Here is a 57,671-nt window from a genome sequence, read left to right as displayed (position 1 = left end):
GCCCCGCCCAGCAGATGCTCTGGCAGAGCCGTGCCTTTGCGCAGGATTTTGCCCGTGCCCGGCATTTTCTCACCCTGCCGCAATATTTCGCCTTCTGGCTTGGCGGGCGTCCCGCCACCGAAATCTCGTCGATCGCGGCGCAATGCCACCTGTGGAATCCGCTGCATTCGGATTTTGCCCGCATCATCGACCAGCAGGGCTGGCGGCATTTGTTTCCGGCTTTCGCGCGGGCGGGCGAGGTGATCGGGACGCTGCGCCCCGAGCTTGCCAGCCGCATGGGGCTGGATGCCGGTGTTGAAATTCTCGCCGGCGCGCATGATTCCAATGCCAATCTCTATCGCTACAAGGCTGCGGGAATGTCCGCGCACACCGTATTGTCCACCGGCACATGGATGATCGGCTTCAATCGCGGACGAAAACTGGCGGATTTCAGCGAGGCGAGGGCCATGGTGGCCAATGTCGACGTCGACGGCGAGCCTGTCGCCTCGACGCTGACCATGACCGGCCGAGAATATGCCATTCTGGCGGGCAGGCCGGTGATCAGCGACGAACGCGCGCTGGCGCTCGTGCCAGAGCTTCTGGCCGGCGGAATGCTGCCCGTGCCGTCCTTTGTCGAGGATGACGGCGCATTTCCGGCGAGCGGCGGCCGCGGGCGCATTCTCGGCGCTCCGCCGCCCACACCCGAGGCACATGGTGCGCTGGCCGCTGTTTACGCCGCGTTCACCGCAGACCTGTGCCTTGATGTGCTGGGCAGTTCCACGCCGATCGTGATCGACGGCGGCTTTGCCACCAATGTGGCGTTTGCCCGGCTGCTGGCTGGCCTGCGTCCGGCCCAGCCTCTGTCGGTCAGCCGCTCCAAGGACGGAACGGCGCTTGGCGCCGCTCTGCTCTGGCAGCGATTTGCCCGCACCGTGCCGGTCGGCGATCTGGCGCTGGATCAGGTTGCGCCGTTCGAGTTTGCTGGCCTGCGCGAGGCCGCTCAGCGCTGGCGCGAGCTTGGAGACAGGCTTTCGGCCTGAATTTGATCAGAAGGGAAATGCACGTGCACCATATCGAATTGCGTCAGGGGATTATCGCCACCTGTCTTGAAATGAACCGCTCCGGCCTCAATCAGGGTACGTCGGGCAATGTCTCGCATCGCATCGAAGGCGGAATGCTGATCACGCCGACCAGTCTTCCCTATGATCAGATGACGCCCGCCGATATTGTCGAGATGAATTTCGACGGGTCGTTCAGCGGCCAGCGCCGTCCGTCGTCCGAGTGGCGCTTCCACCGCGATATTCTGCAGAACCGGCCAGACGTGAATGTCGTGCTGCATACGCATTCGGTCTATACGACGACACTGGCGGTTCACGAGCGCGGAATTCCGGCGTTTCACTACATGGTCGCCGTGGCCGGCGGTTTCGACATCCGCTGTTCGCCCTATGCCTGCTTTGGCACGCAGGAACTCTCCGATCACGCATTGGCGGCGCTCAAAGACCGCTATGCCTGCATTCTCGGCCATCACGGCCTGATCGTGCTCGGCAATACATTTGAAAAGGCGCTGTGGCTGGCGGTGGAAGTGGAAACGCTGGCCAAGATGTATGTTCACGCGCTGGCTATCGGCGAGCCGCCGCGTCTCGGCGAAGCGGAGATGACGCAGGTGATGGAGCAGATCCGTCGCATGAGCTACGGACAGGCGCCCGATCTCGACAATGTCAGGGATACGCCCCGGCTCAAGGCCTGAGCCCGCGGCCTATTGCGCCAGAAAGCCGCCGTCGATCGCTAATGTGTGCCCCGTCACCATTCCGGCGGCGGGGCTGGCAAGATAGATGACGCCGCCCACCACATCCTCGACATCGGCGATGCGCCCCAGCGGCGTCATGGCTTTCATGCGCGCCAGCAGGGCAGGGTCGTCGGTGAGCGGTTTGATGAAATCTGTCTTCACCCATGTTGGCGCAATGGCATTGACGCGCACATTATGCGGCGCCCATTCCACGGCCAGAGCGCGGGTCAGGTTGATCAGCGCGCCCTTCGTGGTCTGATAGGAAATATTGGGATAAAGCCCGCCGCCCGACAGGCCCATGATCGAGGCGGTGTTGATGATCGAGCCGCTCTTTCGCGCGATCATGTGCCGCGCAGCGGCCCGCGCACAGAGAAAGACACCGGTCAGATTGACCTTGAGAACAGCGTCCCAGTCTGCAAGCGCCAGTTCGGTGGAGGGGCGCCGGATCGCAAGGCCCGCATTGTTGATCAGGCAATCGAGGCGCCCGTCGCTGGCGGCAATGGCGTTCATCGCCGCCTCTACCTCGGCCTCGAGCGTGACATCGACCGCCATCGCTGCGACCCGCAGCCCCTCGGCCTGCATGTCCGCCGCGGCCGCGTGGGCAGCGGCCTTGTCCCGGTCGAGAATATGCACCCGCGCCCCCGCGCGCGCCATGCCAAGCGCGATAGCGCGTCCGATGCCCTTGCCGCCGCCGGTGACGGCGACGCTCTGGCCTTCGAGCGAAAAAGCGCGGGCGGGATCGAAGCCGGGAGCCGGGCCGCTCATCGGGTTCAGCCGCCGGGTGTCGGCGCAGCCTGATCGAGCAGGCCGGCGGTCTTGAGGTCGGCCCACAATCCGGCGGGCACGCGCGCATCCGCATCGGCTGCATTGGCGGCGGCTTCATCCGGCGTCACGGCACCCAGCACCACCGAAACGACGGCGGGATGCGCGGCGGCAAACTGCAGCGCGGCGCGGCGGATGCTGGTGTTATGCGCGGCGCAGATGGCCTCGATCCTGCGCACGCGATCCATGATTTCCGGCGAGGCCGGTGCATAGTCGAAACGCGCGCCGGGCTTGGCGCCAATGGCCAGAATGCCCGAATTGAATACGCCCGCCAGCATGACGCCCATTTTCTTCTGCATGGCGAGCGGCAGGAATTCCTGCAGGCCGGTCTGCACCAGCAGCGAATAGCGGCCCGCCATCATGGCAACGTCGAAATCGCCCGCCTTGGCGAATTTGACACAGGTATCGGCTTCGTTGATGCCAAAGCCAATGGCACCGACAACCTTCTCGCTGCGCAATTTGTCGAGCGCGCGGTAAGCGCCGTCCATGGCTTCCCTGAATTTGGCCTCCGCCTCGGTGCCGTGAGTCCAGACATCGCAGTCATGGATCAGCAGAATGTCGAAACGGCTCTGGCCCGTGCGCAGCAGCGATTGCTCGACCGAGCGCATCGTGCCGTCATAGGTATAGTCGAATACCGGCGCATGCGGAAAGCCGCCGGCAAATCCGGGGGAATAGACATCCTTGTTTTTGGGCGGCGGGCTGCGGAACGGATCCATGACGCGGCCGATTTTTGTCGAGACGACGATTTCATTGCGCGGAATGTGCCGCAGGCCCGCGCCAAGGCGCGATTCCGAAAGGCCGTTGCCGTAATGCGGCGATGTGTCGAATGTGCGGATGCCGCTCTTATAGGCCTGCTCGACGGTGGAAATGCAGGTTTTCTCATCGAGAATTTCATAAAAATCGCCAATCGGCCCCATGCCCTGGCCAATGACGGAGAAATTGAGCTCCGTGCCATTGCGGGTCTTGAATTTGCGCATTTCCATCGGCGGTTCCCCTTGTATTCTTGTTGCTCACAGTGACGAAATCGTCAGTTGCCGAAATGTGCTGTTCCCCTTTTGCCTTGTCAATTGAAATATCTGACAGCGCTGTCATTTCGATGAGATTTAATTTTTTACCGGGTTTTGTGCAAATCCAGACCGGCCGCGGCGCTATTGTCGGCATTTCGGAGCTGTTTGAGGGAATATTTGCGCACCGGCCCCGGCCTTGGCTTGACTCCCCACGCAAGCTGGATCACCATCCGGAGGTCTGTTGGACAGACCAGCAGACCAGAATGAGATTGCGACTGATGTTGTCATCCGGTTCCGACTCCGTGCTCAAGCTTGTGCCCGAGTTGAATGACGCGATTGTGCGCAGGAGCGCACGGGACATTGTCGCCGATAAAATCGTTGCACTGATCGCGGTTGGCATCCTGCAAATGGGAGATGTGCTGCCCGGCGAACGGGATCTGGCCGCGGCATTGCACGTGAGCCGGGCCACCGTGCGCGGTGCGTTGCATACATTGGCGGCGCGGGGCATCATCGAGGTGTCGCATGGGGTGCGCACGCGGGTGCGCAAGACCGATGTCGAGCCGGACGAAGGCCGCCAGCGCGACCCCGCGCTGCTCAACCGCTATGATCTCGATGCCGTCCATGCGGCGCGTCTGCTGGTGGAGCGTACGGTGGTGGCCGAGGCGGCGCGGCGCATTGATGATGCGGCGATCCATATGCTGGACGACCTGCTGAACGCGCAGATGCAATCCATCCATGATCCGGTGGGCTTTCTCATCAGCGACCGCGAGTTCCATGTGACGATTTACAAAGCCTGCGGCAATGACGTGCTCGCCGATTTTGTAACCGAGCTTTACGCCTACATGCTGGAGCGCCGCCGCAAGGCCGTGGCGCGCCCCGGCGCCATAGAAAACAGTATCAGCGATCACCGCGCCATCGTCGCCGCCTTGCGCAGCCGCGACCCGCAGGCCGTGGTCGCCGCCTTCGAAGCGCATCTCGACCGCATTTATACCACCACGCAACTGGTGATGAACGCCGATCCGGCCCAGTCCGATCCTTCAACCGACGGGAGGAGCGGGAAAGAGCGGAGCTGAGCGGATCAACACAAGAGTCTGGCTGCATAACAAGGCCATTCAACAGGAGGAAACGATGAAAAGAAGAAGCTTTATCCATATGACTGCGGGCGTGGCGTTGGCAACCGCCTTGGGCACATTCAGCATGATCCCGGCCCATGCCGCCGGCAAGACCATCGTCTATCTGACGCCCGGTCTGGATCTGCCGTTCTGGCGCTATCTCTCCAAAGGCGTCGAGGCGGCGGTCAAGGCCAAGGGCTATGAGTATCAGGCGCTCGACTCGCATAACAACCCGCAGACGCAATTGCAGAACGCACAGGATTCGATCGCCAAGGGCGTTGCGGGCATCGTGATCTCGCCGACCGACTCCTCCACCGCGCCGAGCGTGCTGGAGCTGGCCAAGAAGGCCGGCATCCCGGCCGTGATCGCCGATATCGGCACCAACAGCGGCGATTATGCCTCTTTCATCATTTCCAACAATTATGAAGGCGCAAAGGGCGTCGGCGAGGCGCTTGCCGCCGCCATGAAGAAAAAGGGATGGGAGAAGGGCTCCGTCGGCCTCATCACCATCTCGCAGGCCCGCAAGAACGGTCAGGCCCGCACCAAGGGTTTCCGCGACGGCCTCATCGCGGGCGGCGTCAAGACCAAGGAAGCCGGACTGCAGCAGATGCAGACCTATACGGCGGATGAAACCTTCAAGTTCACGCAGGATATGCTGACAGCAAATCCCGATATGCGTGCGATCTTCATCCAGACCGACCAGCCGGCGCTTGGCGCGCTGCGCGCCATCAAGGCCGCCCGCCGCGACGGACAGGTGCTTGTTGCCGCCTTTGACGGCATTCCGGAATTTGTCGATCTGCTGAAATCCGGCCAGATCGTCGCCTCCGGCATGCAGCAGCCTTACCTGATGGGCGAAAAATCCGGCGAGGCCATGGTCGACACGCTGGCCGGCAAAAAAGTGGAGAAGGAAATTTCCGTGCCGATTCTGGCTGTGACCAGCGAGAATATCGACAAGGAACTTCCGGTCGTCCGCAAGACCGTCTTCGCCAACGAAGTCAAGTAATCCGGCTTATCTGCTGCCCTGCCCCCGGTTGATCCGGGGGCGGGGTTTTCTTCCCTGACTCTCTGAATTGCGAGCTGAATCGTGCTGAAGGCCACCGGAATTTTCAAAACCTTCGATCGTACGCAGGCTCTGGCTGGAGCCGACTTTGAATTGTCCGGCGGGGAAATCCATGGCCTGCTCGGCGCGAACGGCGCGGGCAAGTCCACCTTGTCGAAAATCATCAGCGGGCACATACGGCCCGATGCCGGCGAGATCGTCTTCAATGGCGCCGCGATCCAGCTTGGCTCGACGCGAGAGGCGCTGGAGCTTGGCATCGCCATCGTCATGCAGGAAACCAGTCTGGTGCCCGATCTTTCGGTGGTGGAAAACATTTTCCTGCCCGAATTGCGGCGGCCCGGACGCCTCTCCTATTCTGGCCTGCGCCAGCGCGGCCTTGAGATTCTCCGCACATTGGGGCAGGAGGACAGCCTTGCCCTTGATGTCGAGGTGCGGCGTCTGTCTTCGGCCCAGCGCCAGCTTGTTGAAATTGCCAAGGCGCTGAGCATCGGCGCGCGTCTCATCATCTTCGACGAACCCACCGCCTCGCTCAGCCCCGGCGAGGTGGAACGCCTCTTCGAGGTGATGACGCGCCTGCGCGAGGGCGGAACGGGGCTTGTCTTCGTGTCGCACCGGCTGGAAGAAGTCTTTGAGATCACCGACCGCGTGACGATCCTGCGCGAAGGCCGCACCGTGCTGGCCTCGCATCCCACCATGGCGCTCACGCAGGCCGAACTCATCCGCCACATGGTGGGGCAGGAGCTTGGCGCCATCTATTCGCGCAAGGATACGCAACCGCGCCCCACTGCCCGGGTTGCGCTGGAAGTGAGCGGCCTCAGGGCTCTGCCTGCGGTGCGCGATGTGTCCTTCAAGGTGCATGAGGGGGAAATCGTCGGGCTGGGCGGCCTTGTCGGCGCGGGCCGCTCCGAAACGGCGGAATCGATTTTCGGACTGCGCCCGCGCAATGCCGGCGAGATCCGCATCGATGGCCGGATCATCAATCCGAGAAAGCCGGTCGAGGCCATCCGCGCCGGAATCGGGTTTCTCGCCGAGGATCGCCGCGCGCAGAATATCGTGCCCGATCTTTCGGTGAAGGAAAATCTGCTGCTGGCGCATCTTGGCGCGCATCGCGGATTCGGGCTGGGCTATCGCAGCCGCGAGCGGCAGATCGCCGCCATTCTGCAAAGCCTCGGCCTGCCGGCGGATCGTCTTCTTGATGCCAATATGCTGAATTTCTCCGGCGGCATGCAGCAGAAGATCATCATCGGCCGTTGGCTGCTGCTGGAACCCAGGGTGCTCATCCTCGACGAACCGACCAAGGGCGTCGATATCGGTACCCGCTCGTCCATCTACGGCATTTTGCGCGATATTGCCGCCAAGGGTGTCGCCATTGTGCTGATTTCGTCCGATTTCGAGGAATTGCTTGGCCTCTCCGACCGCATTGTCGTCATCAGCGACGGCATGAGCATCGCGGATGTGTCCGCCGACGTGCTCGACGAGGAAAAACTGACCCTGCTGGCTGCGCCGCGCACCTCCATGACCCGCAATACGGCCATGCTCAAGGCTCTTACCGATGAATTTGGCGGAGCGGGCTTCTGGGCGCTCATCGACGACGAGCAACTCATCTGCCTCAATATGGTGACGGCCAGCGGCGAGGCCGACCCCGGTTTTGCCGCGGGCGAGGTCAGGGCGCCGGGCGAGACGCGCATTGCCGCCGCGCTCGGTCAGCGCCGCTCGGATTTTGTCAGCGATCCGCAATCGGCCTGTTCGACGATGCTGATTCCGCTCAGGAGCAGCCGCGGGCATGATTTCGGCTGGATCGGCCTGACATTGCCCGGCCCCGCCGAGGTCCATTCATCACAAGAGATCCGCAGCCGCATCGAAGCTCTCGCGGCCACGCTTTGACTGACAGGAACACGCCATGACCCATTTGCCCGTTTCAACGCCGAGCAATGCCTTCATCAGGGGGGTGACGCGCCGCCTCGAATTCCGCATGAGCCTGCTTGCGCTCGGGCTGGCGGTTATTCTGTCGTTTCTGTCGCCCTATTTTTTCACGCAGAACAATCTTTTCAATATTCTCGATCAATCGGTGGTGGTGGGCATTGTCGCTGTGGGCATGACTTTCGTCATTCTTACCGGCGGCATTGATCTTTCAGTCGGGTCTGTCGGCGGGCTTTCGGGCATCGTTCTGGGGCTCGCCGTGCAGCATTACAGCCTGCCGGTGGCCATCGTTCTGTCTCTGGTCTGCGGCGCAGGCATGGGGCTCGCCTCGGGCATTCTCATCACCTATTTCGGTCTTGCCGCCTTCGTGGTGACGCTGGGCATGATGGCTATCGGCCGCAGCCTTGCCTATATTTTTTCGGGCCAGACCGCCATTTCCAATATTCCGCAGGATATGTCGGCCATTGTCTATACCAATATCCTCGGCATTCCCTCCAATGTGGTCTTTCTTGGCCTGCTCTATATCGCAGCCTGGGCCTACCTCACCTATACCAAGGGCGGGCGCACCATCTATGCCATCGGCTCGAACAAGGAAGCTGCGCGCGCCGCCGGCCTCAATGTGTTTTTCTATTCGGTTCTGCCCTATGTCGTGTCCGGCGCGTTGTCCGCCGTCGCCATCACCTTTTCGATCGCGCAGATCCTGTCCGCCGATCCGCTGGCCGGCAATGCGATGGAACTCGACGCCATCGCCGCTGTGGTCATTGGCGGCACCAGCCTGTTCGGCGGCCGCGGCTCCATTATCGGCACTCTGATCGGCGTGCTCATCATGGTGATGATCCGCAACGGCCTCAATCTGCTTGGCGTCTCGCCGTTCTGGCAAGGCTCGGCCATCGGCTCGATCATCATCATCGCGCTGCTGATCGAGAGCATCATCAGCCGCCGCGTTTCCCGTTAATTGCGCACGAGAAAGGATGTTCCCATGCTTGCCTCACCCAGTCCAGGCGTCGCTCTGTTCGGCACCGAGGAGCCAGCGCCGCCAGCGCCCATTCTGCGGGCGGGCAAACTCACCGCCGAATTCGACGCCGGCAACCTGCGTCACATCAGATATGACGGAATCGAGGTGATCCGGGCGGTGTCCTTCATTGTCCGCGACAAGAACTGGGGCACCTATAACCCGGCCATTTCCAATCTCCGGGTGACGGAAAGCCCGGACGGCTTTGCTGTTTCCTATGATGCTGTGGCCAGCGACAGCACCCAGACCTTCCGCTACAGCGCCCGTATCGAGGGCGATGCCGCAGGCAGGCTGGTGTTTTCCGGCGAGGGCGAGGCGGTGGGCGATTTTCTAACCAACCGCACCGGCTTCGTCGTGCTGCATCCGATCATGGGCGTGGCCGGCCATCCGGTCGAAATTGAGCACACCGACGGGCGCATCGTCAAAGGCGCCTTTCCCGAACTCATCGACCCTGTCCAGCCGATGATGGATCTGCGCGCGCTGACTCACGAGGCCGCGCCCGGTCTTATGGTCAGTTGTCGCATGGAGGGCGATACATTTGAGATGGAAGACCAGCGCAACTGGACCGATGCTTCCTACAAGACCTATGTCCGCCCGCTGGCCCTGCCATGGCCTTATACGCTCCCTGCAGGCGCACGGCTGAGCCAGAAAGTCACGCTCACTGTCTCTGGCAATCTGCGCGCTGCCCCTGCGGGCGCGGGCGCAATCGGCGCCGCAATCGGCCAGCCTTCGGGCCACGTGCCGCATCTCGGCCTCGGCTTTGACCCGGCCGATGGCGTCGGCAGCCGCGGCGCACTCACTGCGCTCCGGCAGGTGAAGCCGCATCACCTCATCTGTCATCACGATCCGCGCAAGGGCCACAACAAGGAAACGCTGCGTCAGGCGCTCGATCTTGCTGCGGCGCTGGGCGCGAAGCCATGGCTGGAAGCCGTGATCACGCGAGTGGAGGGCTTCGGCGCGGAGGTGAAGGCGCTCGGCGAAATGGTGCACAATCTTGGCTCGCCGTTCGAGGTGGTCATGCTCTCGCCCGCGCCCGATCTGAAATGCACTCTGCCGGGCAGCGTCTGGCCGCCTGCGCCGCCTGCCAATGAAATGTTCCGCCTTGCGCGCGCAGCTTTCCCCAAGGCGCGTCTGGCCGGCGGCATGTTCAGCTTTTTCACTGAAATGAACCGCAAGCGCCCGCCGCTGGCCGAAATTGATCTCGTCAGTTTCACCACTTCTGCGATGGTGCATGCGGGCGACGATCTGTCCATCATGGAAGGACTGGAATCGCTCCCGTCCATCGCCTTGAGCGCCAGAGCCATAGCCGGGGGCAAGCCGCTGGCGGTGGGACCGAGTGCTATCGCCATGCGCATGAACCCGTACGGCGCCGCGCCGATGGATAATCCCGGCAATATCCGTCAGGCGATGAATTATAACGATCCGCGCCAGCGCGGCTTGCTCGGGGCGGCCTGGACGCTTGGCTATTTCGCGCATTTTGCACGCAGCGGCTTTGAGGATATCGCCTTCGGCAGCACCACCGGCCCATTCGGACTTGTGCATACGCCGCAGGACTGGCCGCAGCCCTGGTATGATCAGAACGGAGGTCTCTTTCCGCTTTATCATGTCATGCGCGGACTGGCGGCGCTGGACGGGGCGCAGATGCTCGATCTTGAATTGTCGCAGCCAAGTCTCGTGCAGGGTTTTGCTGCAACGCGCGGCGCTGGCGCCGAGATCTGGCTAGCCAATCTGACCGGCACAACGCAGAAGATCGCCTTGCCGCGCGCCGCCAGCCGGACCGCCCGGCTCGACGCCGAAAATTTCGTGAAAGCCAGCAGGACCTCTGATTTTCTCGATCACATGCAGGATCATGGTTCCGCTGAACTTGTCCTGACCGCTTATTCCGTTATCCGTGTTCATCTCGACTGAAAAGGTAAAATCAATGCATATTCTCATCATCGGCGCTGCGGGCATGATTGGCCGTAAACTCACCAACCGTCTTGTCGCGGATGGTCAACTGAACGGCGCGGCCATCGACGCTCTGACATTGGTTGACGTGGTGGAACCGGAGGCGCCCAAGGGCTTTTCGGGCAAGACGACCCTGCGCAACATTGATCTTTCCGCGCCCGGCGCGGCGCAAGGCCTCATCAGCCCGCGCCCCGACGTGATTTTCCACCTTGCCGCCATTGTTTCAGGCGAGGCGGAGGCTGATTTCGAGAAGGGCTATCGCATCAATCTGGATGGCACCCGCCAGTTGTTCGACGCGATCTACGCGGAAGGCAAGAACAGCCCCTATAAGCCGAGGGTTGTCTTTACCTCGTCCATTGCCGTCTATGGCGCACCCTTCCCTGAAAAGATCGGCGATGAATTCTTCCAGACGCCGCTCACATCCTATGGCACGCAGAAGACCATCGGCGAATTGCTGCTGGCCGATTACAGCCGAAAAGGCATATTCGACGGGATCGGCATCCGCCTGCCCACCATCTGCATTCGCCCTGGCAAGCCCAACAAGGCCGCATCCGGCTTTTTCTCCAATATTCTGCGCGAACCGCTTGTCGGTATCGAGGCGGTTCTGCCGGTTTCGGAGGATGTGCGTCACTGGTTCACCAGCCCGCGCACGGCAGTGGGCTTCCTCATTCATGCCGCCAGCCTCGATCTTTCACTGGTTGGCCCGCGCCGCAATCTCAACATGCCCGGCATTTCAGCCACAATCGCGGAAGAGATCGCGGCGCTGCGCAAGTTCGGCGGTGAAGCCGCAGTGAGGCTGATCCGGCGCGAGCGTGATCCGGTCATCGAGAAGATCGTTGCCGGCTGGCCGAGCAATTTTGAAACGACGCGCGCCCTCAAGCTCGGTTTCACCTCGGAAACCTCCTTCGACGATATCGTTCGTGTTCATCTTGAGGATGAGCTTGGCCGGGGCTGAGGCTCAAAGCCTGATCTCAGGTTAAGAAAAAGCGGCGGCCCCGGGGAGAGAAAGGGCCGCCGCATAACTGCGCTCTTGAGTGCTGGCGCAGGTTTCGCAGGTCCGTCCGGCGCAATGTGCCATTTGCACCGGACGGAAATTTATTCCTCGGTTTTCAGCGCGAGGCGTGCGGTCTCAGCCGCAGCGGCAAAATCGTTCAGGTTCCAGCTTGACGGGAATGTCACACCGAGAATCGAGTCCAGTTTCGTGACCGTCGCGGCGCTGATCGGCGATGATGCGGCCGCCGCAAGGGCATTGATGGCCGTGCTCATGTCTGCAGCGGCAATGGCCGTGGCATAACTGGAAATCTGCGCCAGCGGCGCCTCGGGGTCGTCGATTTTGGTTGGATCGAAATTGGGAGAGAGATAGGCGCGGGCCATGTTCAGGCGGCCAAGGTCGCTGCCCGTCATGCCGCCACCACTCTGTGTGGAGCCTCCCTGTCCCTGACCGCCGCCTCCCTGATCGCTTTGTCCTTGGCCCCCTTGTCCTTGGCCCCCCTGACCGCCGCTGCCCTGGCCCCCTGCGCCCTGTCCAGAGCCGCTGCCGGCAGCCTTGGCGATGCTGATACCCAACAGGCTTGCCGGATTTACGCTGGTGAGGGCCGGAACAGCTACAAAGGCCAGAGCTGCCATCGCGGTGATCAAAATCTCTAATTTAACGCGGTTTGTCTTTCGGGTGCTCATAATATCGAACTCCGTAGGATAGCCGGGATCCCAGTCAGGGATTAGCGGCCTCTGTTTGCGAATTTCATCAACACGGAGAATTTACGGGGTGAACACTCGACAGACGTTGATTTTCATCAAGCTTAATTCGCGTGTAAGATATTGTAATTGTGTATTATTTTTTGAATTTGACATTTGTCAGCCGCCGCGCGCCACGTGGCTGTTTCAAAGTTCAGACCTGAGCCTTGCGGATACGCAGCAGGGTGAAGAGCTTGAAAGGGGCTATCGCGCGCTGTTCGACAAGCACGGCGTCGCTGCGCCCTTCGAGCCAGTTTCCGACCGACGAGAAGGGGAAGTTCGGATGCCAGCCGAGCCAGCTTCCTGCCCCTTCGAGAGCCGCTTCGGCACGGGCGCGCAGCCCGCGGGCCGCAGCGAAATGATTGAGCAGGACAATCTCGCCGCCGGGTCGTATGACCCGCCACATCTCATCAAGCATCGCTGCCGGGTTAGGTACGACGCTGAGTACATAGGGCGCCAGCGCGAGGTCGAATTCAGCAGAGGCAAAATCAAGCTCGGCCGCATCCATCCGGCGCAGGGCCTTGACGTGCCGCAAGCCCTTGGCCGCAACGCGCTCACGCGCGATGGCGAGCATCGGCTCAGCAAGGTCGATGCCGGTGATCTGCGCCGTGGCGGGCAGAAGCTCAAGTTCGAGCCCGGTGCCGACGCCCACGACAAGCACATTGGCCTGCGCGTCAAAATCGGCCACAGCCTTTGCCGCGGCCATACGGCCCGGATGAAACGGCAGATCGAAGATCAGGTCATAGAGCGGTGCGAGCAGATAGTAGGTGCGCGCATGCGTTGCCCCTGTTGCAGGCTTCCCCGAAGCAGATGAATTCATTTTTAGATATGTCCATCTTATTTTTATGCATTCCTTCTACACGTCCGCGCGCCGCTGCGCAAGACGGTGCCAGAGCGCGCCGCAGATATGCAGCCCGACAACGGCCAGAAGAAGAAATGCGAACGCATGATGGATGTTGCGCCAAAGAATTTCCGCAGCGGCATTGGGCGCGATCAGCGCCGGAACGTCCAGCGAACCGAAGAGATGAATCGGGATCGGTAACGGCGAGGCGGAAACCATGAGCCAGCCGCTGAAGACCTGCGCGAAGGGCAGGATCAGCAGCGCGCCATGCGTGATTCCGGCAAGACGGGGAAAGGGCGTCCGGCCCCGGAGTTGCGGCGCCTTTGACGCCAGCCGCCAGCCAGCCCGCAGGATCAGCAGGACCAGAAACAGGAAGCCAAAAGTTTTATGCGCTTGATACAGATCGAATTTCTGACCGGCTTCGTGAATGGCATTGACCATGATCAGGCCCAGTGCGGCCAGACCCAGCCAGCCAAACGCCACGAGCCAATGCAGCAGACGGGCAAGCAGGCCCCAATTTTGCGGCGTATTTTTCCAGTTCATGTCATGATCCGAGTTCTTGATCCGCTGCCTCGCGCCCTTTCAATTCTTCCGGAACGCGCCGCGCCTTCCCCTGCCTGTTTGCGGAAGGCCCGCGTCCTTCAGGGAGCAGAACGGGAAAGAGAGCAAAATCAGCTTGCGAAGGGCAAGACTTCCGCCGTCTCACCCGCCTGCCTGCTCGCCTGCTTCCGTGGTGACAACGAGAGAAATAATGTCCTCGATCAGCGGCAGGCCGGCCGTCATGCCGAAATCCGAGCGGCGGATCGACCCCGTCACCTTGAAGCCGAGCCGCCCGTTCGTTGCCAGGGTGCGGTCAACGGCGACATCAAATGTTGCCGGTTTGGTGATTCCAAGAAGGGTCAGGTCGCCTTCGACGCGCACGTCGTGTTCGTCCAGCTTTTCAACATGGGTGGAAACGAAGGTGGCCTCCGGAAATTTGCCGGAATCGAGAAAGGCCGGTCCGCGCAGCAGTGAGGCAAGGGCATCCGAATTCACCATCACAGACCCGGTCTGCACCTTGAATTTGACGCTGGAGCGCGACGGATTGGCAAAGTCGACACTGATGCGTCCATCGAAGGCCTGAAATTCCCCTTTCGTGCGCGGCCAGGCCACGGCATCGACGGCGAAGGAAATATGGGTTCGCTTCGGATCGATCACCCATGATGAACGGGCAAGGGCGGGGCGCACATCATAAGCGAGGCCGAGAGCAGCGGCGCTGCCGAGACCCTGCAGCAGCCCGCGCCGCGTCAGAGATGAAAAAAGCTTTGAAGCGGGCATGTCGGCCTCCCGATTGCAGATCAGCCTGCGTAAAGCTTATACGCAGGCCGTAGTCGGCGGATCAGGCAATGTCAGGATTTTCCTTCTCTGCCTGTGGCTTAGCTCGGCTTGATCCCTTTGACGGCATGGGCCCGCGCCGTGATTGTCACCTGTCCGCCAGCGCCCGGCGTCAGGGTGGTTCTGACGCGCTCGCGCAGCAGATCCCGATTAGCCGGGCCCAGTTCGACCAATGTGCTGCGCATGGTGGGAACCGTCTGGGCGACAGCCCAGTACTCATCGAAATTTTCGTAAGTGCGGGTGACTTCGATGATGCGCGTGTCCACATCCTCAAGTCCGGCGCCGCGCCAGAGATTTTCCAGCGTGTCGATATTGGCCGCGCCGGGGCTTGGCGGCATTGCGGGCGCGACGCCAAGCAGGCTCAGCTGCGCGTGAACCGGCTCGAACGGAAAACCGCCGCCGTCAAGATCCCAGGCATAGGAAGCGATCATGCCGCCCGGCTTCACCACGCGCGCCATTTCGGCAACGCCCTTGTCCGGTTCCGGTACGAAGAATATCACCAGCGCCATTGTCGCGGCGTCGAAACTATTGTCTGCGAAGGGCAAGTCTTGCGCCGATCCGGTGGTGAACCCTGCCAATTCCGGAGAGAGACGCCCGCGCGCGAAGCTAAGCTGCGCCGCAGAAGGGTCAACACCCTCGATCCGCGCCGGAGCGCTGCGGCTGGACAGCAACTCCGTAAATGCGCCATTGCCGCAGCCGACATCCAGCCAGCGCAGGCCCTGCGCGGGTGAAAGCCAGTCGATGAATGTTTCTCCGGCCGCGCGGCTCCAGACGCCCATCATCCGCTCATAGGCGGCGCCGTCGTCGAAAACGATCTGATGTTCTGACATGCTTCTGCCTCCCTTCCGCAAAAAGCCGATTATAATCGAAGGCGGCGCCAAGAGCCAGCTTGCTGGTGCAGCTGTAAAAATATGAATGGCCGCTGGCGGTGTCGCTGTTGCAATCGGACTTTGGCTGCTAGTCTGTGAGTCGTGGCGATTGAACGATACCTTGCGGCAGTAAACTCTCAGGCCTGACCGATCATGACGCATTCAAAGCCGGAAACGCATATAGACGGGCTTTTGCTCCGGATGACGCTCGACGAGAAGGTCGGCCAGCTGGTGATGATCGGCGAGGAGGCGCGCGCGGCAGACGGTGCGCCGTTCGACCTTGCAGGGGCCGTCCGCTCGGGCGGGCTCGGCAGCGTGCTCAATGTCACCGATCCTGACCGCATTGCGTCTTTATGTTATGCCGCGCGCCATGAGAGCCGCCTTGGCATCCCGCTGCTTGTCAGTCTCGATATCGTGCACGGCCACCGCACCACATTCCCCGTGCCGCTGGCGGAGGCCTGCGCCTTCAACCCTGATCTGTGGCGGCGCACGGCCCGGTGCGCGGCAGAGGAGGCCCGGCACGACGGCATCGCCCTGACCTTCGCGCCTATGCTGGATGTGTGCCTCGATCCGCGCTGGGGCCGCATTGTCGAAGGGCCGGGCGAAGATCCGTGGATCGCGGCGGAGTTTGCCCGCGCCAAGGTCGCCGGCTTTCAGGGAGAGGCTGCGCATGGACGCATCGGCGCGCGGAGCATGTCGGCGACGGCCAAGCATTTCGCCGCCTATGGTGCGGTGACGGCAGGGCGTGAATATGCGGGGGCGGATGTCTCGGCGCGCATGTTGCGCGATGTCTATCTTCCGCCGTTCAGGGCCGCTGTGGACGCGGGCGTCGCCGCCATCATGCCGGGGTTCATCGCGCTTGGCGGCGTGCCGCTCACCGCCGATCACCAGCTTCTGACGGCGGTTCTGCGCGAGGAATGGGGCTTTGACGGCGTCATCATCAGTGATTATGCCGCCGTGGCCGAACTGATCGCACATGGCGTTGCCGCCGATCTTGTTGAAGCGGCGGCCCTGGCATTGCGCTCGGGTGTCGATATCGACATGATGGGCCATGCCTATGCCGAGGGTCTGCCGCAGGCTCTGGAGCGGGGGCTGATCAGCATGGCGCAGATTGATGCCGCGGTGCGCCGCGTCCTGCGCCTCAAGGAAAGGCTCGGGTTGTTTGACGAGGATCGTGACGAGGCGCCGCGCCACGAAAGTACCCACCGGGATCTTGACCGGACGCTGGCTCTCGAAGCGGCCGTCCAATCCGTCGTTCTGCTGAAAAATACGCAGGATGTTCTGCCCTTTGCGCCTTCCGGTGGCCCGATTGCCGTGATCGGCCCGCTGGTTCAGGCGCATGAGGACATGCTCGGTCCCTGGTCGGCGCTGGGCGAGGCGGCACAGGTTTCCGATTTCCTGACGGCGCTGCGCCGGAATTTTGCCGGGCGCAGCATCATTCACGCGCAGGGATGCGGCGTCGCCTCTGGCAATGCCCGCGAACTTGCCGAGGCGCTCAAGGCTGCAAAACGGGCCGAACGCATCGTTCTTTGCCTTGGCGAAAGCCGCGAGATGAGCGGCGAGGGCGGCAGCCGTGCCAGCCCGGTGCTTCCGCAGGCGCAGGCGCAGCTTGCCCGCGAAATATTGGCGCTCGGCATCCCTGCGGTGATCATCCTGTTTTCCGGACGCCCGCTGATCGCACCCCACGAATTTGCGCAGGCGCATGCGGTTCTTGCGGCGTGGTTTCCGGGCCATGAGGCCGGGCGCGCGCTTGCGGAGGTTCTTGCGGGCTCGCGCGCGCCGGGCGGACGCCTTGCCGTGTCCTGGCCCGCCGAGATTGGCCAGATTCCGCTCACATACCGCGAGATGCCGTCCGGACGGCCCGCCGACCCCGCCAACAGGCTGACAAGCCGTTATCTCGATGCCCCGAACCTGCCGCTTTATCCGTTCGGGCATGGTTTGACCTATGCCTCGTTCGTCATTGAGACTGCGCGTATTGAGAAGCCGGTGCTACGCGCCGGAGAAGATGCCCGCCTTTTTGTCGAGGTGCGCAACAACAGCGCGCATGCGGGCGATGCGGTTGTTTTCATATTTCTTCATGATCCCGTTGCATCCATCGCGCGCCCGCTGCTTGACTTGCGTGCAGTGCGCAAGGTGACCATTGAGGCGGGAGAAACAGTGAAACTGGATATCGGGATTCCGGCCGCGGATTTTGCGGTTCCGGGGCCGGAGGGGCCGCGCCATGAGCCGGGACGGTTCAGCGTCTGTGTCGGCTTTGATGCGGACAGGGACAAGCTCGTCCGGCTTGATCTCGATCTGCAGTGACGTACGTGTTTATCGGGCTGATCCGCGCCATTGAGATGGCCGGCCCGGCGTGAGAGGAGTGAGACAATGGGCATCGTCATCCGCGTGATATTGATTTTGGCGGGCGTGGTCACCGAGTGGTTTGTCGCGCGGGATGCTGTCAATTTCAGCTTCATTCAGATGGTGATCGGTGTGCTCATTTTCACAATCCTGATCGGGCTGTTCGCCTTCTGGCCTTCGCATTGGCGGTTCGGCAAAAAAAGCTGACCACCAGACGGACGCCTTTCCCGGATTGCGCCGGTGGTGCCCGGCGCGCTGGGCGCTCGCGCTCTGACGCCGGGCAAATCATTCACACATCAAAATAAGACGCGCAAATTTTTTAAGCCAGACTGCCGGAAGCATCCGGGCTGGCGCGGTTTGCCGCGTCTCGATCCTTATAGATATGGTGAGCATAAATTATCATCAAATAATGATTGACTCATCATACCAGTATGCTTAAGCCTATGCAAAAGAGGGCGCATATATGACGGCTATCGCATTGTTCGGGGCAGGCGGAAAAATGGGCTATCGCCTTGCCAGTAATCTGAAGGGCTCACGTTTCGACGTGCGCCATGTCGAGGTGAGCGAGGCCGGGCGGGCACGCCTCAAGGCCGGGCTCGGGTTTGATTGCATCGCGCCTGAACAGGCTCTGACCGGTGCGGATGTCGTGATTCTGGCTGTACCGGATACGATGATCGGCAAGGTTGCGGCCGGCATCGAGGCGCAGCTCAGGCCGGGTACGATGGTTGTGGCGCTTGATGCCGCCGCGCCATTTGCCGGCCATTTGCCGAACCGGCCCGATCTGACCTATTTCGTCACGCATCCCTGCCACCCGCCGATCTTCAATGACGAAACGGACATGGCGGCGAAAAAGGATCATTTCGGCGGCATCGCCGCCAAGCAGCACATTGTCAGCGCGCTGATGCAGGGACCCGAAAGCGCCTATGCGCTTGGCGAGGAAATTGCGAGAGTGATCTGGGCCCCCGTGATGCGCTCGCATCGTGTCACTGTCGAGCAGATGGCGCTTCTGGAGCCCGGCCTGTCCGAGACGGTTTGCGCAACCTTGCTGGCGGTGATGCGCGATGCCATGGATGAAGTGGTGGCGCGCGGCGTACCGCATGAGGCCGCGCGTGATTTTCTGCTCGGCCATATGAATGTGCTGGCCGCCGTCACTTTCAATGAAGTTGAGGGCGTCTTTTCGGATGCCTGCAACAAGGCCATTGCCTATGGCAAGCCTGCCCTGATGCGCGACGACTGGAAGCGCGTGTTCGAGCCGCAGGAAATTGCCGACAGCATCCGCCGCATAACCTGATCCGGCCTGCCGCCTGCGGCTTGCGGCATGGTTCCACGTTATAAGCAGCCGATTTCAAATAAAATCAGGGAGAATTGAAATGCTTTCAAGGAAATTTCTTGTCGGAACGGCGTTGGCCGGCATGTTGTCGGTGGGCGCGGCATTTGGTGCGCAGGCTGCCGATCTGATCGCCATCATCACGCCTTCGCACGATAATCCTTTCTTCAAGGCCGAAGCCCAGGGCGCTGAAGCCAAGGCCAAGGCGCTTGGCTACGAGGCGCTCGTGCTCGTCCATGACGACGATGCCAATAAGCAGTCCGAACTCATCGACACCGCCATTGCGCGCGGCGCGAAGGCCATCATTCTCGACAATGCGGGCGCGGACGCGACTGTCGCTGCAGTGAAGAAGGCCAAGGACGCACATGTCCCTTCATTCCTCATCGACCGTGAGATCAATGCGTCCGGCGTGGCCGTTGCCCAGATCGTCTCGAATAATTATCAGGGCGCCCAGCTTGGCGCTCAGGAATTCGTCAAGCTGATGGGAGAAAAGGGCAATTTTGTCGAACTGGTCGGCAAGGAGTCCGACACCAATGCCGGCATCCGCTCGAAGGGCTATCACGACGTTATCGACGACTATCCCGCCATGAAGATGGTGGCCCGTCAGTCAGCCAACTGGAGCCAGACCGAAGCCTATTCGAAGATGGAGACCATTCTTCAGGCCAATCCGGATATCAAGGGCGTTATCGCTGGCAACGATACCATGGCCATGGGTGCCTCAGCGGCGCTGGCCGCCGCCAATCGCAAGGATGTCATCGTCGTCGGTTTTGACGGCTCCAACGACGTACGCGACTCCATTCTGGCCGGCGGCATCAAGGCGACGGTGCTCCAGCCTGCTTATCAGCAAGCCCAGACCGCCGTTGAGCAGGCCGATGCCTTCATCAAGACGAAAAAGGCTCCTGCGAAGGAAAAGCAGCTGATGGATTGTGTGCTGATCAATGCCGCCAATGCCGCCAAGCTTGAGACGTTCGCGCTCAAGAACTGATCCGCCTGTCGTCTGGGCGCAGATCTTTCTGGTCTGCGCCCGTTTCCTTTCTGGGGCGGAGAGTGTCGTGAATCTCGTGCGCATGTTATTCGCTGTGAGTGTCGTCGTCCTGTCGCTGGTCGCAGGCGGCTGCAAGATTGTTCCCACGCCGGATAAGGCGGCAGTTGCGGCTGCCGCGCAAGCGCAGTTTGATCCCGCCGGCAAAGTTGCCGAAATCTGGGAAAGCAAGGCGATCCCCTTTTTCGAAGCCCGGGCGGGCAATTTTGACGAGGTCACCGCATTGGCGCGCGCCGATGCCGACGCCGCCGGCGCCAGATACGGGCACAGGGACAAAGAGGGCAATGAGCCCTGGACCTTTGTGGTCAAGTTTGAAGGCCGGATTGTTTCGGCACAAACCGCGTCTCGTGCCGCGACCATCGGCATAGACACTGCCGGAGATGGCAAGGCACATCTTTTTGTGCAGATCGGCCCTGCCTTCCGCGGCACGGCTCTGCGCGACGCGCTTGACTTCGTCTCCTTCAACGATTTCAGAAACCAGATCGACTATGCCCAGTTTGGCAAGGCGTTCAATCAGCAGGTCGAGCGTGAATTCCTGGCCAGCTTGCCGCGTGAAGGGTTAATCGGGCGCAAGGTGAGCGGCCTGGGCGCCTATAGTTTCGATGCTGCCCAGCCGGTGCCTCTGGTAACACCTGCCCGCCTCGCTCTCGGACCCGCATCATGAGCGCAGACGAAAAGAATGTCATCCTGCGCCTCGAGAATGTCTCCAAGGTCTATTCGGGCACCATCGCGGTCAAGCAGGCGGATTTTGTGGTTCGGCGCGGTGCGGTGAACGTGCTGGTGGGCGAGAATGGCGCCGGCAAATCCACGCTGATGAAAATAATCGCGGGCGTCGAAAGCCCGACGACGGGGCGAATTCTGCTCGACGGCGCACCGGTACGCTTCGCCGATACTGCCGAGGCGGCTCGCCACGGCGTTGGCATGGTGTTTCAGGAACTCAATCTTTTCGGCAATCTTTCGGTCGCCGAAAACATCTTCGCGGCGCGCGAACTGACGCGCGGCGTTTTCGGCATTGATCACCGGCTGCAGGAAGCGCGCGCCGCAGAATTTCTGGAGCGGCTGGAGACGGGCATCGATCCGCGCACTCCTGTGGAGGATCTGCGGATCGGCCAGCAGCAGCTTGTTGAAATCGCCAAGGCAGTGGCGCAGAACGCACGAATTCTCATCATGGATGAACCGACCTCGGCCCTGAGCGCGGCCGAAGTGGACATTCTCTTCCGCGTCATTGCTGATCTTAAGGCGCGCGGCGTTGCCATCGTATATATTTCTCATCGCCTCGAAGAACTGGTGCGTATCGGCGATTACATCACCGTTCTGCGCGACGGGCGCATCACCGGTCATGAGAGAATGGCCGATGTCGACGTATCCTGGATCGTGCGGCAAATGATCGGCGCGGCATCCAAGGATTTTTCGAAAACGATCGACCATCCGATAGGGGATGTCTTGTTTGAGGCGCGCGACATCTGCCTGCCGCGCATGGGCGGCGGCTATGAGGTCGATCACGTTTCACTGGCGCTGCGCAGGGGCGAAATTCTCGGCATCTATGGCCTTATGGGCGCCGGGCGAAGCGAGTTCCTTGATTGCGTCATGGGGCGGCGGCCGGAGGCCTCCGGCGAGATTTTCATCGAGGGCCAGCCCATCGCCGAAAGCGACGTCACCGGCCGCATTGCCCGCGGGCTGGCGCTCATACCGGAGGACCGCCAGCGCGAGGGGCTCGTGTCCATTCTTTCGATCGGCGCGAATCTCACTCTGGCGAGCTTGAGCAAATTCCTCAGGCTGTTCCACATCGCAGGCGCTGCGGAGCGGGCGGCGATCCGCCATGCCATCAAGAGCCTGGCGATCAAGGTCGCAGATCCCGGTCTTGAAGTTTCGGCGCTGTCGGGCGGCAATCAACAGAAGGTGGTTATCGGAAAGGCTCTGATGACCGGGCCGAAAGTGCTGCTGATGGACGAACCAAGCCGCGGCATCGACATTGGCGCCAAGGCTGATGTGTTCCGCACGATGCGACGTCTGGCCGCCGATGGCCTCGGCATCATATTCGTCACCTCGGACCTGAGCGAAGTGCTCGCGCTGTCCGACAGGATAGCGGTGATGAGTAACGGCAAAGTCACGGCGCTGCTGGCCGCCTCCGAAGCCACGCAGGATCAGCTTGTCAGCGCTTCCGCGCTGGGCCACGGCCTGCGCGCGGAATCCTCCAGGGAGTCCCATTCATGACTGCAATGCCCGTTTCTCCGGCGCAATCCGGGCCGAAAGCCGGATCTCTTACTCTGAGCCTGATGAAATTGCGCACATTCATTGCGCTGTTCGCCGTCCTCGCCTTTTTTTCCTTCGCGGCTCCCAACTTCCTGTCGGCTGCCAATCTGGTCCTGATGTCCAAACATGTCGCACTCAATGCCTTTCTGGCGATGGGCATGACCTTCGTCATCATTACCGGCGGCATTGATCTGTCTGTCGGCTCCATTGTCGGACTTTGCGGTATGGTCGCGGGCGGACTTATCCTCAACGGTCTTAACCTGATGATCGGTTATACGGTCTATTTCAACGTGGCTGAAGTGATTGTCATCACATTGGGCGTCGGCATTCTGGTGGGAACCATAAACGGGCTGCTGGTGACGCGGCTCAATGTTGCGCCCTTCATTGCCACGCTTGGCACACTCTATGTCGCGCGCGGGCTGGCGCTGCTGTCCTCGGATGGCGCGACCTTCCCCAATCTGGTCGGCAAGAGCGAACTGGGCACGACCGGCTTTGAAATTCTGGGTGCAGGCCGCCTCTTCGGCGTGCCGCTTGCCATCTGGATTCTGGCTGTCGTCGCGCTGGCAGCGGCCTATATGTCGCGCTTCACGCCACTGGGGCGCCATATCTTCGCTGTCGGCGGCAACGAGCGGGCCGCAGGCCTCTCTGGAATCCGTGTCGTCCGGGTGAAGATGTTCGTCTATATTTTCTCGGGCTTCTGCGCCGCGATAGTGGGGCTGATCGTCTCGTCCGAACTGATGGCGGCGCATCCGGCCACCGGCGAGAGCTTTGAACTGAACGCCATCGCCGCTGCGGTGTTGGGCGGCACGTCGATGTCGGGCGGGCGCGGCACCATCGGCGGGACTATTGTTGGCGCCTTCGTCATCGGCGTTCTCTCGGACGGGCTGGTCATGATGGGCGTTAGCTCCTTCTGGCAGATGGTGATCAAGGGTCTCGTGATCATCGTTGCCGTTATCGTAGATCAGGCACAGCGGCGTCTCCAGCAGCGCGTGGCCCTGCGCCAGATGGCAAGGATGGGATGACATGGCTCAATTGCGTGGCGCATTGATCGGATGCGGATTTTTTGCCGTTAATCAGATGCACGGATGGCGGGATGCCAGAGGGGCTTCCATCGTTGCCATCTGCGATCGTGATCCGGCCCGTCTTCAGGCCCTGGGCGACCAGTTTGGCATATCTGCCCGTTATCTCGACGCGGCACAGATGCTGGAGCGTGAAAGGCCCGATTTCGTCGATATAGCCACCACCGTGGCGAGCCACAGGCCGCTCGTCGAATTGGCGGCGCGGCTGGCGATTCCAGTTATCTGCCAGAAGCCATTCGCGCTGTCGCTGGCCGATGCGCGGGAGATGGTTGCCGCCTGCGATGCCGCACAGGTGCCGCTGATGGTGCATGAGAATTTCCGCTGGCAGAGCGCCATTCAGGCCGTCAGGGTGCAACTCGACAATGGCGCGATCGGCGCGCCATTCTGGGGGCGGGTCTCGTTTCGCTCGGCCTACGACGTTTTCGGCGGCCAGCCCTATCTGGCTGAGGGCGAGCGTTTCATTATCGAGGATCTTGGCATTCACATTCTTGATATTGCACGGTTTCTCTTTGGCGACGTGGCGCGGTTGACCGCGCGCACGAAGAGGGTCAATCCCGCGATCCGGGGCGAGGATGTGGCAACGATCCTGCTTGATCACGAGAACGGCGTCACTTCCGTCGTCGATTGCAGTTATGCCACCCGCCTCGAACAGGAACTCTTTCCGCAGACGCTGGTCGAAATTGACGGTTCGGAAGGCTCGTTGCGCCTTGGCGGCGATTATGTACTGACCGTCACCCATCGCGGCGGCACGTCGAAGATGAACGTCGCGCCGGTTCTGCTGCCCTGGGCCGAGCGCCCATGGCATAATATCCAGCAAAGCGTCGCGGTCATTCAGCAACATTGGATCGATTGTCTGTCAGCCGGCACCGAGCCGCAAACCTCGGGCCGTGACAATCTCAAGACCTTTGCGCTTGTCGAAGCAGCCTATGCCAGCGCCAGAAATGGCGCAGCGATTGACATGGCCGTGTTCTGAAATGGCGGACCGCGACGACCTCCTGCTCTGGTACGGAACAGCGCAAACGCCTCAGGAGGCCATATTGCTGCAGGCCGGTCCGCTGACGGCGGAACTGGTCGCGGGCAACCTGCGCGCAATCAGCTTCGACGGCATCGAGGTCATCCGATTTATCGGCTATATCGTGCGCGACCGAGACTGGGGTACATGCGCGGCGCTGATTTCCGGTCTGCGGATCGAAAAGGATGCAGATGGATTCCGTATTGCTTATCAGGCAGTTTGTCATTCTCCGCAGGGGACAGGTCTTGTCTGCAAAGCCAGCATAAGCGCCGTAGCCGCGGACGGCAGCCTGCAATTTGACGTGACGGCTATGCCGGACGGTGATTTCGAGACCAATCGCTGCGGCTTCTGCGTGCTGCACCCCATCAGCGGTCTGGCCGGAGCGCCCGTTTCGGTCGAGCATGTTGACGGGTCGGTCGAAGACTCCTGCCTGCCCGATCTCATAGAGCCATGGCAGCCTTTCAAATCGATCCGGGCCATCAGCCATCAGGTGAGTCCGGGCCTGCGCGTAACCTGCCGCATGACAGGGGATACGTTCGAGATGGAAGATCAGCGCAACTGGTCGGACGCCTCCTACAAAACGTATGTGCGACCGCTTGAACTTCCCTGGCCATACCAACTGGCCGCGGGGGCGGCGCAGAAGCAAGCCGTATCCCTCCGCTTTTCGGCGACAGGCGCTTCGAAACGCGCGCTTGCCCCGGCAATGGAAACGCGGATCACGATTGGCGATCCGGCGGGCGCGATGCCGCGGATCGGATTACTGCTCGACCCCGGCGAAACCGATGCAGCTTTGCGGCAGCTTGAACGGCTTGAAGAGATCAACCCGCAGGTACTGCTCTGTCATTTCGACCGGACAGCGGGACACGGATCGGCAGCGCTTGCCGCCTATGCCGCAATCGCCCGACGCGCAAAGGCCGAAGTGACGCTGGAATGCGTGGTGCCGGGCGAACGTGACGTCTTTGCCGAACTCGCCGAAATTGCGGCGCTGGTTGCGGCCAGTGGATTGCCGCTCGATGCCATTGCCGTCTGCCCCGCAGTTGACAGGCAATCGACACCGCCGGGCAGCACTTGGCCGGCCTGTCCGCCGCTCGCCGAGATCTACGCCGCCGCGCGGCGCACGTTCCCGGGCTTAAAGCTTGGGGGCGGCATGTTCAGCTATTTCACTGAACTCAACCGCAAGCGTCCTCCGGTTGATATGCTTGATTTTGTCGTGCATGGCACCAATCCGATCGTCCATGCGGCAGATGATCTGAGTGTCATGCAGACGCTTGAAGCCCTTCCGTTTATCACGCGCTCGGCGCGGGCTATCGTCGGCGACAGGCCCTATCGTCTCGGGCCATCCTCAATTGCCATGCGGCAGAACCCGTACGGCTCACGTACTTTTGATAATTTCTCCGGTAAACGCATCACTATGGCCAATGCCGATCCGCGTCAGGACGGGCTCTTCGCTGCCGCGTGGACTATGGGCTATGCCGCCCGCGTCGCCGATGCGCGCCTCGATGTGCTCACGCTCGCGGCTCTGACCGGCCCCATGGGCCTCATCAGCGCCTATGGCCGCAAGCGTCCGGTTTTTGATGTGCTCCGGACATTGGCGTCGCTGGCAGCCCTGCCTTCGCTTGCCGCTATGTCGAGCCAGCCTGAAAAGGTGCAGGGGCTGGCCGTGCGCAGCTTATCCGGCGAAGTTGAGGTCTGGCTTGCCAATCTTACAGCCAGCCCGCAGACCGTTTGCGTTGCCCGGGCAGGGCGCGAACGCCGCACCGGGCTCGGGCCCTTTGCCGTGAGTTCCTTGCGGTTCGACTGAGCATCTGCGAAATTTGTGAACTTGCGTGCACACGGAAATTCATGAAGCGCCGGACTGGCGTGCATAAAGGGCCGCCGAGCGGTCCAGATGCTGGATCATAGCCTTTTCGGCACCATCGGGATCATGATCGGCAATGCAGTCGATGATGCGTGTATGTTCGGCAAGGGTGTATTTTTCCTTGCCCGTCCATATCAGCATTTCCGTGTGATATTGTTTGAGCCAGCCGAGCATGGCCTGCGAAATGGCCTCGAACAGCGGATTGCCGGTGATGGCGGCGATCTGAACATGCAGGCGCATGTCCGCATCGATGAAGGCATTGGCGTTGTCGAGATTTTGGCGCTGTTGCGCAAGTGTCTCGCGCAGGCGCGCGACATCCGCCTCGGTTGCTTTCATGGCCGCCTCGCGCACCATGCCGAGTTCGAAGAAGCGCCGCACTTCCTTCAGGTTCTGCAATGAGCCGGGTGATGTGGAGAGCATGAAATGCGCCGCGGCATCCACCTGCTGGAAGATGGATTGTGCCGTGGGCTGGCGTACGCGCGCGCGCTCGCCATGGGAAATGGTCAGAAGGCCCATGTTGCTCAGTTGCTGCATGCCTTCGCGAATTGCCGGACGCCCCACGCCGAAACGCTCCATCAGTTCGCGTTCGGAGGGCATGGCATCGCCGGGACGCAGTTCCCCGGACGTGATCAGGGCTTTGAGACGGTCGAACACCTCGTCGGAGAGCTTTCGGCGGATGATCGGCGCTTCATTGAGGGACATGGCTGCACTACCCGGAGAAAATATGGAGCATCAAGTGGTTATGCCATTAACATATGGAACTGCAACCCTGTTTTCATAGGGAGGCCACGGTTCCTTGCGCCTGCGGCCTTGGCCATTGATCTTGGGGTATTAATGATATACTCATTATACCTCATGCTGACAGAAAACGTTAAAGCGCAATTTCCCGCGCCGCACAAGGATTGAATTTCGGAGGACCATGGCCCGCGCTCAGATCATCCTCACTTACCGGCTGGAGACAGCTGGCGATGTCGCGGCTCTGGCCGCCAAGATTGCCAGCGATCAATCGACGGGCACCTTCGTGGCGCTGCCCGGAGAGACGGAGGAGCTCAAGGCCCGCGTTGCCGCCCGTGTGCTTGATATCCGCCCGCTGGCGCCGGTCCGGACGCCCTCATTTCCGCGCGCAGATGATGAGACGAAGCACTACAACCGCGCCGATGTCGACATTGCCTTCCCGTTCGAGGCTATCGGCACCGATCTCGTGGCGCTGATGACCATCGCCATCGGCGGAACCTATTCCATCAGGGGCCTGAGCGGCATCCGCGTTGTCGACATGAAGCTGCCGGATGAATTCGGCGTGGCGCATCCCGGCCCGCAATTTGGCATTGCCGGCAGCCGCGCGCTGTGCGGCGTGGCCGGACGGCCCATCATCGGTTCTATCGTCAAGCCCGCGCTGGGGCTCCGTCCGCCCGAAACGGCGGCGCTGGTGCAGGAATTGCTCGATGCCGATGTCGATTTCATCAAGGACGACGAAAAGCTGATGAGTCCGGCCTATTCGCCGCTTAAGGCGCGTATCGCCGCCATCATGCCGCGCATTCTGGAGCGCGAGCAGAAAACCGGCCGCAAGGTCATGTATGCCTTTGGCATTTCCCATGCCGATCCTGACGAGATGATGCGCAATCACGACATGGTTGCCGCCGCGGGCGGCAATGCCGCCGTGATCAATATCAATTCGGTCGGCTTCGGAGGTTTTGCCTTTCTGCGCAAGCGCTCGCAACTGGTGCTGCACGCGCACCGCAACGGCTGGGATATTCTCACCCGCCATCCCGGCCTTGGCATGGAGTTCAGGGTCTACCAGCAGTTCTGGCGGCTGCTGGGCGTCGATCAGTTCCAGATCAATGGTATTGGCGTGAAATATTGGGAGCCGGACGAATCCTTCCTGCGCTCCTTCGCTGCGCTGAAAGAACCGCTTTTTTCGCCGCAGGATTGCCCGCTGCCGGTCGTTGGTTCCGGGCAATGGGGCGGACAGGCGCCTGAGACCTATCTGCGCACCGGCCGCACGCTCGATCTGATGTATCTGTGCGGCGGCGGCATTGTCAGCCATCCGGGCGGGGCGGCGGCAGGGGTGCGGGCCGTGCGTCAGGCATGGGAGGCTGCGGTTGCCGGCGTATCTCTCGAACAATATGCGCGTGATCACATCGAATTGGCGCAGTCACTCGCTAAATTCGGGGCCTCGTCCGGGGATGCGTGACCTCCTTCTTTCCTATTACGGCGATGACCTCACCGGTTCGACCGATGTGATGGAGGCGCTGTCGCTCAACGGCGTGCCGAATGTGCTGTTCATACAGGCGCCGACACCGGCCCGGATCGCGCGGTTTTCCCATTGCCGCGCCGTCGGCCTTGCCGGAACCAGCCGCAGTGAAAGCCCGGACTGGATGGACACCAACCTCGCTCTGGCATTTGCCGCGCTGAAAAACCTCGGAGCGGCCATCTGTCACTACAAGGTCTGCTCGACATTCGATTCGAGCCCTGAAGTGGGAAGCATCGGCCGCGCCATCGACATCGGCCAGCGCCTGTTCGCCCAGCCGCTTATCCCGCTTGTTGTCGGTGCGCCGCAGCTGAGGCGCTATACCGCTTTCGGCCATCTGTTTGCGGCCTATCAGGGGCAGGTTTACCGCATCGACCGCCATCCCGTGATGAGCCGCCATCCGGTCACGCCGATGCATGAGGCCGATCTGCGCCTGCATCTGGCCCGGCAGACGAGCAAGCGTGTGGGGCTGGTCGATCTTGCCGCCCTCAGGTCTCCCAGTCTGGACGCGTATCTGGCCGGCATTTTGGACGAAGGGCATGAAATTCTGCTCATCGATGTCGCCGATACTGACACACAGGCCATCGCGGGGCGTCTTGTCTGGGACATGCGCCGGCCCCTTGGTGCCTTTGTGGCCGGCTCTTCCGGCGTTGAATATGCGCTGCTGGCCCATTGGCGCAATCTGGGTATGATCGAGCCCCCGCAGCATTTCGCCCCGCCCGGCCCGGTCGACCGGCTCGCGGTTGTCTCGGGCAGTTGTTCGCCCACCACGGAGCGGCAGATTCGTCATGCCGAGGCGCATGGCTTTGATGGCATCGCGCTCGATCCGCGCCAGCTTGCCGGGGGGGAGAGCGCCGCTGTCGAGGCCGCAGTTTCCAGCGGCCTGGCAAGTCTGGCGCGCGGGCGCAGTGTCATCCTTTATACGGCGCTTGGCCCTGCGACCGATATCGGTCCGGAAATCGCGCAGGCCGGCGGCGCGCGTCATGCTATCGGCCGTGCGCTTGGGCGCATCGAAAAATCGTTGATCGAGCGCTGCGGATTGCGGCGCGGCGTGATCGCAGGTGGGGATACGTCGAGCCATGCCCTGCAGGAACTGGGCATTCATGCGCTCACCACCTGTCTGCCCTTGCCGGCCACTCCGGGCTCGCCGCTCTGCACGGCCCACAGCGATTATCCGGCCTTCGACGGCCTGCAGATTGCTCTTAAAGGCGGGCAGGTTGGCGCCGATGATTATTTCAGCGCCATCAGGGAGGGGCGGGCCTGAAGCGCAGCTTCAGGGCGCAGTACTCAACTGAAAATCCTCCGGGTGCAGCATGAGATCGGCGAGCGAGTATTGTTCCAGCCGTTCGATGAAAGCGTCCAGAGCTTCGCGCAGGATGCAGCGCAATTTGCACCGCCCGGAAATGACGCATTTATTGCCCGCGCCAAAACATTCGACAAGGGCAAAGTCCGGTTCTGTTGCGCGCACGATCTCGCTCAGGCGGATATCGGCGGACGGGCGCCCCATGACCAATCCGCCGGAACGCCCGCGAACGGCTTTCAGGAAACCGGCCCGTGTCATCAGATTGGCAACCTTCATGAGATGGGCCCGCGATATGCCGTAAAATTTTGAAACTTCTTCAATTGTTACCAGCTTTCCGTCATGCGCGCAGGTAAACATCATGAGGCGCAACGAATAGTCTGAGAATTGAGTCAGATGCATGTTTAAAAACCTTATCTATATCAGATATATTTATATACCATTATTGATATAAATAAAATAAATTTTAAATATGCCTTTTAATTGATCAATATTTCCTAAGTTAATCTATACAGCTTATTTTTCGGCTGTGAGATCCGCGCCCATGCGATGCGACAGGCGCTGTGCAATGCGCTGCACGTTGGAAATGATTCGGTTCTTTTCATCTTCTGAGAGTTTTTCGGCCAACACGCTCACCGCAACGCCGGCGATGGGGCGGTTGCGGGAATTCAGCACCGAGGCTCCGTAGCAGACAATGCCCTCGGCGACCTGCTGATTGTCGCACGAATAGCCGTTGATGCGCGTGGACTCCAGTTCCTCGATGAGGGTCTCAAGCGAACGCACGCTATGCGGGGTGCGCGGCGCTGGCAGCCCGGCGGCGAAGAGCCGGCGAACCTCGATTTCGTTCATGTGGCTCAGGAACGCCTTGCCGGTCGCGGTAAAGGCGGCGGGCAGACGCATTCCCGCGCGAAAATCGATCAGTGAATGGCTGACTTTCGAATTGCGGGCCGCAATATAGACCACTTCCGCGCCATCAAGCACCGACAGAGTGATGGTTGCTCCGGGCAGTTCTGTCTCCTGATCCCAGATTGTCGCAAATTCGGTGGCGACATCCGATTGCTGGGTAAAGGCGTTGGACCAGCGCATGACATGCGGGCCGAGCTGAAAGGTCTGGTCGGGACGGCGAATGAGCAATTCCAGCTGAACCAATGTGTTACACAAAGTATGTGCGCTGCTCTTGGCTATGTTCAGTTCGCGCGCGAGTTCGGACAGGCTCAGGTAGCGGCTGCGCGATGCCAGATCGAGGATGCGCGCGGCCCGCTCTACGGCGGGCACCAGCTTGGATTTGTTGTCTTCCTGATCCATGACGTTCTCCCCGCCGTCGGTCTGGCCGCATATTCTTTTGCGTTGCGGCATTATTATGTGCGACGCAAAATCGCAATTTCTTCTTGACATGGGTTTAGCGCAGTGACTAATGTTCTGTCAAAGGAATAATGTTCAGTATATTGAACAAAAAACAAAATTTAGAACAGCAGTCGCTGAATTAGTCTGTGTTTATTTGCAAGACTGGGTTTTCAGGCGACATGTCTGTCGGCAGGGAGGATGTGCGCATGGCAATCAGCCTTAGGGACTGGGCCCAGAGGTTCAGCGACGCGTCGGATCGCGATCAGACGATCGGCGCGATGGCGCGTTATTACACATGCACCTATTTGTGGGACATGGGCAGCGCCAAGGTCATCGTGCAGATGATCGACGGCAAGGTTTATCGCATCAACATCGATCCGGCTCCCATGGACGCCTTTGATTTTGCGTTGCGCGCCAGCCCGCAGACCTGGCGCGAGTTTGCGCGCCCCGTTCCGGCGCCGATGTATCATGGCATCTGGTCGGCGAGCTTCCGGCGCGATCTCAAGATCGAGGGGAACATCCTCGTGCTGATGCAAAATCTTCGCAACTTCACCGTTCAGTTCGAGCTTCTTCGCAAGGTGGGCGTTCCCGTCTGACGGAGCGCCTGCGCCCGCGTTCCGGGCACAAGACAATTTACAGCCTCATGGAGTCCGGTATGGCAAAGCATTCGCCGGTAATTGGCCGATATGTGACAATTGAAGTCGACGGTTACGAATACAAGGTGTTCTACCTGCGCAATGGCTCCGGCCAGCCGCTCATCTGCCAGCATACGGCTGGCTGCCATAATCACCAGTGGCGCGGCCTGCTCGAAGATGCGAGCATCACCGCCAATTATGATGTGATCGCCTATGATCTGGCACGGCACGGCAAGTCCGATCCGCCGCACAACAAGGAATGGTGGAAGGAGGAATATCTCCTCACTGCCGATCACTACATGAAGTTCATCGTCACTTTGTGCGATGCGCTTGAGCTTGAGCAGCCGATCTTCATGGGCTCGTCCTTCGGCGGCAATGTGGCGCTGCAGCTGGCGCTGCATTATCCTGACCGCTTCCGGGCCGTGATTCCGGTCGAGGCCGCGGAACATGCGCCGGGCTTCTTCCTCGACTGGTGGCGTCATCCCCACGCCAATGCTGCGCAGGTCTGCGCCAGCGGTGTCTGGGATCTCATGGCTCCGCAAAGCCCGGAGATGGATCGCTGGCTCACCTGGCACTATTACACGCAGGGCGCAGAAGTCTTCAAAGGCGACCTTTATTTTTATTCGATCGATCACGACCTGCGCAACAAGCTGGGCGAGATCGATACGCGCCGCTGCCCTGTCATCATGATGACCGGCACCTATGATTACCTCACGCCGCCGGAGGCAACGGAAAATACCGCCCGCCAGATTCCCGGCGGCATCTATATCGAGATGGAAGACATCGGGCATTTCCCCATGTCGGAAAATTATCCGCTCTTTGCCGTCTATCTCAAGGAAGCTCTTCGCATCATCGATGAGCGGACCTGACCTGTCCGCCGCCCTGAAGACCTCGAAACATCGGGAATAAGTCCATGAAGATCGTAGAATTCGACGACAAGGGCCAGCAGGTCGAGGTGGACGGCGGGTCTGTCGCGTCGAAAGGCAAGACATCGCATCTGGCGCCGCCCCCGGCGCTGGCCCGGCCGGTACAGGATCAGCAGCGCCGCCGGCGCAATTCGTCGGGCATCGAACTGCATATGTTCCAGACAGGCACGCTGCGCACCAAGCTCAAATATATCAAGATGAATCAGGGCGAGGGCGACTTTGAAATTCCCGTGCCCTGGTTCCTGATCAAGCATCCGCAGGGCAATGTCGTGATTGACGGCGGCAATGCCATCGAGGCCGCCATCGACAAGCGCGGCCATTGGGGCGCTGTCGTCGATGCCTATGATCCGATCATGAACATCGCCGACAATTGCGTCGATCAGTGCCGGTCCGTCGGCGTCGAGCCGCATAATGTGCGCTACGTGCTGCAGTCGCATCTGCACCTTGACCATACCGGCGCCATCGGCCGGTTTCCCAAGGCGCAATACATTGTCCAGCGCTCCGAATGGGAATATGCCTTCAAGCCGCACTGGTTTGCCTCTGCCGCCTATATCCGGGCGGATTTTGACCGGCCCGGCCTCAACTGGAAGTTCCTTGGCGGCGAATATACCGACAATTACGACCTGTTCGGCGACGGCACAATACGGATGATCTTCACGCCCGGCCATTCCACCGGGCATCAGTCGTTTCTCATCACCCTGCCCAAGACCGGCCCCGTCCTGCTCACCATCGACGCCGCCTACACGCTCGATCACTGGGAGAACAAGGCCCTGCCCGGACTGGTGGTGTCATCGGCCGATGCAGCAGATTCCGTGGCCAAGCTGCGCCGCATCGCCGCCGATACCAAGGCCATGGTGGTGACCGGCCATGATCCCAAAAACTGGGAAACGTTCCAGAAAGCACCCTACGATTTTTACGACTGAAGAGACCAGTGTTCGCTGGAAACCGGGCTCGGACAGGCCCGGAAGATGAAAAATGGAGGAAACGCACATGAAAATGATAAAAAGTCTGGTTGTTGCCGCAGGTCTGGCGGCATTTGGGTCCACCGCCGTCATGGCCGAGGGGCTGGATACGATCAACCCGGATGTCGTCAAGCGTCTGTACAACAAGGATATGCTTGACCCGGCGCAGCCCATCGGTTCCAGCGCCTGGCAGGATTTCGTCGCCAAGAAGGCACCGCCGTGGAAGATCGGCTATGCCAGCTCCTATGCCGGCAATACCTGGCGCGCCGCCGTCATGAACGAGCTGCAGAACAAGATCATCCCGGAATGGAAGAAGCTCGGTCTGCTCAGCGACGTGGTGATCACACAGTCGAATCTCAATGACTCGACCCAGATCCAGCAGATGCGCCAGCTCGTCGATCAGGGCGTGGACGCCATCATCGTGTGCTGCTCCAACCCGACCGCGCTGAACCAGACCGTGCAATATGCCCATGAAAAGGGCGTACCGGTGTTTTCGCTGACGGGCTATCTGACCTCGCCTTATTCGATCAATTCCTCGGTCAACTATCAGGTGGCCGGTTATGAGATCGGCAAGGACCTCGCCGACCAGCTTGGCGGCAAAGGCAACGTGCTCGTTGTGGAAGGCATTCCCGGAACGTCCGGTTCGGACAGCCAGGATCGCGGCGTCAAGGCCGGTCTGAAGACCGCGCCGGGCATCAAGATTGTGGGTGACGTCGCCGGCATGTGGACCGATCAGGTCGCGCAGGGCGAAGTTCAGAAATGGCTTGCAACCCACCCCGGCAAGCTCGACGGCATCGTCGTGCAGTCCGCTGCCGAAATGGGCGTGCTGCGCGCCGTGCAGCAGTCCGGCCGCGGCAAGATTCCGGTCACCATCGGCGGGGAACTGGGTGCCCTGTGCTACTGGCGCAAGAACCCGGACTACATCAAGTCCTCGTTTCAGGTCTGGCCCCCGGCTGACGAGATTGAGCTGATCTGGAACATCATGATGCGCACGCTCGAGGGGCAGGGTCCGAAGATTCAGTCCGTCATGGTCGATCCTGTGAAGATGACCTTTGACGACCTGAAGAAGGTGATGAACGAGGATTGCTCGCTCACCACCGCCGACTGGCTCGCTGTTGGCGCCGATCGCTGGGGACAGTCTCCGTCCTATCTCGATCAGTTCTTCCTGCATCCGGCTGATCCGCGCGCCTTCAAGGCCAAATAAGCCGAAGCGTCGTTCAGACGCCCTCAAGATAACCGGGGGCCCGATCGCCGGGCCCCTTCCTGATCAAGGCCAGAACCTGTTCCGGGATCAACATGCCAGCCCATGCCACCACAACGGAAAAGCCGACGCTGGGTCGTGACACGATCGTGGTCCGCAATGTGAAAAAGCATTTCGGCCCGACGCGTGCGCTCGACGGCGCAAGCTTTTCTGCGCGTGCGGGTGAGATCCACGCCATTGTGGGCGGCAATGGCTGCGGCAAGAGCACGATGGCCAAGGTTGTTTCCGGCATTCTGCCGATTGACAGCGGTTCGGTCTCCATTCTGGGCGAGGTTCCGTCAACACCCGCAGAAAGCCGCGCGCTTGGCATTTCCACTGTCTATCAGGAAGTGCTTGTCGCCGACGAAAGCACGGTGGTCGACAATATATTCATGGGTGCCGACGCGCTTTTCTCCAAAACCCTGTCGCAGGATCACAAGGTTTTTCGCGCGGCGGAGCTGATGCGCGAGCTTGCGGGCGAGCCGGTCGACCCCTTCGCGCTGGTGGGAAACCTGCCGCTCGGCCTCAAGCAATGGATCACCATCGCACGCGCGCTGGTCAGCAATCCAAAAATCCTCATTCTCGACGAAAGTTCGGCGGCACTCGACTTTGACAGTACCGAGCGGCTGTTCAGCAAGATGCGCGAACTGCGCGACCGCGGCACGACGATTCTGATCGTCACGCACCGTATCGCCGAACTGATCCGCATCTCCGACCGCGCGACCGTGCTGCGCGACGGGCGCGACGTCGGCGTGCTGGAAAAGGGCGAGATCACCGAAAAGAACCTCCTGGCGCTGATGACGGGCGAGGATCAGTCGCACCGCCATGCGGGCCATGCGGCGCCCCAGCCTGTCGACAATGCGCCGGTGATGCATGCCCATGCCATCGCCATCAGGAGCGGCGGAAGAACCTTTGATTTTGAATTGCGCCGCGGCGAGATTGTTGGCGTGGCCGGCCTCGATGGTCAGGGACAGGACATGTTTGTCCGTGTGCTGGCGGGCGTCGCGGAGCCAGCAGCAGGCACGATCGAGATGATCGACCGGCAGGGCGATGTCAGATCCGTCCGCGGGCTGAAGGATGCCGTCGAGGCGCATATTGCTTATGTCTCCGGCGACCGCAAACGTGAAGGCATCTTCGCCACCCTCTCGATCTTCGAGAATATGGTCATGCCGCTTTACCGCGAGAAGCGCCACGGCGGCATTCTCGGTCTCATCGACTGGGCGAGCCTTGGCGCGATCTTCAAGCGCGAGGCCGATAATCTGATGATCAAGTTCGGCCAGCGTGGCGACAGGATCACCTCGCTCTCCGGTGGCAACCAGCAGAAAGTGCTGATCGGGCGCGGCTTTGCCATGCGCCCGGATGTGATCGTGCTCAACGATCCCGCACGCGGCATCGACGTCGGTGCCAAAACCGAACTTTATCGCCACCTGCGCAATTTCGCCAGCGAAGGCAAGTCCGTCGTTTACATGTCCTCGGAACTGGAGGAGTTCATCGGCTTCGCGACGCGCGTGCTGGTGTTTCGGGATGGTGCTCCGTTCGATGCTTTTGACGGTCGTCAGCTTGAGCCCAAGCGCGTGTTGGAAGCCATGTTCGGCCAGACGGATGGCAGCGGGCTTGGCGCCGCATTTGGCCTGACGCCCAGCCGCGCCGCAGCCGCGCCGTCCGGCAGGAGTGCAGCAGTTTCCGACGGCGTGCGCGTGCGTGTCGAAGTGCCTGCGCACCTCAGGCCGGCAGCCATGATCGAGCCCGTCGTTTCCCGGACCGAGACTCACCCCGTGCCGGTTGCGGCCAAAGCGCAGGTTGGCGCGCGCCCGATCAGGATCGTCGAATTCGACGCGAACGGACATGAGCGCCGGGAGGGTGCGAGATGAGTCGGATCCAGCCTGTCGTTCAGGGAGTACCGGTTGCGTCGCCGGCACAGCCGGCGGCGGGCGCAGCGGCCATCTTCGGGCGGCGTTCAAGCCCGTTCCTGCTGATGCCGATCACCTTGTTCTTTCTGCTGCTGGGCTTTGCCGTGCTGCGCTCGCCCAGCCTGGTCACCAGCGCCGGCATCGGCAGCGCCATAATCGTTGCGACGCCGCTCATCCTTGCCACCTATGCATTGATGGCCGTGGTCATATCCGGACGCGGCACAGTCGATCTTTCCGTCGGGCCGCTGATCGGCTTCATCAATGTCACGCTGATTCAGTTACATGGTCTCGGCGTCCTCAATAATCCCTTCGCCGTCATCGGCTATGCTCTGGCCATTGGCGCGCTGTACCAGTTCATCTTTGCGCTTATCGTCATTTATGTGCGCGTGCAGCCGATCATCGTTTCGCTGTCGGGATATCTGGCCCTCTCCGGCATCAATCTCGTCATTCTGCCGCGCCCTGGCGGCGTTGCGCCGGACTGGATGGCAAGCTGGGGTCTGGGAACGACCATCTTCTCTCCGGTTCTGCTGATCCTGGTGCTGGCCAGCATCGCCTGGATGCTGTTCACGCGCACGGCCTTCTACACGCACCTGCGGCTGATGGGCTCCGACGAGCGCGCGGCCTATACCAGCGGCGTGCCGATCTTTGTGGTGCGCATCGGCGCGCATCTTATCTCGGGCTGTTATGCGGGGCTGGCCTCGATAACCTTCACCGCCCTGATCTCATCCGGCGATCCTTCTCAGGGCACCACCTATACGCTTATCGCGGTCACGGCGCTGGTCTTGGGCGGGGCTTCGCTCGCGGGCGGGCGGGGCGGGGTTTTCGGCTCGTTTCTGGGGGCGATCAACCTCTATCTCATCACCTTCGGTCTTGCGACATTCAGTTTCGGTGCGGTGCAGAGCTTTGTCACCAATCTGGCCTATGGCACAATTCTGGTTATATCGCTGCTGCTGACGCTGGTTATTCCCTTTATCCAGCGTCATATCCGCAATTTTTCGCCATTGCTTTATTTTGTCGCCCTGTCGGTCATCGCGCTGGGCGTTATCCTTCACGCCACTTATGATTATGGCACGGCGGTTTCCGCCGGTGCTGCCATCCATGCGGCGGCAACTCATCTGATGCCCATCGATCCAGCGCTGCTTTATGTCGCGCCGCTCGAAGTGGCCGCGCCCGATGCCTCCGATCTCGCGATGCGCGCCGCCGCCGCGCCGATGGTCGTCATGGTTCTCCTGCTCATCGTCGTCGCCGTGTTCCTGCGTCTTGCCGTGGGCCAGTCGAGCCGGCGCAATCTGGCGCCCGCAATTATCGTGATCGTCGCGGCGCTGGTCATTCTCGGCGCGCTCCTCCTGCGCCAGCCGGATCTGATCGGCTTCGCCAGAACCTTGCCGCAGGGAGTGAACTGATGCAGACCGCAGGACAGCAGATCAGCCTTTCTGCCCGGATCATCGGCCTCGCCGCCGGGCTGCTGCTGACGTTGATCGGCGTCATATTCGGCTTCATTCAGGGCCTTTCTGTTCAGATCATCATTCTGGCCGGTCTTGCGACGCTGGTTGCCTTTGTCTGGGGCTGGGAACTGGTCGTCGGGCAGTTTTCACGTCAGAGCACCGGTTCGGAGAGCGCGCCGGGCGATATGCGGCGCGTGTGGGGTCAGTTCCGCGCGCCCCTGCTGGCGCTGGCGCTGATCTTGCTGGTATTTCTGATCCTGTCGCTGACGATCGACAGTTTCTTCAACATCTGGAACGTCATTTCGCTGCTCATCCTGCTGACGATCCTTGTTCTGACGCGCACGCTGGGGCGTCATTTCGAGGAAAACCGTTCGGCTTTCATCGGCGTGATGGTGCTCTCCGGCCTGTTTTCCATCGGCGCGATGAATATTGACGGCTTTTCCTCGCCGATGAACATCAAATCCATGCTGCTGTTTGCCTCCTTCCTCGGCATCGCCTCGGTCGGACAGACGCTGGTTGCTCTGCTCGGCGGGCTTGATCTGTCCATTCCATTCATCATCGGCGCCGCCAATGTCGGGCTGCTTTATCTTATCGGGCTGGGTGTGCCGCCCTGGCTGGCCACGCTTATCGTGCTGGCGGCGGGAAGCTTGCTTGGTGTGATCAATGGGTTTCTGAGTTTTCGCCTGCAAGGGCAGGCCCTGATCGTGACTCTGGGCACCGGTTTCGCCATTTCGGGCGGCGTGCAGATCCTGACGTCCATCGGCACGGCCTATGGCGGCAATGTCTTTGGCACGGTTCCGGCCTGGCTGACCAATCTTTCGGCGATGGATGGCTCCACCCTTGGCCTGCCGTTTCCGCCCACAATAGCCATATGGGCGCTCATTGCCCTCGTGCTGGTCATCGGCATGCGGGTGACGGTCTATGGGCGCTTTCTCTTTGCCGTGGGCGTCAACCGCACCTCGGCCAACCGCGTCATGATTTCAGAATTGCGCTACTGGGTGATGATGTATGCCATTTCCGGCTTCTTCGCCGCGCTGACCGGCGGATTGCTGCTCGGCTGGAGCGGCGGCGGCTTTATCGGCGTGGGCGATCAATATCTCTTCCTCACGCTCGCGGCGGTGGTCGTGGGCGGCACATCGCTGCTCGGCGGACAGGGCGGCTATGGCTTTACGGTGATCGGCGTTCTGGTGCTGCAGGTTTTGTCGTCCTTTCTCGTTGGCATCGGATTCAGTTTTCAGGTTCAGCAATTCATTTTTGGCCTGCTGATCCTGCCCATGGTCGCGCTTTATGCGCGCTCGCCGCATATCCGCACACAGATCTGAGGCCAGAGCACAATGAATCAGAAGAATTTCCTCGAAGGGAGAAGGTGAGATGGCGGTATTCCAGACGGCGGATCTGACCGCGGCCAGCTATTCGGTGACGCTGTTCGGTCTTGCGGCAACTTCGGTTCTGCTGCTTATCGGCACGACATGGGTTGAGCGGGGATGGAAAATTCCCGTAACGCTTTCGGCCCTCGCGGCGCTTGTGGGGCTGGGCGCCATATATGACGCCCGCAATGCCTGGGCCGCGGCGCAGCAGGTGCCTGTGGTCTATCAATATGTGGGCTGGACCGTCTCGATGCCGCTCCAGATCATCGCGCTCTATTTCTTCGCGCGGCAGGCCGGGCGCATCGGCATCGGCCTGTTCTGGCGTCTGGTCATCGTTTCGGTGCTCATGGTCTTTGTCCGTTATCTGGGCGAGGCGGGCTTCATGCATCCCACCCTCGCCTTCCTCATCGGCCTTATTTTCTGGCTCTATATTCTTGGGGAACTGTTTTTCGGCACCATGGACGAGGCCGTGCGCGCGGGCGGAGCGCCGGTGGTGCAGCGGGGCTATTTCTGGCTCCGGCTTATCGTGACCGTGGGCTGGGCCATCTATCCGCTGGGCAATTTCATTACGTCCTTTGGCGGTTATGTCGACGATGGCGCTTTGAGCGTTGCATACAATCTCGCCGATTTCCTCAATCGCATGGCTTTTGGCTTTGCCGTTCTCGCCTCGGCCATGCAGGCGCATACGGAGGCCGACCATGCCTGATCCAGCGCACCGGTTCATTTCATTCATTCAATCAATAAAGAGTCAGGGAGCACGCCAATGAAGGGTGCAGACGTCATCGCCATTATCATCCTTGCCGCGATCATCATCGCTGTAGCGGCCTATCTGCTGCATTGGCTCTATCGCCGTTCGACCAAGGACATATCCTTCGTGCGTACGGGCTTCGGCGGAGAAAAGGTCGTCATGGGCGGCGGCGCCTTCGTGCTGCCGATCCTGCATGACCTCACCGAGGTCAACATGAACACCCTGCGCCTTGAAGTGACGCGCGCCCGCGAAAAGTCGCTCATCACCAAGGACCGCATGCGCGTCGAGCTGACGGTGGAGTTTTATGTCCGCGTTGCGCCCGACATCAATGCCGTGGCCACGGCGGCGCGCTCGCTCGGCAACCGCACGATGAAGGCGGATCAGCTGAAGGACCTGATTCAGGGCCGCTTTGTCGATGCCATGGGCGGCGCGGCCGCAAAGATGTCGCTGGAACAGATCCACGAAAACCGTCAGGATTTCGTCCGCGAGGTCAAGAAGGAAGTGGCCGAGAGCCTGGCGCTTGACGGGTTGGAACTGGAAAGCGTTTCGCTGACCTCGCTGGACCAGACCGATATCAAGCTCTTCGATCCGTCGAATACATTCGATGCCGAAGGTCTGACCCGCCTCACCGAACAGATTGAAAGCCGCAAGAAGAAGCGCAACGACATCGAAAAGGACACGATGATCGCCATGCGCACCAAGAACCTTGAAGCTGAGAAGCGCTCGTTGGAAATCCAGCGCGACACCGAATATGCCCGCCTTGACCACGAAGCTGAGGTTTCCATCCAGCGCGCCCAGCGTAAATCCGAAATCGCCGCCGAAAATGCGGCGCGCGAACGTGAGATCGAGGAGGTCAAGCTGAAGGAGCGCGAATCCGTCGAGCGTACACGCATCGACATGGAACGCGAGATCGAACGTCTCGAAATCAAGCGCAAGGAAGCGCTGCAGCTTGAGGATCAGGCAAGGGAGATCGCCGTTTCGCATAAATCTAAGGAGCGTTCCGAGGCTCTTGCCAAAGCCGAGGATGCCCGTGCCATGGCCGTCGAGGCAGCCGAGCGTGTCCAGACGATCCGCGATACCGAAATCGCCAACCGTCAGAAGCGGATCGAGCTGATCGAAGCGGAGAAACGAGCCGAATCCGAAGGCACGCGCGTCAAGATTCTCGCCGAGGCCGAAAAGATCGCTGCCAAGGACAGAGCCGATGCCGACCGCATTGCGGTCTCGGCGCTGGAAGAGCGTTACCGTGTGGAGGCAGACGGCAAGGAGAAGCTCAATGCAGCAGAGAACCTGCGCTCCGATGCCAGCCGCAGGAGCGCGCTGCATCGCGCACTGGTCGAGAATCTCCCGGCCATCATCCGCGAAAGCGTCAAGCCGATGGAGAAGATCGAGGGCATCAAGATCCTGCATGTCGAGGGTCTGCCGGGCCTTTCGAGCCAGGTCGGTGGCGGCGGCGGCAATGCCGGCACCGGCGAGGGCGCTGGCCCGCGCGACGGCAATCTTGCCGAACAGGTGGTGAGTTCCGCATTGCGCTACCGCAGTCAGGCGCCGTTCGTCGACCAGCTTCTGGGCGAGATCGGCATGGGTTCGGGCGACGTGCATCGCACCCAGACGCTTCAGGATCTTTCGAAGATCGTCTACACCGATCCCGGTTCAGGAAGTACCCCGCCCAAGGCCAAGACGCCAAAAGCACCCGGCACCAACTAAGGCTGGCCCAAGGCCCGCCTCATCCGCCCCTGAACCTTCGGAGATCCGCTCATGCACCCATTGACGAATATCGATCGTGGCCTTCTGGTCTTTTCGATATGGGCCGTGCTCGGATTTCTCGGGCTGGGGTTTTTGCTGGAGGGGTTTGCCCGCAGCCATTATTTCGTTTCCTTGATTGGAATCATGCTGATCGTGGCCAGTTTCGTGGCGCATATCATTGTCAATCAACTGTCTGGGAATGGGTTCACCAGCGGCGAGACGGCGCTGGGCATAGGTGGCTTCGGCATTCTGGCGTTCGTATTCATCGCCGGCTGGATCGCGGGTGATTTATCGGCGGCGGATTTTTATGCCGGATTGACGCTGTTCGGTGTCATCATTGTCGGCTTCATCACCTATCTGGCGATCCGCTACGGCCTTCGGGGTGCGTTCTCGCGCTTCCACATCAAGACCGCCCCGGCTTCGGAGGCAAAAAGATGATCAGTTCGAGCAACCTGATCTGGCTTCCGCTCTATGGTCTGTTTTATGCGGCAGTTGCCTTGTACTGGGCGCGCGTATCCGCCGTCGAGAACCGCAACACTGAGACCTATTTTTCGGCCGGACATCAGCTTTCGCCTTGGATCGCGGCCCTGACGCTGGCCGGGGCGAGCACATCCGGATGGTTTCTTCTGGGCGGCGCGGCTGAAATCGCCAGCCATGGCTTTGGTCTTCCGGCAGTGCTGGAGGCCGGCATCACGCTGGCCTTGCCGGGTGTATTCTTTTTCAAGCGCATGTGGTTCATCGGCCAGCGGATGCAGGTATCCTCGCAGGCGGAACTGTTCCGGGTCTATTATAAGAGCGATTTTCTGGTTGTTGTCTCGACGGCGGTTTCGGTGCTTTTTGCTGTCGGTTTTGCCGGCATGCAGATGCGGGTGCTCTCTCATCTCGTTTCGGTGCTCACCGCAGGCATGGTCTCTCCTGTGGAGGCAGGGCTGTTTCTGTCGCTGGTGCTGTTTGGCTATGTGGTCATCGGCGGCATGCGCGCTGTCGGTTATCTTGGCGCGATTCAAAGCGTGCTTCTGGCCGCTGTCATGGCAGGTTTCACCGGATATGCCCTCATCCTTACCGGCGGGTTCGGCGCGCTTAACAACGGTTTGCATGGCCTTGCCGCCGGGGATGGCGCCGCCGCCCGCTTCATCGTTTCTGGCGTGATCCGTTTTTCAGCCGGGTTAGGGCGCGATCTTTCCGGCCTGCCGACGACGACCAGCGTTGCGAGCCTCGGACTTGCGCTGGCGTTCATGGGGTTTCAGGCAAGTCCGCTTGCAGCCAAGATCGTACTCTCGACCCGCAGCGCCAATGGCTTCGGGGCAGGGCAGACATGGGTGATGGCGGGTGCCTTTGGCGGTATGATCGCCTTTGGCGTGGCCATTATCGGCGCTGCAGGAATGCTCGACCCGCATTTTGCCTTGCCGGACATGCTGTCGGCGCTGGCGCAGACCTCGCCCTGGTTCATGGCCTGGCTGGTGATCGGCGTTGTTGCGGGCGTGCAGATGCTCGCCGGGCTGGCGCTGCTTTCAGCTGGCGAGGCGCTGGTGCGCAATATCTACAAGCCCTATTTTCATTCCTCGTTGTCGCGTGCAGATACGGTCAACATCACGCGTATCGTCATCGGACTGCTGACGCTGGCGTCGTTGCTGATGCAGTTTTTGACGCCCGTGACATTGTCGGCGCTGGGTGCAGTGGCTCTGCCTCTGTCGTTCCAGCTCTGGACACCGTTGCTCGGCATCACCTGGCTGGGCTGGATCACCCGGCCCGCAGCGGTAACGGGCGTTGGCTTCGGCATAGCCGGCGTGCTGCTGACCGAGCCGCTCGGCTATCAGATCTTGTCGTTCATGGGGCTGGAACTGCCCTGGGGCCGCTGGCCCTGGACGATCCATTCCGCCGCCTGGGGCATGGCCGCCAATCTGGCCGCCATGCTGCTGATTTCCGCCATCACCAACCGCAGGGGTTTTGGCGAGGAAGCGCTGGATGTTCAGGCCTTTCTTGGCCAGACGCTCAGAACCGGCCCGCGCGCGAAGGCGCTGCATTCGACGGCATGGTCGGTTGTGCTGGCATGGCTGTTTCTCGCGGTCGGGCCGGGGCTTATCTTCGGCAACGCGGCTTTTGGCGCTGCGGGTGGCGCATGGCGTATCGGCATGCCGTCCATCTGGGCCTGGGCTGGCCTGTTCTGGGCGCTGGGTGTCGCGCTGGTCTGGTTTCTGGCCTATGCCATGGAGATGGCCAGCCCTCATACGGCCAGAATCCCGGCCTATGTGCCTAGGCCCCGTCTTCGGCCCGATCAATCGGCACAGGAGCGCAAGCGATTGCGGATACTGGCTGTTTTTGCCGCCGCGGCTTTTGCGCTCATCGTGCTTGTTGTGCTGAGCTTCGGGCACTAGTTTTCGGTTTCGGAAGGAGATTGTCGTGACGCCTTTCACATTTAATACGTCGAAGAGCATCCAGTTCGGGCCGGGAAGCCTCAATCGCCTCGGCGAACTGGTGCGCAAGGAGATCGGCGCGCGCGTGATGATGGTGACCGACCCGGGTATGATGCGCACCGGCATTGTCGAGCGGGCGCTCGGCATTCTCTCGGCGGCGGGCGTCAGCGTGGACCTGTTCAAGGATGTGGAAGCCGATCCGCCCGAGTCTGTCGTGCTGGGCGCGGCCGAGCAGGCCAAGGCTGCGGGCATTCAGGGCGTCATCGGTCTTGGCGGCGGGTCCTCTCTCGATGTCGCTAAGCTGGTTTCAATTCTCGCATATGGGCGCGAGGAGCTTAAGGCCATTTATGGCGTCGGGAATGCCAAAGGCCCGCGTCTGCCGCTTATCCTTGTCCCGACGACAGCCGGAACCGGTTCGGAAGTTACGCCGATTTCCATCGTCACCACCGGCACCAACGAGAAAATGGGCGTGGTTTCTCCCGTCATTCTGCCAGATGTGGCCCTGCTTGATCCTGAACTGACGCTGGGCCTGCCGCCGCATATCACCGCCGCCACCGGCATCGACGCGATGGTGCACGCCATCGAGGCTTATGCCTCTGCCAGCGCGAACAATAATCCGGTTTCGCGCATTCTGGCGACGCAGGCGCTCACGCTCATGGGCCGCTCGATATTGAAGGCCGTGCATGAGGGGCAGGATATGACCGCGCGCGCCGATATGCTGCTGGGCTCGATGCTGGCCGGGCAGGCCTTCGCCAATTCGCCGGTCGCGGCCGTGCATGCGCTGGCCTATCCGCTGGGCGGGCATTTCCATATTCCGCACGGCCTGTCCAATGCGCTGGTGCTGCCGCATGTGCTGCGCTTTAACGCCGTCACAGCGCCGCAACCCTATGCCGAACTGGCGCCTTTTGCCTTTCCGCATCTGGCGAAGCTTGAGGGGCAGGAACGCGCCGCCGCTTTCTGCGATCAGCTTGCTGAATTGTCCCGCGCCTGCGGATTGCAGCCGAATCTGCGCGCCATGAACATTCCCGAGGATTTTCTGCCGCGCCTGGCCGCCGATGCCATGAACCAGACCCGCCTGCTGGTGAACAACCCGCGCCCGCTGACGCAAGCTGATGCCCTGGCCATCTATCAGGCCGCCTATTGAAAGGAATGAAGATGCCGTTGCAACTGCGTGATCCGACTCTTTTGGAAAGCCGGGGATTTGTCGCGGGCCGCTGGAGCGCCGGGGCAAAGCGGTTTCCGGTGCACAATCCGTCCACCGGCGAATTGATTATAGAGGTTGCCGATCTTGGGCCGGCGGAGATACGGGCCTCGGTCGAGGCCGCGTATGAGGCGCAAAAAAGCTGGGCGGCGCTCACCGCCAAGGACCGCTGCACCATCCTGCTGCGCTGGCAGGCGCTGATGCTTGAAAATGCCGACGATCTGGCCCGGATCCTCACTGCGGAGATGGGCAAGCCCTTTGCCGAGGCACGCGGCGAAATTGCCTACGGCGCGAGCTTTATCCAGTGGTTTGCCGAAGAGGCACGGCGCGTCTATGGCGATGTTATTCCCGGCCACCAGCCGGACAAGCGGATTGTCGTGCTCAAGCAGCCAGTCGGCGTTGTCGGCTCCATCACGCCATGGAATTTCCCCAATGCGATGATTGCCCGCAAGGTCGCCCCCGCGCTGGCCGCTGGCTGCGCCTTTGTCGGGCGTCCGGCGGAAAAGACGCCGCTCTCGGCGCTGGCCATGGCGGTTCTGGGCGAGCGAGCCGGCATTCCCGCAGGCGTGCTGAGCATGGTTCCCGGCACGGATGCGCCGGGCATGGGCCTCGAATTCTGCACCAATCCCAAGGTGCGCAAGCTGACATTCACCGGCTCGACCGAGGTGGGGCGCATTCTGATGCGCCAGTGCGCGCATGACATTAAAAAGCTTTCGCTTGAACTGGGCGGCAATGCGCCATTCATCGTCTTTGACGACGCCGATCTCGACCGCGCGGTCGAGGGGGCGCTCATCGCCAAATACCGCAATTCCGGGCAGACCTGTGTCTGCGCCAACCGCATCTATGTGCAGCGCCCCGTGCTTGAGGCCTTTGCCGAAAAGCTGGCGGCGGCCACGGCCCGCCTCCGCGTGGGTGATGGCATGGAGGACGGCGTGAGCATCGGCCCGCTGATCGACGCGGAGGGCCTTGCAAAGGTCGAGGACCATGTGGCCGACGCCGTCGCCAAGGGCGCGCGCATTGTGATCGGCGGCCGCCGCGCGGCGCAGGGCGGCACTTTCTTTGAGCCGACCGTGCTTTCCGGCGTGCGGCCCGGCATGAAAATCCTCAAGGAGGAGACATTCGGCCCCGTTGCGCCGCTTGTGGCCTTTGACACCGACGACGAAGCCATTGCCGTTGCCAATGATACGGAATTCGGGCTTGCGTCCTATTTTTATGCGCGCGACATCTCGCGCGTCTGGAAGATGGCCGAGGCGCTGGAATATGGCATGGTCGGCATCAATACGGGGCTGATTTCGACAGCCGAAGCCCCTTTCGGCGGCATCAAATCCTCCGGCCTCGGCCGCGAGGGCTCCAAATACGGCATCGAGGATTTTCTCGAGATCAAATATCTCTGTTTCAGCATCTGACGCGCGCTGAATGCTCAAAAATGCGGCGGGGCAGCAGTCCGTCTGCGCCCCGTCTGGCTCTGAGATCATGCGATAGAGGTATCTGGATACAATAACCTGTTTCGGGCCGGAAGCTCACACAACCCGCTTTCCGGCCTCGTCGAAGAAGCGCGCGTCGGCCAGACTGAAGCCCGCCCTGATGGTGGCGCCGGGGCGTGCTTCCAGCCTTTCGCGCCGTTCGATGATCATCGGCTCTCCGGTCTTCAGGCGTCCATAGAGATAGGTCGTGCCGCCCAGATTTTCGATGACGTCTGTCTGGACCTCGAGTTCGATGTCCGGGCTCTCGCCGCGGTCGAAATGCTCAGGCCGGATGCCGAGCCGCAGTGTGCCGCTGGCAGAGAGGCCGGCCGGCGCGCGCACGCTTACGCCGCCAAAGCGCAACTGGCCTCCCGAAACCTCTGCGGCGATGAAGTTCATCTTGGGTGAACCGATGAACCCGGCCACAAACTGGTTGGCGGGATTGTCATAGAGCTCGAGCGGCGAACCCACCTGTTCAATACGCCCGGCGCGCAGCACCACAATCTTGTCGGCCAGAGTCATGGCCTCGGTCTGGTCATGGGTGACGTAGATCATTGTATTGCCCAGCGCCTGATGCAGCTTGGCGATCTCGACGCGCATGGCCACGCGCAATTCGGCATCAAGGTTTGACAGCGGCTCATCGAACAGGAAAACCTTGGGGTTGCGCACGATGGCGCGGCCTATGGCGACGCGCTGGCGCTGCCCGCCGGACAGCTGGCCCGGCTTTCTGTCCATCAGCGCGTCAAGCTGCAGGATGCGGCTGGCATTATTGACCTGAGCGGCGATTTCCGCCGCAGGACGCTTGCTCATGCGCAGGCCGAAGCTCATGTTCTCCCGCACCGACATATGCGGATAAAGCGCGTAATTCTGAAACACCATGGCGACGCCGCGCTGAGATGCGTCAATGTCGTTGACCCGCGCGCCGTCGATCGACATGTCCCCGGAGGAAATGTCCTCCAGCCCGGCGATCATGCGCAGCAGCGTGGATTTTCCGCATCCCGACGGTCCGACGAAGACACAGAATTCGCCGTGGTTGATCGTCAGGTCAACGCCGTGGATCACGTCGATATTGCCATAGGATTTACGTATATTCTTCAGTTCAACAACGGCCATGTCAGTCTCCCTCGGACTCGTTTCCCGTCAGCGCGGGATTATGTTGTGCGTGTCTCAATCCGGAATGCGCGGGGCGCAAGGCCCAGACCGCCGCTCCTGACACAGCTTCCGGCGCCGTGGTCAGGCGCAGGCCTGTGACCGGCGCATCGCTGTCGATGCGCTTGGTGCCGCAGAGCGCGCCTTCATTGGCGTAGATTTCAATCAGGCCCACATCCATGAAAATTCGCAGCGAGCGAAGACCGGCCATCGGCGTAGCATAGCGCGGCACAACCCTGTTGCCGGGCGGCTCGAAATGCAGTTCGAGTTGCGCGCCGTCGAAGGTGAGAGCCAGACCATGCGTTTCATGCGTGAATTCCAGCCGGAACGGTTCAGGCCGGATGAAATCAACCGCGACCTCCGCCAGCCCGTCGGGCAGGACAACACCCGAGACCAGAGCGGCGGGGGAACCGGCCAGTTGCTGTTGGCGCAGGCCCGAAACGGCCTCGACCACCGGCGTATGCAATCTACCGTCCTTCCACACCAGGCGGCGGGGGAAGGTCATGGCGCTGACAAAATCGCGATCCTTGAAAACATCGGTCCAGTTGGCCGCCCAGGCCAGCATGGTCGGGCCTGAATGGTGCGCGAAGGCCTGAAAGGCATAGGCGTCGGTGGCGAAATCCAGTTCGTGCCGCGCAATGGGCGAAAAGGCACGGCCATCGAAGCGGCCGACCAGCGCGCGCGAAAGGTTGCGCCGCCGCGTAGCCGGATCACGCAGCCCGATAATGCCGAAGAGAAGCGCATAAAGCCCCTCGCCCTCGCCATCAAGCGCGATCAGGCTCGGACATTCCAGCGGCAGGCTGGGCGAAAGCGGTTCATGATGCAGTACTCCGGCATAACGCCACCCGGCGGTGGTATCGAGTTCATCATTCTCGTAGAGCAAAATCAGGCCGCCCTTGTCGTCCGCACCGCCGACAAGCATTTTCCACAGGCCGTCCGGCCCGCGAAAGACATAGGAATCGCGCATGTCCTTGCCAAATTGCGGCACGGGCGGACGATCCTTGATAAGCGTCTGGGACGGCCCGGCGGAGATGAGATCCCGGCTGACGCAGGTCATCTGCCATTCCCAGTTGGGTGTGCGCTCGTCCTCGCGGTCCGTGTAAAAAATGCGCAGGCCACCGTCGGGCAGCGGAACGGCGGAGCCCGAAAATGCCCCGTTGCCCTTGATGCTGCTTGCCAGAAGTTCGGGTCGCGGCTGCAGAAACACCGGCAGGTGCACCCAGTCCACCAGATTTTCACTCACGGCGTGGCCCCAGTGCATGGTGTTCCAGCGCTTCTTGTGGGGGTAGTGCTGGTAAAAGGCATGTGTGCGGCCGTCAACCTCGCACATGCCGTTCGGATCATTCATCCAGCCGAAGGGCGGCTGCAGATGCAGCTTGTACCGCGTGCCGGAAATATCGTTCTGCGGCGTTGTCCAGAGCAAGGTGATCCCCTGCGCCATCACTCTGTCCGGCGCATAGGCATAGATCAGCGAGACGCTGGTGGCCTCATCGTCCCAGCCAAGCTCCACCTCGCCGGCAACATCGGCACGCAACAGCTGAAAATCGTCGCTGCCGGCCAGCCGCAGTTCGCGGCTGCCCGCCGGATCGCGAAGGATGACGCAGGCTTCAAGGGCTTTTTGCGCCGGCTTCAGCCAGATATGCAGTTGATCGCCCTCTGCGCATTGGGCTCTGAATTTTGACATGAGGGTGCTTTCCGGCATTAGCCTTTTACCGCCGAACTGATGAGCGAACTGACGAACCATTTCTGGAACGCGAGATAGAAGATGAGCACGGGCGCCATCATCATCACCGAGGCGGCGAAAGCGCTGTTCCAATAGACGGAATCATGGCCGAAATAGCTGGCGATGCCGACCGAGATGGGTCGCGCCCAGTTGGTCTGGGTGATCATCAGCGGCCAGAGATATTGGTTCCACGTGTCGATGCCAAGAAGTATGGCGACCGTCGCCAGCGCCGGCATGCTCATCGGCATGAACACGCGCCAATAGATCGAGAACGGCGTCGCGCCGTCGATGATCGCTGCGTCATATATGTCATGCGGAATCTGTATGAAAAACTGATAGAGCAGAAATATGTAAAGCGGACTCGCCATCCAGGGCAGAATCTGTGCTGTGAAGGAATCCGTCAGGCCCGCCTTGGTTACAAGGCTGAGCAGCGGCAGCACGATGGACTCCTGCGGCACGATATAGAGCCCGATCAGCAGGGTCAGAACCAGCGCGCGGCCCGGCAGACGGCCCCAGGCCAGCACGAAGGCCGCCATGGAATTGACCAGCATTCCGCCCGCCACTGTCACCGCCAGAATGAACATGGAATTGAAAAGGTAGCGCGCCATGGGCAGCGGGCCATCAAGAACCGCGACTTCCCTGTAATTGTTCAGCGATGGTTCCGAGACCCAGAAGGCCTTGAAGCTGCCCATATCGGCCAGAATCTGGAAGCGGTCTGGCTTCAGAGAGCCGACAAGCAGCAAAAACAGCGGCGAGACCACGACAAGAGCGATGATGGCGGCGGCGGCAAGCTGGATGAGGCCCATCCGGTCCAGACCGAAAATCCTGCGTTTGCCGGGTGCGGTATTGACAAAAATCGAGGTGCTCATGCGCGTTCCCTCACGACAAAGCGTTGCACCAGTGAGATCACCAGCACGATCAGGAAAAGGATGATGGAGACGGCCGAGGCAAGGCCAAGGCGCTGATCGACGAAGCCCGCCGAAAACATATATTGCACCACTGTATTGGTGGATCCGCGCGGCCCGCCCTGCGTCAGGATATTCACCTGCACGAAGAGCTTGAACGCCTGAATCGTGGTGATGATCAGCACGAAAATATTGGTCTGCCGCAGGCCGGGCAGGGTGACGTGCCAGAAACGCTGCCAGGCGCCTGCGCCATCAAGATGCGCCGCCTCATACAGCGATTCGGGAATATTCTGCAGGCCCGCCAGATATACGATCATCTGGAAGCCATAGGCCTGCCATGCCGAAAGCAGCACGATGGCGGGCATGGCCCAGTTCGGATCGCCCAGCCAGTCGATCGGCTTGATGGCGCCAAAGGAAACAGCGTGAAGGATCTGGTTGAGCGGGCCGGTGGGATATTGAAACAATGTCGCCCAGATCGTGCAGACCACCGCCATTGAGGTTATGGCCGGCAGGAAGAATATCCCGCGGAAGAAATTACGCAGCGGCAGCTTCTGGTTCAGCAGCAGCGCCAGTGCCAGCGCTGCGCCGCATTGCACCGGCAGCACCATCAGCGTGAATTTGGCCACGTTCCACAGCGCCGTCCAGAAATCGGGATCGGTCAGCACCTGCTCGAAATTGCCCAGACCAATGAAGCGCGTCGGTACGGGGCGCGGAATCAGCCGCTGGTTGGTCAGCGCAAGCTGAAAGGATGTCAGGAACGGCAGCAGCAAAAACAGGCCCACCAGCGCGCAGGCCGGCGCCAGCATCAGCAATTCCTGCAGGCGGGCCTGCCGCTTGCGCGTGTAGGACACGGGCGGCGCGGTTGGCGCCGGGCCGGGCGTTGCGGTCGAATTCATGGTGTTCCTCCCTGGAGGGCGGCCTGCCGCAGTCGCGTGCGGCAGGCCCTTCGCCTTATTTGCCGAACGGGTCGTAGCCCGCATTGTCGGCTATATCGTTATCGATCTTTTTCGCGGCTTTGGTCAGTTCGCTCTTTGCATCAGCGCCATCGAAAATATTGGTCATCGCCACCTGAAAGGCCAGCGTGATGGTGGGATAGGCCGGATGCGGCGGGCGGGCAACGGCGCTCTTGCTGGCCTGCTCAAAGGCAACGGCCATCGCTCCCTTGTCGGCATAGAGCGGCGATTCCGCGGCAAAGCTCTTCAGGCCGGGGAAGCCCGAATGCGCCTTGTATGCGTCGCGATAAGCCTTGTCGGACAGCATGAAGCTCAGGAATTTGCCAGCCAGCGCCGGATCGGATGCGGTCTTGGAAATGGCGTAGATCCAGGTGCCGTTCGGGCTGGCGCTTTTTGCGCCGAATTTCGGCAGCGGCATCACCACAAGGTCATTGCCCATCTTGGCCGCAGCCTCGGCATAGAACCAGTGGCCGCCCCAGGCGAGAGCCGCCGGGCGTCCGTCGGCGTAGAACTGGTTCTGCCCGGCCGATTGCGGCACGACCCAGCCGCTCTTGACCCAGCCTGCCATCATCTTGGCGGCGTTGACGCAGGCATCGCTGTCCAGTGTGCCGGAGGCCTTCCATGTCTGGCGGTTGATGAGATCGCAGCCGGACGAGACGAGAATCGGCTCATAGGCGTAGGGGATCCATTCCGTCTTTGTGCCATAGGCGCGGAACAGATCGATCGGCCATTTGACGCCGGAATCGGCAAGCTTTTTCAGGGCGGCTTCAAATTCATCCTTGGTCCAGGCGTCGTCCACGGAGGCGGGTATGCGGATCTTCAGCGATTCAAGCTGCTTGCGGCTGCCATAAAGCACCACCGTCGAGTCGGTGAGGCCGATCGCGTAGAGCTTCTTGTCCGGCGGATAGGTGCCCTGCGCGATGTTCGAGGGCGTCATGTCGTCAACCAGCTTTTGGTCGATCAGGCCGCCGATCGGCTGGAGGAAGCCGGACCAGACATAATTTGCGAGGAAAGGCGCGTCGAGCTCGACAATATCCGGCATAGTTTTCGACGAAACCATGGCGCCAAGCTTCTCGTTGTAGGCGTCGTGCGGCGTGTTGATCAGTTCGACCTTGTCGCCCGGATTGGCGGCCTCAAAGCGGGCAGCCACCCCGCTGATCGCCTCGATTTCATAGGGGTCGCCCTGAAACATCAGCTTCAGGCTGGCCGCTTCGGCGGCTGTGAGACCGACGGATGCCAGAAGGGCGGCGGACGACACGGCGCCCATTATTTTAAGTAAACGTTTACTCATAGTTTTCATCATACTCTCCCTGACTGCCGTTCAGCTTTGCCTCACACCGAGGCGCGTTCGATCAAGCGAAACGGAATTTCCTCAACCATACCCGCCGGCTGCTTGTGTCCGGCCAGAATCTCCCCCGCGCGCCGCCCCAGTTCGCGATGCGGCAGGGCCATGGTCGTCAGCGGTGGGTCGAGCCGCGAGGCAATGTCCACCTGATTGTCAAAACTGGCGACCGCCATGTCTTCGGGAATACGCAAGCCGCAGCGGCGCAGGACGTTATAGACTTCCATGGCCACGCGGTCGTTGCCGCACAGAATGGCGTCGGGGCGCTCGTCTTCCCGCAGCCATGCCCGGATCTGGAGATCGACGATGCTGCGGGCGCGGTCACTGTAAAGAGCCCCGCGCGTCGCCGGCCTGACCCAGTCTTCATGCACCGCAATGCCGTGGCGCCGGTGCGCCGCGCGAAAACCCTCGGCGCGTTTTTCGGCGGCGATGAGGCCGGGAAGATTGAGAAAGGCTATCGATCGGCGGCCATGCGCCAGAAGATAATCCGTAATGGTGTCGCCGGCCTGAATTTCCGCTGGTACGAGCGACGGAACCGTGCCGCTTGCCTCGCGGCAATTGATCATGAGGGCAATGGCGCCTTTCGCGGCGTCCGGCAGTTCGACGATGTGATGATACATGCTGGCATAGGCGATTTTCTGCGGCATCATCCGCTGCAGTTCGGCGAGGCCCTTGCCGATGCTTTCCGGGTTGCCGACATTGGTGACGATAACCGAGAGCCCGTCGCCGCGCAGCGAATGATCGAAACTGCGCATGATATCGGTGGCGAAAGGCTGGGTGATCAACCCATCTGCCAGCACGCCGACAATCGGCATGACACCCTGACGCATCCCGCGCGCCACAATATTGGGAACATAGCCAAGTTCGGCCGCCCGGGTCTTGATCTTCTCGCGCGTTTCGTCTGACATGCGGATGGCGCTGTTATGCAGCGCGCCGGAAACGGTCTTGACGGAAACGCCAAGCTCGTTTGCTATATCCCGCAATGAGACTTTTGATTGCGACATGGAATTCTGGCTTCTTGACCGTTTGAGCATCGTGTTGAATTGGGTTATCGATTACTCAAAACCATGAAACATAAATCTTGTCAAGCGGCAGTTTGTTGAGGCGCGGGTTTTCCGCCTGTTCAGCCGGGCAATTCCGGTGTCCGTGCCGGCCCAATGCGCAGTCGACACGGCAGAAGGCCGCCTGCGCGTGGTCAGGCTTCCCTGCCTGTCAGGCGAGTTCCTTATGCCGCTTTTCCACCACCTTGCTCATCAGGTTCCCGTTGAGCTCGGACAGATGGTTGAAAACGGCCTCGAAAGTGCCGATGCCGGATGTGGCCGAGCGCAATTCGACAATGAGGTGTCCCATTTCCGCTTGCGGGATCAGAGCCTGTGTCACGTCCCAGCCTGGCCAGCCCTCGCGCGCGTCAAAGCCCAGCAATTGGCCCCTGCGGCCGGTAACGATCTGGTTGATGCGCGGCGTTGCCTCGCTCGGGCCAAGGAAAACCACTTTCAGAACCGGCTCCAGCAGCACCGGCCCGCAATTGGGCAGACCCTCGCGCATGCCGAGAATCGCCGCCATTTTGAAGGCCTGATCCGAGGAATCGACGCTATGGTAGGAGCCGTCCGTCAGCGTGACCTTGAGATCGACCAGCGGAAAGCCGAGCGTGCCCCGAGTCAGGCTCTCGATGATGCCTTCTTCGATTGCGGCGAAATAATTGCGCGGCACCGCTCCGCCAGTCACCGTTTCGGCGAAGATGAAGCCGCTGCCGCGCGGCAGCGGCTCAATGGTCAGCACGCAATCGCCGAACTGGCCATGCCCGCCCGATTGCTTTTTGTGGCGTCCGCGCACGCTCGTGCTGCTGCGGATGGTTTCCTTGTAGGGAATGCCCGGCTCGCGCGTCGCCACCGAAATGCCGGTGCGTGACAGCAGACGCTCCAGCGCGATGCGCAGATGCATCTCGCCCTGTCCTTCGATGCGCGTTTCGCCCATGGCCGGATCCTGCACGATCTGCAGCGATGGGTCCTCCTCTGCCAGTTTGGCCAGCGCTGCGAACAGGCGGACATCGTCGCGCGGGTCCTTCGAGGCCACAGCCATGCCCAGCACCGGCCGCGGCGGCGACAGGCGCGCCAGCGGAGGCAGGCCGCCCTTGACGCTAGCGAGGGTTGAGCCGGTCTGCGCCGGGTCAATCTTGCCCAGGCCCACGGTTGCGCCGAGCGCCGCAGCCGGCAGCTTCACATAGTCCTTCATGCCAAGACCATAGACACCGGACACCCTCCCGGCGGTGCCATCGGAAACATAAAGCGTCGCACCATCCTGAATCTGGCCATGAAGGATCCGGGCAACTGAAAGCTTGCCGGCATGGGATGTGTGAATGGTCTTGGCCACCTGCGCCACGCCGTTGCCGCCGCCGGCAAGGCCGAGGCGGGCACATGTGTCCCTGACGGTCGGGGCTTCATGTCGCAGCGCCTTCAGCAGGCGCGTGATCCCATTGCCGCGTTCGGCGGAGCCGATGAACACCGGCATGATCAGCCCTTCGCGCATTTCCCGGCCAAGATCCGCGAATATTTCGTCGCGCGGCGGCGCGACATCGGTCAGGAGTTCCTCCATCAGATGGTCATCGTAATCGGCGAGGCGCTCCAGCATCTGAAAACGAGCGGCGGCTTCCTCATCCCTCTGATTATCCGGGATCTGCACGATCTCGCTCTCGGCATGGTCGCGAAAGGCCAGTGCACGCTCCAGCGCGAGATCGATCGTCCCTGTTGCCACGCCATTTTTCCAGACCGGAATCTGCCGCAGCACGATGGGTACCGCCGAGGCGGTCTGCATCAGTTCCAGTGTCTGATTCAGCGTGGCACTGGCTTTGTCGATTTTATTGAGAAAGAGAATGTGGGGAATGCGCGCCGCTTCCAGCCGCTTGAGCACAAGCTGCAGGGCCGGGATCTTGTTTTCATCGGCTTCGCACACCACGACGGCAAGATCCGCCACAGCAAGAACCGGCTCGGTCTCAAACGCAAATTCAACCGATCCGGGGCAATCGAGAAATGTGTAAACATCGCCGAGATAGCGCATCTCGGCAATATTGAGATCGACGCCCATCGCATGAGCGCGTGCTTCCTTGGTGCGGTCGCCGAAGCTTGTGCCAGCACCGACGCTGCCGGCCTTGTTGATCGCCCCCGTGCGTTCCAGCAAAGCTTCAAGAAGTGTGGTCTTTCCGCTGCCATATGGGCCGACAAGTGCAATGCACCGGGGGCTGCTGGCTCTGCCCTCGGCAGATCTTTCTCCCGAATTCGACATGATGCTCCTCCCGCTCTTGTTTGATCTGGGTATTTGAAGCTGGTGTGCCGTTTCATGGTCTGTCGCAACATATTGACGCTAATCGGGCGCAGCGTCCATGGGGTTTGCGGGCAAATTGGGCTGCCACAGGAAAAACACAATGGCATGGAAACATTCAAATAACGACGATGTAATATCGGAGTCATATTTCGGTTCTTGAAGAAAATATGACGACATTTTTTGTTGATGTGATTTAATTGTATATATTTCAGAATATCGATTTTAAGTTGATATTTATATATATTATCAATTGCGAATTTAAATATTATAAAATGAAAATCAAATTCAAAATATATTATATTTTAAATCAAAATTAAAATATACTTTAAGTTATATTATTTTTACATGAATTTCACATTTAAGAAATAGATTATAATAGAGATTTGTTAACGGAATTTATTTGAATTCCAATTGAATGTGGATATTATGTGCGCATGAAAAATAATTCAGATTTGAAAGTCAAAATAATCAGGTCTCGCAGGTTTAACGACGGCCGGGGCTGGTTCAGCGAAACCTATAATCAGGCGCAGCTTGAGGAGATCGGCATATACTGCCGCTTCGTGCAGGATAATCAGTCTTTGTCGCGCGCCGCAGGTACAGTGCGTGGTCTGCACTTTCAAACTCCGCCCTATGCGCAGGATAAGCTCGTGCGCTGCATCCGCGGCCGGATATTTGATGTTGCAGTTGATATACGCGCTGGCTCCCCAACCTACGGCAGATGGGTGGGGGCGGAATTATCGGCCGAGAATGGGGCGCAGCTTTTTATTCCTGTCGGCTTTGCGCACGGTTTCATGACGCTGGAGCCGGATACCGAAGTTGTCTACAAAGTTTCCGAATATTACGCCCCCTCCCATGACGGCGGCTTGTTCTGGAATGATCCCGACATCGCCGTTCAATGGCCGCTGGCGGCGGGGCTGGCCCCTGTTTTGTCCGCCAAGGACGAAAACCTCCCCAGATT

General features: G+C 60.8%; 50 protein-coding genes (1 of these 50 running past the window's edge). 33 read left to right on the top strand and 17 right to left on the bottom strand.

What is annotated here, in order from left to right; genetic code table 11:
* A protein-coding gene (locus tag AC0N03_RS12800) for an FGGY-family carbohydrate kinase (RefSeq protein WP_474289194.1) crosses the window boundary here: on the top strand, window positions 1-1,019 show its 3' portion. 385 nt of this gene lie to the left of the window's left edge; only the last 1,019 of its 1,404 coding nucleotides appear in the window; its start codon lies beyond the left edge, outside the window; the stop codon is at window positions 1,017-1,019.
* A gap of 23 nt (window positions 1,020-1,042) precedes the next feature.
* Window positions 1,043-1,726, top strand: a complete 684-nt coding sequence (locus tag AC0N03_RS12795) for a class II aldolase/adducin family protein (protein ID WP_474289193.1) — start codon at window positions 1,043-1,045, stop codon at window positions 1,724-1,726.
* Window positions 1,727-1,735: 9 nt separating this feature from the next.
* Here the strand turns inward: AC0N03_RS12795 and AC0N03_RS12790 are convergent, their stop codons facing one another.
* Together AC0N03_RS12790 and AC0N03_RS12785 are read right to left on the bottom strand one after the other, a co-directional pair.
* Window positions 1,736-2,530, bottom strand: a complete 795-nt coding sequence (locus AC0N03_RS12790; protein WP_474289192.1) for an SDR family NAD(P)-dependent oxidoreductase — start codon at window positions 2,528-2,530, stop codon at window positions 1,736-1,738.
* A 5-nt stretch (window positions 2,531-2,535) separates the two neighbouring features.
* Window positions 2,536-3,570: an aldo/keto reductase gene (locus AC0N03_RS12785; RefSeq protein WP_474289191.1), complete on the bottom strand. Its 1,035-nt coding sequence runs from the start codon at window positions 3,568-3,570 to the stop codon at window positions 2,536-2,538.
* 287 nt (window positions 3,571-3,857) lie between these two features.
* Here AC0N03_RS12785 and AC0N03_RS12780 point away from each other — a divergent pair, with 287 nt between their 5' ends.
* From AC0N03_RS12780 to denD, 6 genes are all read left to right on the top strand, one after another.
* Window positions 3,858-4,667 (top strand): FadR/GntR family transcriptional regulator, encoded by an 810-nt coding sequence (locus AC0N03_RS12780; protein WP_474289190.1) that lies wholly within the window; start codon window positions 3,858-3,860, stop codon window positions 4,665-4,667.
* Between the two features lie 55 nt (window positions 4,668-4,722).
* Window positions 4,723-5,709: a substrate-binding domain-containing protein gene (locus AC0N03_RS12775; protein ID WP_474289189.1), complete on the top strand. Its 987-nt coding sequence runs from the start codon at window positions 4,723-4,725 to the stop codon at window positions 5,707-5,709.
* A gap of 81 nt (window positions 5,710-5,790) precedes the next feature.
* Window positions 5,791-7,650 carry a sugar ABC transporter ATP-binding protein gene (locus AC0N03_RS12770; protein WP_474289188.1) on the top strand — a complete coding sequence of 620 codons (1,860 nt, stop codon included), beginning with the start codon at window positions 5,791-5,793 and terminating at the stop codon, window positions 7,648-7,650.
* 16 nt (window positions 7,651-7,666) lie between these two features.
* Complete coding sequence (locus AC0N03_RS12765; protein WP_474289187.1) at window positions 7,667-8,641, top strand: ABC transporter permease; 975 nt, start codon at window positions 7,667-7,669, stop codon at window positions 8,639-8,641.
* Window positions 8,642-8,665: 24 nt separating this feature from the next.
* Window positions 8,666-10,606, top strand: coding sequence for a D-apionate lactonase family protein (locus AC0N03_RS12760; RefSeq protein ID WP_474289186.1), 1,941 nt, complete (start codon window positions 8,666-8,668; stop codon window positions 10,604-10,606).
* Between the two features lie 13 nt (window positions 10,607-10,619).
* Entirely contained in the window at window positions 10,620-11,600 is a 981-nt protein-coding gene (gene denD, locus AC0N03_RS12755) for a D-erythronate dehydrogenase (protein ID WP_474289185.1), read from the top strand.
* Window positions 11,601-11,740: 140 nt separating this feature from the next.
* On the opposite strand, the gene AC0N03_RS12750 is transcribed toward denD, so the two are convergent.
* The 5 genes from AC0N03_RS12750 to AC0N03_RS12730 all read right to left on the bottom strand — a co-directional run bounded on the left by AC0N03_RS12750 (window position 11,741) and on the right by AC0N03_RS12730 (window position 15,424).
* Entirely contained in the window at window positions 11,741-12,322 is a 582-nt protein-coding gene (locus AC0N03_RS12750; protein WP_474289184.1) for a hypothetical protein, read from the bottom strand.
* Window positions 12,323-12,533: 211 nt separating this feature from the next.
* A complete protein-coding gene (locus AC0N03_RS12745; RefSeq protein ID WP_474289183.1) occupies window positions 12,534-13,199 on the bottom strand; it encodes a class I SAM-dependent methyltransferase in 666 nt (221 codons plus the stop codon).
* A gap of 36 nt (window positions 13,200-13,235) precedes the next feature.
* Window positions 13,236-13,763 carry a cytochrome b gene (locus AC0N03_RS12740; RefSeq protein ID WP_474289182.1) on the bottom strand — a complete coding sequence of 176 codons (528 nt, stop codon included), beginning with the start codon at window positions 13,761-13,763 and terminating at the stop codon, window positions 13,236-13,238.
* A 159-nt stretch (window positions 13,764-13,922) separates the two neighbouring features.
* A complete protein-coding gene (locus AC0N03_RS12735; RefSeq protein ID WP_474289181.1) occupies window positions 13,923-14,537 on the bottom strand; it encodes a YceI family protein in 615 nt (204 codons plus the stop codon).
* A 98-nt stretch (window positions 14,538-14,635) separates the two neighbouring features.
* Window positions 14,636-15,424 carry a class I SAM-dependent methyltransferase gene (locus AC0N03_RS12730; protein ID WP_474289180.1) on the bottom strand — a complete coding sequence of 263 codons (789 nt, stop codon included), beginning with the start codon at window positions 15,422-15,424 and terminating at the stop codon, window positions 14,636-14,638.
* 192 nt (window positions 15,425-15,616) lie between these two features.
* On the opposite strand from AC0N03_RS12730, the gene AC0N03_RS12725 reads away from it, so the two are divergent.
* From AC0N03_RS12725 to apnL, 9 genes are all read left to right on the top strand, one after another.
* Window positions 15,617-17,767, top strand: a complete 2,151-nt coding sequence (locus AC0N03_RS12725) for a glycoside hydrolase family 3 N-terminal domain-containing protein (protein ID WP_474289179.1) — start codon at window positions 15,617-15,619, stop codon at window positions 17,765-17,767.
* A gap of 66 nt (window positions 17,768-17,833) precedes the next feature.
* A complete protein-coding gene (locus AC0N03_RS12720) occupies window positions 17,834-18,013 on the top strand; it encodes a hypothetical protein (protein WP_474289178.1) in 180 nt (59 codons plus the stop codon).
* A 256-nt stretch (window positions 18,014-18,269) separates the two neighbouring features.
* Entirely contained in the window at window positions 18,270-19,097 is an 828-nt protein-coding gene (locus AC0N03_RS12715) for a phosphogluconate dehydrogenase C-terminal domain-containing protein (RefSeq protein WP_474289177.1), read from the top strand.
* A 79-nt stretch (window positions 19,098-19,176) separates the two neighbouring features.
* Window positions 19,177-20,118 (top strand): substrate-binding domain-containing protein, encoded by a 942-nt coding sequence (locus AC0N03_RS12710; RefSeq protein WP_474289176.1) that lies wholly within the window; start codon window positions 19,177-19,179, stop codon window positions 20,116-20,118.
* A gap of 82 nt (window positions 20,119-20,200) precedes the next feature.
* Complete coding sequence (locus AC0N03_RS12705) at window positions 20,201-20,839, top strand: DUF2291 family protein (RefSeq protein ID WP_474289254.1); 639 nt, start codon at window positions 20,201-20,203, stop codon at window positions 20,837-20,839.
* The gene (locus tag AC0N03_RS12700; RefSeq protein ID WP_474289175.1) at window positions 20,836-22,389 is read left to right on the top strand and encodes a sugar ABC transporter ATP-binding protein; all 1,554 of its coding nucleotides are present in this window, start codon (window positions 20,836-20,838) and stop codon (window positions 22,387-22,389) included. The genes AC0N03_RS12705 and AC0N03_RS12700 overlap by 4 nt, the downstream gene beginning before the upstream one ends.
* Complete coding sequence (locus AC0N03_RS12695) at window positions 22,386-23,450, top strand: ABC transporter permease (protein ID WP_474289174.1); 1,065 nt, start codon at window positions 22,386-22,388, stop codon at window positions 23,448-23,450. The genes AC0N03_RS12700 and AC0N03_RS12695 overlap by 4 nt, the downstream gene beginning before the upstream one ends.
* A 1-nt stretch (window position 23,451) precedes the next feature.
* Window positions 23,452-24,480 (top strand): Gfo/Idh/MocA family protein, encoded by a 1,029-nt coding sequence (locus tag AC0N03_RS12690; RefSeq protein WP_474289173.1) that lies wholly within the window; start codon window positions 23,452-23,454, stop codon window positions 24,478-24,480.
* 1 nt (window position 24,481) lies between these two features.
* Window positions 24,482-26,320 (top strand): D-apionate lactonase, encoded by a 1,839-nt coding sequence (gene apnL / locus AC0N03_RS12685; protein ID WP_474289172.1) that lies wholly within the window; start codon window positions 24,482-24,484, stop codon window positions 26,318-26,320.
* Between the two features lie 39 nt (window positions 26,321-26,359).
* Here the strand turns inward: apnL and AC0N03_RS12680 are convergent, their stop codons facing one another.
* Window positions 26,360-27,079 (bottom strand): transcriptional regulator NanR, encoded by a 720-nt coding sequence (locus AC0N03_RS12680; protein WP_474289171.1) that lies wholly within the window; start codon window positions 27,077-27,079, stop codon window positions 26,360-26,362.
* 217 nt (window positions 27,080-27,296) lie between these two features.
* Between AC0N03_RS12680 and oiaX the strand changes: the two genes are divergently transcribed.
* Together oiaX and AC0N03_RS12670 are read left to right on the top strand one after the other, a co-directional pair.
* Window positions 27,297-28,568 carry a 3-oxo-isoapionate-4-phosphate decarboxylase OiaX gene (gene oiaX / locus AC0N03_RS12675; protein ID WP_474289170.1) on the top strand — a complete coding sequence of 424 codons (1,272 nt, stop codon included), beginning with the start codon at window positions 27,297-27,299 and terminating at the stop codon, window positions 28,566-28,568.
* A complete protein-coding gene (locus AC0N03_RS12670) occupies window positions 28,561-29,889 on the top strand; it encodes a four-carbon acid sugar kinase family protein (RefSeq protein ID WP_474289169.1) in 1,329 nt (442 codons plus the stop codon). The genes oiaX and AC0N03_RS12670 overlap by 8 nt, the downstream gene beginning before the upstream one ends.
* A gap of 9 nt (window positions 29,890-29,898) precedes the next feature.
* Here AC0N03_RS12670 and AC0N03_RS12665 read toward each other — a convergent pair whose 3' ends face one another.
* On the bottom strand, window positions 29,899-30,327 hold the full coding sequence (locus AC0N03_RS12665; RefSeq protein WP_474289168.1) for an RrF2 family transcriptional regulator: 429 nt from the start codon (window positions 30,325-30,327) through the stop codon (window positions 29,899-29,901).
* A 114-nt stretch (window positions 30,328-30,441) separates the two neighbouring features.
* Window positions 30,442-31,230 (bottom strand): IclR family transcriptional regulator, encoded by a 789-nt coding sequence (locus AC0N03_RS12660; RefSeq protein ID WP_474289167.1) that lies wholly within the window; start codon window positions 31,228-31,230, stop codon window positions 30,442-30,444.
* 245 nt (window positions 31,231-31,475) lie between these two features.
* On the opposite strand from AC0N03_RS12660, the gene AC0N03_RS12655 reads away from it, so the two are divergent.
* The 13 genes from AC0N03_RS12655 (at window position 31,476) to AC0N03_RS12595 (ending at window position 47,266) form a co-directional block, all read left to right on the top strand.
* A complete protein-coding gene (locus tag AC0N03_RS12655; protein ID WP_474289166.1) occupies window positions 31,476-31,865 on the top strand; it encodes a hypothetical protein in 390 nt (129 codons plus the stop codon).
* A 59-nt stretch (window positions 31,866-31,924) separates the two neighbouring features.
* A complete protein-coding gene (locus AC0N03_RS12650) occupies window positions 31,925-32,773 on the top strand; it encodes an alpha/beta fold hydrolase (RefSeq protein WP_474289165.1) in 849 nt (282 codons plus the stop codon).
* Between the two features lie 209 nt (window positions 32,774-32,982).
* The gene (gene attM / locus AC0N03_RS12645; RefSeq protein WP_474289253.1) at window positions 32,983-33,753 is read left to right on the top strand and encodes an AttM family quorum-quenching N-acyl homoserine lactonase; all 771 of its coding nucleotides are present in this window, start codon (window positions 32,983-32,985) and stop codon (window positions 33,751-33,753) included.
* Between the two features lie 67 nt (window positions 33,754-33,820).
* A complete protein-coding gene (locus AC0N03_RS12640; RefSeq protein WP_474289164.1) occupies window positions 33,821-34,996 on the top strand; it encodes an ABC transporter substrate-binding protein in 1,176 nt (391 codons plus the stop codon).
* 92 nt (window positions 34,997-35,088) lie between these two features.
* Window positions 35,089-36,903, top strand: a complete 1,815-nt coding sequence (locus AC0N03_RS12635; protein ID WP_474289163.1) for a sugar ABC transporter ATP-binding protein — start codon at window positions 35,089-35,091, stop codon at window positions 36,901-36,903.
* Window positions 36,900-38,345 carry an ABC transporter permease gene (locus AC0N03_RS12630; RefSeq protein ID WP_474289162.1) on the top strand — a complete coding sequence of 482 codons (1,446 nt, stop codon included), beginning with the start codon at window positions 36,900-36,902 and terminating at the stop codon, window positions 38,343-38,345. The genes AC0N03_RS12635 and AC0N03_RS12630 overlap by 4 nt, the downstream gene beginning before the upstream one ends.
* Window positions 38,345-39,709 (top strand): ABC transporter permease, encoded by a 1,365-nt coding sequence (locus tag AC0N03_RS12625; protein WP_474289161.1) that lies wholly within the window; start codon window positions 38,345-38,347, stop codon window positions 39,707-39,709. Before AC0N03_RS12630 ends, AC0N03_RS12625 begins: the two co-directional genes overlap by 1 nt.
* A gap of 49 nt (window positions 39,710-39,758) precedes the next feature.
* Window positions 39,759-40,460: a bacteriorhodopsin gene (locus AC0N03_RS12620; protein WP_474289160.1), complete on the top strand. Its 702-nt coding sequence runs from the start codon at window positions 39,759-39,761 to the stop codon at window positions 40,458-40,460.
* Between the two features lie 57 nt (window positions 40,461-40,517).
* Complete coding sequence (locus tag AC0N03_RS12615) at window positions 40,518-42,206, top strand: flotillin family protein (protein WP_474289159.1); 1,689 nt, start codon at window positions 40,518-40,520, stop codon at window positions 42,204-42,206.
* Window positions 42,207-42,257: 51 nt separating this feature from the next.
* Entirely contained in the window at window positions 42,258-42,683 is a 426-nt protein-coding gene (locus tag AC0N03_RS12610) for a hypothetical protein (protein WP_474289158.1), read from the top strand.
* Window positions 42,680-44,620 (top strand): sodium:solute symporter family transporter, encoded by a 1,941-nt coding sequence (locus AC0N03_RS12605; RefSeq protein ID WP_474289157.1) that lies wholly within the window; start codon window positions 42,680-42,682, stop codon window positions 44,618-44,620. Before AC0N03_RS12610 ends, AC0N03_RS12605 begins: the two co-directional genes overlap by 4 nt.
* Before the next feature lie 25 nt (window positions 44,621-44,645).
* Window positions 44,646-45,803 carry an iron-containing alcohol dehydrogenase gene (locus tag AC0N03_RS12600; RefSeq protein WP_474289156.1) on the top strand — a complete coding sequence of 386 codons (1,158 nt, stop codon included), beginning with the start codon at window positions 44,646-44,648 and terminating at the stop codon, window positions 45,801-45,803.
* Window positions 45,804-45,814: 11 nt separating this feature from the next.
* Complete coding sequence (locus AC0N03_RS12595) at window positions 45,815-47,266, top strand: NAD-dependent succinate-semialdehyde dehydrogenase (protein WP_474289155.1); 1,452 nt, start codon at window positions 45,815-45,817, stop codon at window positions 47,264-47,266.
* Window positions 47,267-47,380: 114 nt separating this feature from the next.
* Here AC0N03_RS12595 and AC0N03_RS12590 read toward each other — a convergent pair whose 3' ends face one another.
* The 7 genes from AC0N03_RS12590 to AC0N03_RS12560 form a co-directional block, all read right to left on the bottom strand.
* On the bottom strand, window positions 47,381-48,436 hold the full coding sequence (locus AC0N03_RS12590) for an ABC transporter ATP-binding protein (RefSeq protein ID WP_474289154.1): 1,056 nt from the start codon (window positions 48,434-48,436) through the stop codon (window positions 47,381-47,383).
* Between the two features lies 1 nt (window position 48,437).
* Window positions 48,438-50,156: a glycoside hydrolase family protein gene (locus AC0N03_RS12585; RefSeq protein WP_474289153.1), complete on the bottom strand. Its 1,719-nt coding sequence runs from the start codon at window positions 50,154-50,156 to the stop codon at window positions 48,438-48,440.
* A 17-nt stretch (window positions 50,157-50,173) separates the two neighbouring features.
* Window positions 50,174-51,064, bottom strand: a complete 891-nt coding sequence (locus AC0N03_RS12580) for a carbohydrate ABC transporter permease (RefSeq protein WP_474289152.1) — start codon at window positions 51,062-51,064, stop codon at window positions 50,174-50,176.
* Window positions 51,061-51,996 carry a carbohydrate ABC transporter permease gene (locus AC0N03_RS12575; RefSeq protein ID WP_474289151.1) on the bottom strand — a complete coding sequence of 312 codons (936 nt, stop codon included), beginning with the start codon at window positions 51,994-51,996 and terminating at the stop codon, window positions 51,061-51,063. The genes AC0N03_RS12580 and AC0N03_RS12575 overlap by 4 nt, the downstream gene beginning before the upstream one ends.
* 55 nt (window positions 51,997-52,051) lie before the next feature.
* Complete coding sequence (locus tag AC0N03_RS12570; RefSeq protein ID WP_474289150.1) at window positions 52,052-53,344, bottom strand: ABC transporter substrate-binding protein; 1,293 nt, start codon at window positions 53,342-53,344, stop codon at window positions 52,052-52,054.
* Between the two features lie 41 nt (window positions 53,345-53,385).
* Entirely contained in the window at window positions 53,386-54,399 is a 1,014-nt protein-coding gene (locus AC0N03_RS12565) for a LacI family DNA-binding transcriptional regulator (RefSeq protein WP_474289149.1), read from the bottom strand.
* 208 nt (window positions 54,400-54,607) lie between these two features.
* A complete protein-coding gene (locus AC0N03_RS12560; protein WP_474289148.1) occupies window positions 54,608-56,674 on the bottom strand; it encodes an elongation factor G in 2,067 nt (688 codons plus the stop codon).
* Window positions 56,675-57,147: 473 nt separating this feature from the next.
* Between AC0N03_RS12560 and rfbC the strand changes: the two genes are divergently transcribed.
* Window positions 57,148-57,671: dTDP-4-dehydrorhamnose 3,5-epimerase (gene rfbC, locus AC0N03_RS12555; RefSeq protein WP_474289147.1), on the top strand; the 524-nt coding region annotated here is incomplete at its 3' end.

The organism is Methylocystis sp. sgz306128 (assembly GCF_056032725.1).
This window is presented reverse-complemented; position numbering and strand designations above follow the sequence as displayed.

Bases quoted from the DNA above. Each gene is read 5' to 3' on its own strand.
- AC0N03_RS12715 (WP_474289177.1), top strand. From the start codon at position 18,270: ATGACGGCTATCGCATTGTTCGGGGCAGGCGGAAAAATGGGCTATCGC.
- AC0N03_RS12575 (WP_474289151.1), bottom strand. From the start codon at position 51,996: ATGAATTCGACCGCAACGCCCGGCCCGGCGCCAACCGCGCCGCCCGTG.
- AC0N03_RS12700 (WP_474289175.1), top strand. From the start codon at position 20,836: ATGAGCGCAGACGAAAAGAATGTCATCCTGCGCCTCGAGAATGTCTCC.
- AC0N03_RS12790 (WP_474289192.1), bottom strand. From the start codon at position 2,530: ATGAGCGGCCCGGCTCCCGGCTTCGATCCCGCCCGCGCTTTTTCGCTC.
- AC0N03_RS12670 (WP_474289169.1), top strand. From the start codon at position 28,561: ATGCGTGACCTCCTTCTTTCCTATTACGGCGATGACCTCACCGGTTCG.
- AC0N03_RS12695 (WP_474289174.1), top strand. From the start codon at position 22,386: ATGACTGCAATGCCCGTTTCTCCGGCGCAATCCGGGCCGAAAGCCGGA.
- AC0N03_RS12665 (WP_474289168.1), bottom strand. From the start codon at position 30,327: ATGCATCTGACTCAATTCTCAGACTATTCGTTGCGCCTCATGATGTTT.
- AC0N03_RS12650 (WP_474289165.1), top strand. From the start codon at position 31,925: ATGGCAAAGCATTCGCCGGTAATTGGCCGATATGTGACAATTGAAGTC.
- oiaX (WP_474289170.1), top strand. From the start codon at position 27,297: ATGGCCCGCGCTCAGATCATCCTCACTTACCGGCTGGAGACAGCTGGC.
- attM (WP_474289253.1), top strand. From the start codon at position 32,983: ATGTTCCAGACAGGCACGCTGCGCACCAAGCTCAAATATATCAAGATG.
- AC0N03_RS12640 (WP_474289164.1), top strand. From the start codon at position 33,821: ATGAAAATGATAAAAAGTCTGGTTGTTGCCGCAGGTCTGGCGGCATTT.
- AC0N03_RS12615 (WP_474289159.1), top strand. From the start codon at position 40,518: ATGAAGGGTGCAGACGTCATCGCCATTATCATCCTTGCCGCGATCATC.
- denD (WP_474289185.1), top strand. From the start codon at position 10,620: ATGCATATTCTCATCATCGGCGCTGCGGGCATGATTGGCCGTAAACTC.
- AC0N03_RS12635 (WP_474289163.1), top strand. From the start codon at position 35,089: ATGCCAGCCCATGCCACCACAACGGAAAAGCCGACGCTGGGTCGTGAC.
- AC0N03_RS12735 (WP_474289181.1), bottom strand. From the start codon at position 14,537: ATGCCCGCTTCAAAGCTTTTTTCATCTCTGACGCGGCGCGGGCTGCTG.
- AC0N03_RS12720 (WP_474289178.1), top strand. From the start codon at position 17,834: ATGGGCATCGTCATCCGCGTGATATTGATTTTGGCGGGCGTGGTCACC.
- AC0N03_RS12710 (WP_474289176.1), top strand. From the start codon at position 19,177: ATGCTTTCAAGGAAATTTCTTGTCGGAACGGCGTTGGCCGGCATGTTG.
- AC0N03_RS12680 (WP_474289171.1), bottom strand. From the start codon at position 27,079: ATGTCCCTCAATGAAGCGCCGATCATCCGCCGAAAGCTCTCCGACGAG.
- AC0N03_RS12660 (WP_474289167.1), bottom strand. From the start codon at position 31,230: ATGGATCAGGAAGACAACAAATCCAAGCTGGTGCCCGCCGTAGAGCGG.
- AC0N03_RS12785 (WP_474289191.1), bottom strand. From the start codon at position 3,570: ATGGAAATGCGCAAATTCAAGACCCGCAATGGCACGGAGCTCAATTTC.
- AC0N03_RS12705 (WP_474289254.1), top strand. From the start codon at position 20,201: ATGTTATTCGCTGTGAGTGTCGTCGTCCTGTCGCTGGTCGCAGGCGGC.
- AC0N03_RS12725 (WP_474289179.1), top strand. From the start codon at position 15,617: ATGACGCATTCAAAGCCGGAAACGCATATAGACGGGCTTTTGCTCCGG.
- AC0N03_RS12570 (WP_474289150.1), bottom strand. From the start codon at position 53,344: ATGAGTAAACGTTTACTTAAAATAATGGGCGCCGTGTCGTCCGCCGCC.
- AC0N03_RS12560 (WP_474289148.1), bottom strand. From the start codon at position 56,674: ATGTCGAATTCGGGAGAAAGATCTGCCGAGGGCAGAGCCAGCAGCCCC.
- AC0N03_RS12565 (WP_474289149.1), bottom strand. From the start codon at position 54,399: ATGTCGCAATCAAAAGTCTCATTGCGGGATATAGCAAACGAGCTTGGC.
- AC0N03_RS12605 (WP_474289157.1), top strand. From the start codon at position 42,680: ATGATCAGTTCGAGCAACCTGATCTGGCTTCCGCTCTATGGTCTGTTT.
- AC0N03_RS12690 (WP_474289173.1), top strand. From the start codon at position 23,452: ATGGCTCAATTGCGTGGCGCATTGATCGGATGCGGATTTTTTGCCGTT.
- AC0N03_RS12740 (WP_474289182.1), bottom strand. From the start codon at position 13,763: ATGAACTGGAAAAATACGCCGCAAAATTGGGGCCTGCTTGCCCGTCTG.
- AC0N03_RS12595 (WP_474289155.1), top strand. From the start codon at position 45,815: ATGCCGTTGCAACTGCGTGATCCGACTCTTTTGGAAAGCCGGGGATTT.
- AC0N03_RS12730 (WP_474289180.1), bottom strand. From the start codon at position 15,424: ATGTCAGAACATCAGATCGTTTTCGACGACGGCGCCGCCTATGAGCGG.
- AC0N03_RS12750 (WP_474289184.1), bottom strand. From the start codon at position 12,322: ATGAGCACCCGAAAGACAAACCGCGTTAAATTAGAGATTTTGATCACC.
- AC0N03_RS12760 (WP_474289186.1), top strand. From the start codon at position 8,666: ATGCTTGCCTCACCCAGTCCAGGCGTCGCTCTGTTCGGCACCGAGGAG.
- AC0N03_RS12620 (WP_474289160.1), top strand. From the start codon at position 39,759: ATGGCGGTATTCCAGACGGCGGATCTGACCGCGGCCAGCTATTCGGTG.
- AC0N03_RS12655 (WP_474289166.1), top strand. From the start codon at position 31,476: ATGGCAATCAGCCTTAGGGACTGGGCCCAGAGGTTCAGCGACGCGTCG.
- AC0N03_RS12630 (WP_474289162.1), top strand. From the start codon at position 36,900: ATGAGTCGGATCCAGCCTGTCGTTCAGGGAGTACCGGTTGCGTCGCCG.
- apnL (WP_474289172.1), top strand. From the start codon at position 24,482: ATGGCGGACCGCGACGACCTCCTGCTCTGGTACGGAACAGCGCAAACG.
- AC0N03_RS12745 (WP_474289183.1), bottom strand. From the start codon at position 13,199: ATGAATTCATCTGCTTCGGGGAAGCCTGCAACAGGGGCAACGCATGCG.
- AC0N03_RS12585 (WP_474289153.1), bottom strand. From the start codon at position 50,156: ATGTCAAAATTCAGAGCCCAATGCGCAGAGGGCGATCAACTGCATATC.
- AC0N03_RS12765 (WP_474289187.1), top strand. From the start codon at position 7,667: ATGACCCATTTGCCCGTTTCAACGCCGAGCAATGCCTTCATCAGGGGG.
- AC0N03_RS12780 (WP_474289190.1), top strand. From the start codon at position 3,858: ATGAGATTGCGACTGATGTTGTCATCCGGTTCCGACTCCGTGCTCAAG.
- AC0N03_RS12610 (WP_474289158.1), top strand. From the start codon at position 42,258: ATGCACCCATTGACGAATATCGATCGTGGCCTTCTGGTCTTTTCGATA.
- AC0N03_RS12625 (WP_474289161.1), top strand. From the start codon at position 38,345: ATGCAGACCGCAGGACAGCAGATCAGCCTTTCTGCCCGGATCATCGGC.
- AC0N03_RS12580 (WP_474289152.1), bottom strand. From the start codon at position 51,064: ATGAGCACCTCGATTTTTGTCAATACCGCACCCGGCAAACGCAGGATT.
- AC0N03_RS12590 (WP_474289154.1), bottom strand. From the start codon at position 48,436: ATGGCCGTTGTTGAACTGAAGAATATACGTAAATCCTATGGCAATATC.
- AC0N03_RS12775 (WP_474289189.1), top strand. From the start codon at position 4,723: ATGAAAAGAAGAAGCTTTATCCATATGACTGCGGGCGTGGCGTTGGCA.